We start from the raw sequence: 57,671 nt of genomic DNA on the forward strand, positions 1-57,671 counted from the left end.
CTCGGGCGCATCGCGGGCGAGCTGGCGGCGCTCGCGCGGCTCTGAACCCGACGATGACCGTGCGCAACACCCATGCCTGCCCCTGCAACGACCGCGACAACCGCAACGACCCGCATCGATCATGACGATTGACCTGACTCGCCCGCCGGGCGGCCCGACCGCGTCGCCCGCCGACGCGCCGGCGATGGTGTTGCTGGTCGACGACCAGACGATCGTCGCGGAGGCCGTGCGGCGCGCGCTCGTCGACGAGGAAGGCATCGACTTCCACTACTGCCCGCGCTCGGACGACGCGATGGCCACCGCGATCGAGACGCGCCCGACCGTGATCCTGCAGGACCTCGTGATGCCGGGCATCGACGGGCTGAGCCTCGTGCGGGCGTACCGCGCGAATCCGGCGACGCGCGACGTGCCGATCATCGTGCTGTCGACGCAGGAAGAGCCGGTGATCAAGAGCGCCGCGTTCGCGGCCGGCGCGAACGACTATCTGGTCAAGCTGCCCGATCGCATCGAACTCGTCGCGCGCATCCGCTACCACTCGCGCTCGTACATGAACCTGCTGCAGCGCGACGAAGCCTATCGCGCGTTGCGGCAGTCGCAACAGCAACTGCTCGAGGCCAACCTCGAACTGCGGCGCCTCACGCACTCCGACGGCCTGACCGGGCTGTCGAACCGGCGCTATCTCGACGAATACCTGGCCGCCGAGTGGCGGCGCGGCGCGCGCGAACGCAGCGAGCTGTCGCTGCTGATGATCGACGTCGACAATTTCAAGCTGTACAACGACACGTACGGGCACGTGTCGGGCGACAACGTGCTCAAGCAGATCGCATCCACGATCGAGCGCTGCCTCGGGCAATCGGGCGATCTCGCCGCGCGCTTCGGCGGCGAGGAATTCGCGGTCGTGATGCCGGCCACGTCGCCGGGCGCCGCACGGCTGCTCGGCGAGAAGATCCGGCTCGCGGTCGAAGCGCTGCGCCTGCGGCATGCGCACTCGTCGACGGGCAACCACACGGTGACGATCAGCATCGGCGGCGCGAGCATCGTGCCCACGCCCGGCCTGCCGACGACACTCCTGATCGAGGCGGCCGACCGCGCGCTCTATCGCGCGAAGCACGAAGGCAAGAACCGGGTCGAGATCGATCCGCCGCCGGGCGCCGGCGGGTTCGGCGCGCGTTAGCGCTAGCAGGACACCCGGCGCGCTCAGGCGGCGCCGAGCCGGCGCGCGTAGTCGTTCGCGTCCAGCGGGCGGCTGAACAGATAGCCTTGCTGCATGTCGCAGCCGATCTGCTGCAGGAACCACGACTGCGCCTGCGTCTCGACGCCTTCGGCCGTGACCTTCATCCCGAGCGAATGGGCCATCGCGACGACCGCCTGCGTGATCGCGACCGAGTCGTGATGATCGGGCACGCCCGACACGAACGAGCGGTCGACCTTCAGGTTGTGCAGCGGAAAACGCTTCAGGTACGCGAGCGACGAATAACCGGTGCCGAAATCGTCGACCGAGATCCGCACGTTCATGTCCGTGAGCGCTTCGAGCATCGGCAGCACGGTGTCCGTGTCGTTCATCAGCACGCCTTCGGTGATCTCGAGTTCGAGCGCGGACGGGTCGAGCCGCGTATGCGCGAGACAGCGGGCGACCGATTCGACGAGCCCTTCGTGAAACTGCCGCGGCGACAGGTTGACCGCCAGCATCAGGTCCGGCGCGATCGTGCGACGCCACTCGGCCGCCTGCCGGCACGCGGTTTCGAGCACCCACTGGCCGATCGCGACGATCAGCCCCGTGTCTTCCGCGACCGGAATGAATTCCGCCGGCGACATCGGCCCGAGCTCGGGGCTCGTCCAGCGCAGCAGCGCCTCGGCGCCGACCGTGCGGCCGCTGCGCGCATCGACGACGGGCTGATACGCGAGCCGCAGCATGTCCGACGCGAGCGCGCGCCGCAGCGACTGCTCGATCGCGAAGCGGCGCTGCAGCCGCAGGTTGAGCTGGGCGGTGAAGAACGTGAAGTGGTTGCGGCCGCGCTGCTTCGCGTCGTACATCGCCGAATCGGCGTTGCGCATCAGCGTCACGGCGTCGTCGCCGTCGCGCGGCGCGACGCTGATCCCGATCGATACGCCGAGCCAGTATTCGTTGTTCGCGATCGCGAACGGCTTCGCGATCGCGTCGATGACCTCGCGCGCGAGCACCGCGAGATGCTCGGGATCGTCGCAGTCGTCGACGAGGATCACGAACTCGTCGCCGCCGACGCGCGTGAGCGCGTAGCGGCCGTCCGCACAGGCCGCGAGCCGCGCCGCGACGCTGCGCAGCAGCGCGTCGCCCGCGTCGTGACCGGCCGTGTCGTTGACCTTCTTGAAGCCGACCAGATCGATGAACAGGATCGCGACGCGCGCGGGCCCGGCCGCCGCGTCGTGCACGCCGAACAGTTCGCGCATGCGGTCGCCGAGCCAGCGGCGGTTGTAGAGGCCCGTCAGCGCGTCGCGGGTCGCCATGTAGCGCAACTGCTGCTGCGCTTCGCGCACGGGGCCGATGTCGTTGAACGACACGAGCACCGAGTCGGCCTGCGTCTCGCCCGGCCTCACGATCGGCACCGCGTTGCCGCGCACCCAGATGATGTCGCCGTCCGCGAGGCCGAAGCCGACCGTGTAGCCGAGCTGAGGCGTGCCCGTCACGAGCGCGATCCGGCTCGGCCAGTCGTCCGGCGCGATCGGCGTGCCGTCTTCGCGCAGCTTGCGCAGGATCACCGTCGACAGCCGGCGCCCGACGAGTTCGCCCTTCACGCGCATCATCCGGTTCGCGCTCGGGTTGCTCGCGACCACGACGCCGTCGTGCGACACGACGAGTATTCCTTCGTTCAGGCTGTTGACGACGAGCCGGTGATGTTCCTCGCTGCGCGCAAGCTGCCGCGCGATCCGGTCCTGGTGCACCGCGAGGCCGACGCTGTTGCCGATATCGCGCAACAGCGCGGTTTCCTCGTCGCTCGGCAGGCACGGCCGGTGGTGATAGATGGCGAACGCGCCGAGCACGACGCCGGCCTCGTCGACGAACGGCACCGACCAGCACGCGCGCAAGCCCAGCGGCAATGCAATGGCGCGATAGTCGGCCCACCGCGGATCGGTTTCGATGTCCTCGACGGCGACCATCCGGCGCTCGTACATCGCGGTGCCGCACGAGCCGGCCGCCGGCCCGATCGCCGCGCCGTCGATCGCCGCACTGTACTGCGCGGGCAGCGACGGCGCCGCGCCGACGCGCACGTGCACGCCGTCCGTATCGAGCAGCAGGATCGTGCACGACGCGCCGTCGCCGAGCAAAACCTCGGCACGCCGGCAAACTTCGGACAGCAGTTCCGGCAGCGGCGTGTTGCGCGTGATCAGTCTCAGCACGCTCTGCTCGGACGCGAGCACTTCCGCGGCGAGCCCGAAGCTGTAGCGAGAACTTTGCGGTTCGGTATTCAAGATGAATCCTGCCGTCTGTCCGACCGGGTCTGATGCGCCCGATTCGTTATCGATATTTCGTGCCCTGTCCCGCCTCGGGTTTACGCCGATGCACGGTGCGCCCCGTTTGCACGCCGTGCCTGGGCGCGCCGAAATGTATTTAACACCAATCCGGCACAACCGGCGTGCCTGCTTGCATCAGGGGATACGCTCGGTTGCCGCGCGGCTCGCCGGCGGCGGCCGGTGCGACGACAGGGTTGCTGCGCTGCACGAAGGCGCAGGCGCGCCGCCCGTCGATCCTTCCGGATGTGCTCGGCCACGCAGCCGCGGCAGCGACCCGCACCGCGACGGAAATACCGAGCCACGCATCGCGGCCTCCCGGGCCGCGTTTTCGTATCCGTGATTCAATGTCGATCGAACCGACGTCGCGCCATCCGGCGGCACGGCGATGTGACCCCTCATCGAACGACCTTCACTGGATCACCATGACGAATCCTGCCGAAATCAAGGCGCTCGTTTTCGATGTCTTCGGAACGATCGTCGACTGGAGAAGCGGTGTCGCACGCGGTGCCGCCGCATTCCTGGCGCGCCACGCGCCGACGCTCGACCCGTTCGCGTTCGCCGATGCGTGGCGCGCCGAGTATTCGCCGTCGATGGAAGAAATCCGCAGCGGGCGCCGCCGCTACGTGCGGCTCGACGTGCTGCATCGCGAGAACCTCGTGCGCACGCTCGACCGCTTCGGCATCGACGACGTGCCCGATGCCGACATCGACGCACTGAATCTCGCATGGCATCGGCTCGATCCGTGGCCCGATGCCGTCGCCGGGCTGCAGCGTCTGAAGCGACGCTACATCATCGCGCCGCTGTCGAACGGCAACATCCGGCTGATGGTCGACGTCGCGAAACACGGCGGGTTGCCGTGGGACGCGATTCTCGGCGCCGAGGTGGCGCGCGCGTACAAGCCGTCGCCGGCCGTCTATACCGAAGCGGTCGAGATTCTCGGTCTCGCGCCGGCCGAGCTGTGCTTGGTGGCCGCGCACAACGGCGATCTCGCGGCCGCGCGCCGGCTCGGGCTGTCGACCGCGTTCGTGCTGCGGCCGACCGAGCACGGGCCCGGCCAGACGACCGACCTGCAAGCCGACGAGGCGTGGGATTTCGACGTCAAAGATCTGAACGAGCTCGCGGATCGGCTGGGCTGCCCGGGTTGAGCGCCGGCGACGCGACCTGCCCCCGCGCCGCGCTCGCGAGGCGCGGTACAGGCATGCCGCGCCTCCGCTACTTCACCACCGCCCGCCACGCGGTTCGCGCGTAGATGAGCAGCAACGGCAGCAGCGCCAGCGCGAACAGCAGGCACAGCGCGAGCACCCACACCGGCCATTGCTGCGGATTCCCGTGCGCCCAGTAACGGTACGGCACGCTCAGCAAGGCGAGTTCCATCAGCAGCGCACCGAGCGGCACGAGCCCGTTCAGCACCGCCGCCACGCCAAAGCGTGCCGCGCCGTCGATCTTCTTCCCGGCCCCGTACGCCGCGATCAGGTACACGAAATACCCGATGATCGCGACCATCACCGTGCCGCCGGCCAGCAGCCCGATACTCCGCACGCTGCGTTCGTGCCACTGATGAGCCCCTTGCGGCAACACGACATCGATCTTCTCGCCGATTTCGGGCACGGCCCCCGAACGGATGTTGCCCGGCAGCACGATGCGTTCGCCATCCGGCATCACGGCTTCCAGGATCGACGTGTAATTGATGCACCGGTACGACGAGGTTCGCCCCGAACTGTCGCGGCGCTCGCAGGTATCCCACTCGGACTGGTAGGACACGACGGTCGCTTCGTATTTCGGCGATACCGTCAGTGCGTAGAGCTCGTCGCCGATCCAGTACACGAACGGGAACAACAGCGACACCAGGCAAAAACATACGAGCCACCAGAACGCGACCGCGCCGCCGGAGCCGCGCTTGCCGCCCGTCTGTCGGCGCACCATGCGCGACGCGAGCCAGTAGGCGGTCACGCCGAATACCACCACGCACACCACGAAAACCTTGCCCGCATGCGTCAAAGCCATTTGCCTTCTCCCCGCTAGCCGGTCGAATCGCCGCCGGCCGTGTTGTCATCCAGATCGATCGCCGCGTCGCCGTCGCGCCCCGCCCTTCGACCGCTATTCCGGCTCGCCGACGAAGCGCAGCATCCCCGACTCCCCCGACAGCAACGCGCGATTCGCGTCCGCCGCCGCGCGCAGGTAATCCCACAGCGCGGTCACGCGCCGCAGCTTGCGCAGATCCTCGCGGCACGTCAGCCAGAAACACCGCGTGACGACTACATCATTCGGCAGCACGGGCGCGAGCGCCGGCTGCGCGGCCGCCATGAAACACGGCAGGATCGCGAGGCCGCCGCCCTGCAGCGCCGCGAAATACTGCGCGATCACGCTGGTCGTGCGCAAACCGGCCGTCGCGCCGGGCACCGCGCGGTCCAGGTACAGCAGCTCGTTGCTGAACGCGAGATCGTCGACGTAGCTGATGAACGCGTGCTGCGCGAGATCGTCCGTACACGTGATCGGCGCGTGGTTCGCCAGATAGTCGCGCGTCGCATAGAGCCGCAACTGGTAGTCGCACAGCTTCGTGACCACGTAAGGCCCGCGTTCGGGGCGCTCGAGCGTGATCGCGAGATCGGCCTCGCGCTTGGGCAGGTTGACGAAATGCGGCACCGGCAGCAGGTCGACCGTCACGTGCGGATGCGCGGCGCGGAACCGCGCGAGCTGCGGCGCGAGGAAAAAGCAGCCGAACCCTTCGGTCGACCCGATCCGCACGTGGCCCGACAGCGCCTCGCCGGTATTCGCGATCTGGTCGCACGCGGACTGCACGGTCGTCTCCATCGCATCCGCATACGCGACGAGCCGCTGCCCTTCGGCCGTCAGCGCGAAGCCGCCGGAGCGCGACTTGTCGAACAGCAGCGTGCCCATCGCGGCCTCGAGCGCGCGGATGCGCCGCGCGACGGTCGTGTAGTCGACGCCGAGCCGCTTCGCGGCGCCGCTCGCGCGCTGCGTGCGCGCAACCTCGAGGAAAAAGCGCAGGTCGTCCCAGTTCAAATTGCCGGAAACCGGCTCGGTGGCATGTCGCATCGGCGAAGGAAAAGGCGGGCGTCTCCGGGCCGGCCGTCGATATGCATAAATGCACATCCAACCGGTTTCTTTATCGGTACATCGTGAATCTGCGCATAACTATACTCGACCGTGACCTGCGGACCACGAGCCGCGGCAATAACTACCACGGAGACACCATGCAGACCCGATCCACCCTCGACGAGCATGCGGCAGTCGCAACGCCGGCCCCCGAACGCACCGCGAAGCACTACCTGCTGGCCGGCTGGGCCAGCATGGCCGGCACGACGATCGAGTGGTACGACTTCTTCCTCTACGGCACGGCCGCCGCGCTCGTGTTCAACCGCATCTTCTTCCCGTCGCTGGACCCGGTCGTCGGCACGCTCGCCGCATTCGGCACGTTCGCGGTCGGCTTCATCGGGCGGCCGATGGGCGGCATCGTGTTCGGCCACTTCGGCGACCGCATCGGCCGCAAGTCGATGCTGATGATCACGCTGCTGCTGATGGGCGTGCCGAGCATGATCATCGGGATGATCCCGTCGTACGACCGCATCGGCTACTGGGCCGCCGCGCTGCTGATCGCGATGCGCTTCCTGCAGGGGATGGCCGTCGGCGGCGAATGGGGCGGCGCGGTGTTGATGGCCGTCGAGCACGCGCCGAAGGGCCGCAAGGGGCTGTTCGGCAGCCTGCCGCAGACGGGCGTCGGGCTCGGCCTGATCCTGTCGTCGGTGGCGATGGCCGCGGTGGCCGCGCTGCCGGAAGCCGACATGCTGTCGTGGGGCTGGCGCGTGCCGTTTCTCGCGAGCATCGCGCTCGTCGGCCTCGGCTGGTTCATCCGCGCGAAGGTGCCGGAGTCGCCCGACTTCGAGAAGATGCAGCGCCAAGGCAAGGCCGAGAAATCGCCGGTGACGGCCGCGCTGCGCCGCCATCCGCGCGAAGTGCTGACGATCGTCGGCGCGCGCGCGGCCGAGAACACCTGGTTCTACATGGTCGTCACGTTCGCGCTCGCTTACGCGACCCAGCAACTGCATTTGCCCAAAGCCGAGATGCTGCATGCGATCACGGCCGGCGCGGTGCTGTCGCTCGTCACGATGCCGCTGTGCGGGCATCTGAGCGACCGCATCGGCCAGCGCCGGATGTTCGCGCTCGGCCTCGTGCTGATGTGCGCGTTCGCCGCGCCGTTCTTCACGATGCTCGGCACGCAGCAGACGTCGTACGCATGGTGGGCGATCGTGCTCGGCCTCGGCGTCGTGTTCCCGATCCTCTACGCGCCGGAATCGCTGCTGTTCGCGCAGCAGTTCCCGGCGGAAATCCGCTACAGCGGCATCTCGCTGTCGGTGCAGCTGGCCGGCGTGATCGGCGGCGGCTTCGCGCCGATGATCGCGACGTCGCTGCTCAAGGCCGGCGGCGGCCAGCCGCACTACGTGATCGCGTACCTCGTCGGCTTCGGCGTGTTCGCACTCGCGTGTACCGCGCTGATGCGTCCGGCGCGCACCTAGTCCGCCGCACGCATTCGTCCGATTTCAGTTCGACCTGCCGTCCGCCGTGGCCGCACGCGCGGCGGACGCAGCCCTCTTTTCCTTCGCACCACCGATTCCCGGAGAGTTCCATGAACGCCGCAGTTCCCCAGACCACCCTCGCCCTGCCCACCGCCAAGCTGCTGATCGACGGCGCGTTCGTCGATTCGCAAAGCGCCGAATGGGGCGACATCGTCAACCCCGCGACGCAGGAACTCATCGGCCGCGTGCCGTATGCGACGCTCGACGAGGTCGATGCCGCGATCGCGTCCGCGCAGCGCGCGTTCCAGACCTGGAAGACGACGCCGATCGGCGCGCGCCTGCGCATCATGCTGAAGTTCCAGGAGCTGGTGCGCCGCAATCTCGAACGGATCGCGCATACGCTGACGGCCGAACAAGGCAAGACGCTGCCCGATGCACAGGGCGACATCTTCCGCGGCCTCGAAGTGGTCGAGCACGCATGCTCGATCGGCACGCTGCAGCAAGGCGAATTCGCGGAGAACGTCGCGGGCGGCGTCGACACCTACACGCTGCGCCAGCCGATCGGCGTGTGCGCGGGCATCACGCCGTTCAATTTCCCCGGGATGATCCCGCTGTGGATGTTCCCGATGGCGATCGTATGCGGCAACACGTTCGTGCTGAAGCCGTCGGAGCAGGACCCGCTGTCGACCATGCAGCTCGTCGAACTCGCGATCGAGGCCGGCGTGCCGAAAGGCGTGCTGAACGTCGTGCATGGCGGCAAGACGGTAGTCGACCGCCTGTGCACGCACCCGGACATCAAGGCGATCTCGTTCGTCGGCTCGACGCGCGTCGGCACGCACGTGTACAACCTCGGCAGCCAGCACGGCAAGCGCGTGCAGTCGATGATGGGCGCGAAGAATCACGCGGTCGTGCTCCCCGACGCGCACCGCGAACAGACGATCAACGCGCTCGTCGGCGCGGGCTTCGGCGCGGCCGGCCAGCGCTGCATGGCGACGTCGGTCGTCGTGCTGGTCGGCAAGGCCCGCGACTGGCTGCCCGATCTCGTCGACAAGGCGAAGGCGCTGAAGGTCAACGCGGGCGCCGAAGCCGGCACCGACGTCGGCCCGGTCGTGTCGAAGGCGGCGAAGGAACGCATCCTGTCGCTGATCGACGCGGGCGTGAAAGCAGGCGCGACGTTGCTGCTCGACGGCCGCGACGTGAAGGTGCCCGGCTACGAGCAGGGCAACTTCGTCGGCCCGACGATCTTCTCGGGCGTGACGACCGACATGTCGATCTACACCGAAGAAATCTTCGGGCCGGTGGTGGTGGTGCTCGAGGCCGACACGCTCGACGACGCGATCGCGCTCGTCAACGCGAACCCGATGGGCAACGGCGTGGGCCTGTTCACGCAGAGCGGCGCGGCCGCGCGCAAGTTCCAGAGCGAGATCGACGTCGGCCAGGTCGGCATCAACATTCCGATTCCGGTGCCGGTGCCCTACTTCAGCTTCACCGGTTCGCGCGGCTCGAAGCTCGGCGATCTCGGCCCGTACGGCAAGCAGGTCGTGCAGTTCTACACGCAGACCAAGACGGTCACCGCGCGCTGGTTCGACGACGACGCGACGGCCGGCGGCGTGAACACGACGATCGCGCTGCGCTGATGCAACGCACAGGGAACCTCGACATGGACATTGCATTCATCGGACTCGGCAACATGGGCGGCCCCATGGCCGCCAACCTGCTCAAGGCCGGCCACGCGCTGACGGTGTTCGACCTCGACGCGCACGCGGTCGACGCCGCGGTGCGCGCCGGCGCGACGGCGGCCGGCTCGCCGCGCGACGCGGCCGCGCGCGGCGCCGTCGTGATCACGATGCTGCCGGCCGCGCAGCACGTGCGCGCCGTCTACCTCGGCGGCGACGGCGTGCTGGCCGGTGCGCGCGCCGGCGCGACGCTGATCGACTGCAGCACGATCGATCCCGGCACCGTGCGCGCGGTGGCCGACGCCGCCGCGCAGCGCGACTTCCCGCTCGCCGACGCGCCCGTGTCGGGCGGCACCGGCGGCGCGCAGGCCGGCACGCTGACCTTCATGGTCGGCGCGGACGGTGCGCTGTTCGAGCGCATCCGCCCGGTGCTGCTGGACATGGGCAAGAACGTCGTGCACTGCGGCGGCACCGGCACCGGGCAGATCGCGAAGATCTGCAACAACCTGCTGCTCGGGATCTCGATGATGGGCGTCGCGGAAGCGATGGCGCTGGGCGCCGCGCTCGGCATCGAGCCGGCCGTGCTGGCCGGCATCATCAACACGTCGACCGGCCGCTGCTGGAGTTCGGACGCGTACAACCCGTATCCGGGCGTGAGCGACACGGCGCCGGCCGCGCGCGGCTATGCGGGCGGCTTCGCGGCGAACCTGATGCTGAAGGATCTCGGGCTCGCGACCGAAGCCGCGCGCAGCGCGCATCAGCCGGTCTGGATGGGCGCGCTCGCGCAGCAGCTGTATCAGTCGATGAGCCAGCAGGGGCTCGGCGCGCTCGACTTCTCCGCGTGCGTGAAGCTGTACGAGGCGCAGCCGTCCTGACCCGCCCGGCCGCCGCCGGACGTGCGCCGACCCGCGATGCGCCCGAATGGCGTCGCGGGTCGGTTTGCATGCGGGGGAAGGAGAACGCGGGCGGCGTGTCCTGCGCGGGCGGCGCAACGGCGCCGCCGCTCGGTCAACCGCGCGGGTTCGACGCCGTCTCGAAGGTCGGATGGCACTCGAACGCGAGTTCGGAACGTGCGTCGATGCGGCGGCCGCCGCTCAGCGACTCCTGCTTCATGCTCGCGCGCATCCCGCGCTGCGTGCAGTAGTTGGTGGCTTCGCTGACGGCCTTCTCGTGGGCGTCGGCCCACGTCGTCGACACGCCGACCGTGTGCGTCGTCACGGTGAACACGTTCGGGTTCGACGTCGCCGTCACGTCGGAAGCAGTCGAACACGCGGCGAGCAAGCATGCAGCAGCCGCAATGGTCAACCATCGCAAGGTTCGAAAAGAGACTGGAATGGACATGGAGGGCAAGCGCACGCCGGGCGACGTGCATTGAGCAACATAGGCGACAGTATGCCTGCTCGATCGCCGGAGATCATGCCCCTTTCGGTGAACACATTGTTTCGAATGGTTAAACGATGGCCGAATCAGGCAAGATTTACAGCCGTCGTCGACCCTCGTTTTCGTCAGGCAGGTCATTTCGCCCGGCGCGTCCGCCGGCCGGAGCGCTCACGCCGGCGCGACGGTCAATGGGCGCCCGCCTGCCGGATTTTCGCGGACGCTTCCGCGAGGTTTCGCCACGCCGGCTGCCCCGGCGCGTAGCGGGCGCGAATGTAGGCGGCAAGCTCGGCCATCTGGCGATCGTCGAACGCATCGCCGAAGCCCGGCATGTAGCCGAGCCCGTCGGTGGCCGGCCGGTCGATCCCGTGGTGCAGCACGCGTAGCAGGTTGTCCGGCGTCGCCTGGCTGACGCTCGTGTTGAGCCCCATCAGCGGCCGCACGCCGAAATGCCCGACGCCGCCCGATTCCGCGTGACAGACCGCGCACGCCGCATCGAACGCGCGACGGCCGTTCTCGAGGCCGAGCGTCGCGATCGTTTCCGCGCCGCGCGCGTGGCGGCTGGCCGCGTCCGCGGCGACTGCCGCATCGACGGGCGGCGACAGCGACGCCAGATAATGCGCGATCGCCCGCACGTCGGACTCGGGCAGCGCCGCGAGCCCCGCGACGACGGGCGCCATCGGCCCGGCCGCGACGCCGTGCTGCGCCGAGAACCCCGTGCGCAGATAGTCGAACAGCGCGCCTTCGGTCCACGGTACGGGCGAAGCCGGCGACGCGACGAGCGGCGGCGCGACCCATCCTTCCGCTTCGCCGCCCGCCAGGTAGGCAAGGCCGCCCTTCTCCGCACCGAGCGCGTTGCGCGGCGTGTGGCAGGCGCCGCAGTGCCCGGCGCCGTCGACCAGATACTTGCCGCGATTCCACGTCGCCGAGCGCGCCGGGTCCGGCGCAAATGGCCGCGCATCGTGAAACAGCCAGTTCCAGCCGGCCACGAGACCCCGCCGGTCGAGCGGGAACGGCAGCTTCGTCTTCGGCGGCTCGTGCTTCACCGCCGGCTGCGACATCAGGTACGCATAGAGCGCGAGCAGATCGGGCTCGCTCAGCTTCGCGAATGCGGTGTACGGGAACGCCGGATACAGGTGCGAGCCGTCGCGCGAGATGCCTTCGCGCATCGCGCGGGCGAACGCCGGATACGACCACGCGCCGATGCCGGTTTCCGGATCGGGCGTGAGATTCGTCGTGTAGATCGTGCCGAACGGCGTATCGAGCGCGAGCCCGCCCGCATTGGTCGCGCCGCCCGGCGCCGTGTGGCACACCGCGCAATCGCCGGCGAGCGCGATCTGGCGGCCGCGTTCGAGCGTCGCCGCGCTCCACATCGCGCCGTCCGCGCCGCCCGGCGCAACGGGCGCGATCGGCGCCGGGCCCGGCAGGATCGCGCACGCGAGCCCGATCAGCCCGCCGACCACGCCGCCCGCGCCGCCGCCGGCCAGCCAGCGGCGCCAGCGCGATGCGCGGCGCGCGGCTGGCCGCGGCCCGTCGCCGTCGCCGTCGCCGTCGCCGTCGCCGTCGCCGGCACCGGCATCAGCATCCGCATCGGCCGGCGCCGGTTGCGCGAGCGCGGCGCGAATGTGCGCGGCGTCGAACGGCGGCGCACGAAAACGCACGCCGGTCGCGTCGTACAGCGCGTTGGCGATCGCAGCTGCGGCCGGCGCGGCCGCCTGTTCGATTCGCCGCGCGTCGTATGCGGACAGGTCGCCGTGTGCGCGATGCGCGGCTGCATCGACTGCAACCAGCTCGTGCGCGAACGCGTCGGGCCGCGCGCCGGCCTCGGTTTCGTCGTATGCGGGCCGCGCGGACAACCGTGCCCCCATCACGCGCGATATCGCGGCCTCGATCTGCCACGCCGGCAGGCCCGTCATCGACGCGTCGCCCGGCTCGCCGGCGCCCTGCCCGGCCACGACGCGCCGCACCGAGACATCGCCCGTCGCGCAATCGACCTCGAGATCGACGATCCACGCCGACCAGCGCGATTCGTGGCCGCCATCGTCGCCGGACGCGGCTGCGCGCGCATCGGCACGCTCGCCGTCGAATGCGAAACCGCGGCCGCTGACGCGCGACGGCGCGTTCGCCCGCGCCGCAACCGGCACGCCCCACGCGGCGCGTTCGCTGACCATCCGGATCGTTTCGCGCGGGCCCGCGTCCCGCGCGGCATCGAGATGCTGCAACCGCAACGCGACCGGATCGCACCGCAATGCGCCCGCGAGTTCGTCGACGAAGGATTCGCGGGCAAAGACGTGCGCGTGACCGGGAATCGCGCGATCTGCATCGGCCAGCTCGATCGACGTCTGCGCGTGCCGGTACACGAACGGCGATGGGGTGCCGGGATCGGCGCGTTCCTCCACTGCGCGAGCATCGCCCGCGCCTGCGTCGGGCGCCTGCGCACGATAGCGCCAGGTCGTCATCCGGCCATCGGGCGCGGTCCGGGTTTCGATCGCGAACGAGGCATGCGTGTGCGCATCGCTGAGCGGCCACGCGTAGCGCGCGCGGTGCGGGCGCGATGCGTCGGCGGCCGCTTCATCGTGCGGCGCCGGTTCCGTCACGCGCGCCGCCGCCGCGGGCAGATCCGCCTCAGGCTTCATCGCCGCCTCGCAAATAGCGTGCGGCGCGACGCACCGCGCGGATGATCTCCAGATGCGTGCCGCAGCGGCACAGGTTGAAGCGCAACGCCTCCCGGATCGCCGCATCGTCGGGTGTCGGGTTGCGCTCGAGCAGCGCCTTCGTGCTCATGATCATTCCGTTCAGGCAATAACCGCATTGCGCGGCCTGCTCGTCGATGAACGCGCGCTGGATCGGATGCGGCGCGTCGCGCGACCCGAGCCCTTCCAGCGTCGTGACGTCGCGTCCGTGCGCGGCGGCGGCCGGCACCACGCACGAACGCGTGGCCTGCCCGTCGACGAGCACCGTGCACGCACCGCACTGCCCGAGCCCGCAGCCGTATTTCGGACCGTTGAGCGCGCAATCGTTGCGCAGGACCAGCAGCAGCGGCGCGTCGGGCGCGGCGTCGGCGAAGGTATGCGGCGTGCCGTTCACGCGAAACGCCAGCGGCCGCGACGGAGAAGCGGGATGGGACATGAATGGATCCGGAATACGGCGTGCGGGCCGGAGTCGGCCGGCGGCGGACACGACCGCCGGCTGGCGCCTGCCGACGCGCCTGACATATAACACGCCGAAATGCGCGCGTTGCGACGCATCGATGCCCGCGCCGGCGAAACGGCTGCCCAGTGCCGACCGGCACCGGCGCCGCGCGTCAGGCCGCGGCCGCCACGTTGCCGCGCGACGGCGCCTCGAGCGGCACGTCGAACACGTCGTACCCGAACACCCACGACGGATCCTCGTTGGTGCGCAGCCACGTGTTGTTGTGCGACACGAGCTGCACCTTCGACGCACGCGCCGCGCGGTTCGCCTCGTACAGCGCGAACGCGCCCGCATGGTCGCCGATGCCGACTTCGTCGAGACAGCGCGCGAGCATCGCGGCGTCCTCGATCGCCATCGCCGCGCCCTGCGCCATGTGCGGCTTCATCGGATGGCACGCGTCGCCGAGCAGCACGAGACGGCCGCGGCTCCACAGCGGCAGCGGATCGCGCTCGAGCAGCGGCCATTTGGTGATCGACGGCGACACGTCGATCAGGTGCTGGATGTCGGGATGGAAACCGGCGAACGCCTCGCGCATCTCGTCGCGGCTGCTGTCGACCATCGACACGCCTTCCGGCCACTCGGCCTGCGGCACCCCCGTCACGTAGTAGTACTCGTCGCGCTTCTCGGTCACGTAATAGACCATCATGTGGCGATCCTCCGACCACCACTTCACGCACATGTCGTACGGCTTGTTGCCGAGCAGCGACGCGGGGAACACCGCGCGGTGCGCGACATAACCGGTGTAGCGCGGCGGTTCCGCACCGAGCAGATGCTCGCGGAGCCGCGAGTTCACGCCGTCCGCGCCGATCGCGATGTCGGCCGTCTCGACGCTGCCGTCGGCAAACGTGAGGCGCACCTCGCTGCCGGTGTCCTCCACCGCCGCGAGCCGCTTGCCGAAGCGAATCGTGCCGGGCGTCACCGCCTGCGTCATCAGCGCGTGGAAATCGCCGCGATGCACGGTCAGGTAGCTCGCGCCGTAGGTCTTGCGCGCGTAGTCGCCGAGCGGAATCCGCGACAGCACGTCGGCCGTCTGCCAATCGCGGCTGTACCAGCAATCCGGATGCGAACCCATCGTTTCCAGCGCGTCCTCGCAGCCGATGCGCCGCATGATCTTCATCACGTTCGGACCGAGATGGATGCCCGCGCCGAGACGCGAGAACGCGGGCGCCTGCTCGTACAGCGCGACGTCGTAACCGCCGCGCTGCAGCAGCGCCGCAGCGGCCGTGCCGCCGAGGCCGGCGCCGATGATTGCGATACGGGGTTTGCTCATGCGGATCTCCTGATCGTGGGCCCGTTGCCGAACGCGGCGCGAGGACGGGCGGATTGAATGGCGTTTATGTAGCGTACACACTCAATTTATTCAGGACAAGCGGATTGTCGATCGACGCCACCGCATTCGGGAAAACACCAATTATTCGCCTGAACCCCGCGCACGATAACAATACAACCATGTCTGACGTCATTTTGATCCATTGCCATTTTCAAATGTACACACTAGACTTTGCCCAACATCCGGCGATCCCGCCCGCGAGCCGCCCCACCCTCACCGACACGGAGCCTCCCGTCATGAGCAAGACCTACCGCATCGGCCAGATCGTGCCGAGTTCCAACACGACGATGGAAACCGAGATTCCCGCGATGCTGCGGCTGCGCGAAACAATCCGTCCCGAGCGCTTCACGTATCACTCGAGCCGGATGCGGATGAAGAAGGTCGTCAAGGAAGAGCTCGCGGCGATGGATGCCGAATCCGACCGCTGCGCGGTGGAACTGAGCGATGCGCGCGTCGACGTGCTCGGCTACGCGTGCCTCGTCGCGATCATGGCGATGGGGCACGGCTACCACCGCGTGTCGCAGGCGCGCCTCACGAAGCACACGGCCGACAACGGCGCGCAGGCGCCGGTACTGACGAGCGCGGGTGCACTCGTCGACGCGCTGAAGGTGATCGGCGCGAAGCGGATCGTCGTCGTCGCGCCGTACATGCTGCCGCTCACCGAGCTGGTGGTCGACTACATCCGCAACGAAGGCTTCGACGTGCTCGCCTACCGCGCGCTGGAAATCCCCGACAACCTCGACGTCGGCCGCCACGATCCGGCGCGCCTGCCCGACATCGTGAAAACGCTGCCGTACCGGGACGCCGATGCGATCGTGCTGTCCGCGTGCGTGCAGATGCCGTCGCTGCCGGCCGTCGCGAAGGTCGAGGCGATGACGGGCAAGCCGGTGATCACCGCCGCGATCGCGACCACCTACGCGATGCTGCGCGAACTCGACCTCGAGCCGGTCGTGCCCGGCGCCGGCGCGCTGCTGTCGGGCGCTTACTGAGTGCCGCCGCCACTTCGGAGACGCCCCATGCCCTCGACTTTCCTGTACGGCGCGAACGTCCGCGCCAACGGCATCCGCCAGCACTATCTGCGCTACGGCGGCGCGACCGGCGCGCGCGCATCGCGCCCGGCGATCGTGCTGATTCCAGGCATCACGAGCCCCGCGATCACCTGGGGCTTCGTCGGAGAAACCTTCGGCGCGGCGTTCGACACCTACGTGCTCGACGTACGCGGCCGCGGGCTGTCGGAAGCATCGCCGGCGCTCGACTACAGCCTCGATGCGCAGGCGGACGACGTCGCGGCGTTCGTCGCCGCGCTCGACTTGCCGCGCACGAGCCTCGTCGGCCATTCGATGGGCGCGCGGATCGCCGCGCGCGCGGCCCGGCGCGGCATCCGCGGGCTCGCGTCGGTCGTGCTCGTCGACCCACCCGTGTCGGGCCCGAACCGCCGCGACTATCCGGGCAAGCTGCCGTGGTACATCGACTCGATGGCGCTTGCGCGCGCCGGCACCGACGCCGAAGGCATGCGCGCGTTCTGCCCGACCTGGACCGATGCCGAACTGCGATTGCGCGCCGAATGGCTGCATACCTGCGACGAGCGCGCGGTGCGCATGTCGTACGAAGGCTTCCACACCGACGATTTCCACGCTGACGCCGCGCGACTGGCCGTGCCGTCGCTGCTGATCACGGCCGAGCGCGGCGACGTGGTGCGCGACGACGATGTCGCCGAACTGCAGCGCGCGACGCCGTCGATGCGGCACGTGCGCGTGCCGGATGCCGGCCACATGATCCCGTGGGACAACGCGGCGGGCTTCTACGCGGCGTTCGGCGATTTCCTCGGCGCGCCGCTCGCGGCCTGAGCGCGCGGCGCCCGCCCATTTCCTTCACGCCTTTACCGGAGCCGACGATGCCAGTCAGCGACACCCAACTGATCGACGCGTGGAAGCAGGTCCTCACGCTGTCGCGCCTCGAACCGGGCCAGACCGTCACGATCCTGACGAGCGCGGCCACCCACCCGCAGACGCTGTCGTGCGCGCTGATCGCGACGCAATCGCTGGGCGCGATCGTCAACCGGCTCGACCTGCCGCCCGTCAACGGCGACAAGGCGTTCAGCCGCGATCCGCTCGCCTACCTCGGCACGACGCCGCTGACCGGCAACAAGGCCGCGATCGCCGCGCTGCGCGAGAGCGATCTCGTGCTCGACCTGATGACGCTGCTGTTCTCGCCGGAGCAACACGACATCCTGAAATCGGGCACGAAGATCCTGCTCGCGGTCGAGCCGCCCGAAGTGCTCGTGCGGATGGTGCCGACCCTGGCCGACCGCACACGCGTACTCGCCGCATCGAAGAAGATCGCGGCCGCGCGCGAGATGCGCGTGAACTCGGCGGCCGGCACCGCGCTCGTATGCCCGCTCGGCGAGTTTCCGCCGACCGCCGAGTACGGCTTCGTCGACGCGCCGGGCCGCTGGGACCACTGGCCGAGCGGCTTCGCGCTGACTTACCCGAACGATCGCACCGCACGCGGCACGATCGTGATCGATCGCGGCGACATCCTGCTGCCGCAGAAGCACTACGTGCGCGAGCCGATCGCGCTGACCGTCGAGGGCGGCTACGCGACGCGCATCGAAGGCGGCGTCGACGCCGATCTGCTGCGCGACTACATGGAAACGTTCGCCGACCCCGAAGGCTATGCGATCTCGCACATCGGCTGGGGGCTGCAGCCGCGCGCACGCTGGTCGACGCTCGGGCTGTACGACCGCGAGGCGACGATCGGGATGGATGCGCGCGCGTTCGAAGGCAACTTCCTGTTCTCGCTCGGCCCGAACAACGAAGGCGGCGGCAACCGCACGACCACCTGCCACATCGACATCCCGCTGCGCCGCTGCACGGTCGAGCTCGACGGCGAGACCGTCGTGCGCGACGGCCGCGTGACCGATCAACCCGCCTGACCGACGAGTGCCCGACACCATGAACGATCTTTCCCGTCACGCCGAAGCGAGCGTGTATCGCCAGCAGGGCTTCGGCACGCCGCTGCCGCCGCACGGCAACCTCGGCCTGCTGATCGTCGATTTCGTGGTCGGCTTCGCCGATCCCGCGACGTTCGGCGGCGGCAACATCGCGCCGGCGATCGCGCGCACGACGCATGCGCTCGCGCTGGCGCGCGAACGCGGCTGGCCGGTCGCGCACAGCCGCATCGTCTACGCGGACGACGGCAGCGACGACAACGTGTTCTCGCTGAAAGTGCCCGGCATGGCGACGCTGACCGAGCATCATCCGAACAGCGCGATCGTGCCCGAACTCACGCCCGCGCCCGGCGAACTCGTCGTGCGCAAGACCGTGCCGTCCGCGTTCTTCGGCACGCAGCTCGCGCCGTGGCTCGCGCAGCGCGCGGTGCAGACGCTGCTCGTCGCAGGCGCCGTGACGAGCGGCTGCGTGCGCGCGAGCGTCGTCGATGCGATGTCGCACGGGTTCCGCCCGCTCGTGCTCGCCGATTGCGTCGGCGATCGCGCGATCGCGCCGCACGACGCGAACCTGTTCGACATGCAGCAGAAATATGCGGCCGTGATGCCGCTCGACGATGCGATCGCGGCGATCGACGCCGCCCAGGCCCGCGCGCGCTGAGTCGCGATGGACCACGGGCGGCGCGAGTGCGAGTGCATCGTGTGTCGCCCGCAATTGACGCTGCGCTTTTGGCGACCTAGATTGACGCCACGCGCGCCGCCGCCCGAATGCTTCCCGACGCCATCGCCCGCCGGCCGCGCCGCCCCTCGACAGGACCTCTCCCCGTGAACCGCTCCGAACTGCTCGCGCGCACCGGCTGCCTGACCGTGATCCGGCCGCCCGCGCCGCCCGTGAAGCCGGCACCCGGTCAGCCGGGCAGCCTGTCGTCCTACGTGCCGGCGCTGCCCGAAATCTTCGTCGCGATTCTCGACGACGGCCGCATCCTCGCGTTCAACGGGCACGTCGATCTCGGCACCGGCATCCGCACGTCGCTCGCGCAGATCGTCGCCGAGGAGCTCGACGTGCCGGCCGCGCGCGTGACGATGGTGCTCGGCGACACGGCCGCGACACCGAACCAGGGCCCGACCATCGCGAGCGCGACGATCCAGATTTCCGCGACGCCGCTGCGCTGCGCGGCCGCGCAGGCCCGTCACGCGCTGCTGGCGCTCGCGGCCGAGCGGCTCGGCGTCGACGCCGCGCAGTTGAACATCGACGATGGAACGATTTCAGTCGATGGGCAGGCGATGACGTTCGCCGCGCTCGTCGCCGGGCAGCGGATCGCGCTGACGCTCGACCCGAACACCCGCACGAAGGACCCGACCCAATACCGTATCGTCGGCCGCTCGTCGCCGCGCGTCGACCTGCCCGCGAAAGCGACCGGCCAGCTCACGTTCGTGCACGACATGCGCGTGCCGGGCATGCTGCACGGCCGCGTCGTGCGGCCGCCGTACGCGGGCCACGACAGCGGTCCGTTCGTCGGCACGTCGCTCGTGGGCGTCGATCGCGCGTCGGTGGCCGACGTGCCGGGGCTCGTGGCCGTCGTCGCGATCGGCGATTTCGTCGGCGTGGTGGCCGAGCGCGAGGAGCAGGCGATCCGCGCCGCGCGCCAGTTGCGCGTGACGTGGCGGCCGCTTCCCGAGCTGCCGTCGCTCGACGAGCCGGCCGCCGCGATCGCCGCCGCGCCGGCCAGACGCCGCGTACTGCTCGACGAAGGCGACGTCGACGCCGCGCAAACGGAACCGGACACGCTCACGCTGTCGCGCACCTACGCGTGGCCGTTCCAGATGCACGGCTCGATCGGCCCGTCGTGCGCGCTCGCCGACTACCGCGCACCGGGCGACGGGCGAATCACCGTGTGGTCCGGCACGCAGAACCCCGTGTCGCTGCGCTACGACCTCGCGACGCTCGTCGCGCGCGACGAAGCCGACGTCGACGTCGTGCGGATGGAAGCGGCCGGCTGCTACGGCCGCAACGGCGCGGACGACGTGTGCGGCGACGCGCTGCTGCTGTCGCGCGCGGTCGGCCGGCCGGTGCGCGTGCAGTTGTCGCGCGCGGACGAGCATCTGTGGGAACCGAAAGGCGCGGGCCAGTCGATGCAGGTGACGGGCACCGTCACGCGCGACGGCCGCCTGCTCGGCTACGACTTCACGACGCGCTACCCGTCGAACGACGCGCCGCTGCTCGCGGCGCTGCTGACCGGCGCGATCGCGCCCGAGCCGCGCGTGTTCGAGATGGGCGACCGTACGGCCGTGTCGCCGTATGCGAGCCCGCATCGCCGCTTCGTCTGCGAGGATCTCGCGCCGCTCGTGCGCGCAGCGTGGCTGCGCGGCGTGTCGGCGTTGCCGAACTCGTTCGCGCACGATGCGTTCGTCGACGAATGCGCGGCGCTGACCGGCGTCGATCCGCTCGCATTCCGGCTGCGCCACCTGCAGGACTCGCGTGCGACCGAGCTGCTGCAGGCGGTGGCCGATCGCGCGGGATGGACCACGCGCGCGCCGAACGAACGCGACGAATCGCGGCTCGTGCGCGGCCGCGGGATCGCGTATGCGCGCTACGTGCACAGCCGCTTCCCCGGCTTCGGCGCGGCGTGGTCGGCCTGGATCGTCGACCTGAGCGTCGATCGCGCGTCGGGCGAGATCCGCATCGAACGTGTGACGGTCGGTCAGGACACAGGCACGATGATCAACCCGGACGGCGTGCGCCACCAGATCCACGGCAACGTGATCCAGGTATTGAGCCGCACGCTGAAGGAGCGCGTGCGGTTCGCCGACGGCAAGGTCGCGTCGCGCGAATGGGCGAGCTACCCGATCCTGACGTTCGCGGAAGTGCCGGACGTCGATGTCGTGCTGATGCCGAGGCAAGGCGAACCGCCGCTCGGTGCCGGCGAATCGGCATCGGTGCCGGGCCCGGCCGCGGTCGCGAACGCGCTGTTCGATGCCACCGGCGTACGCTTCTACGCGCCGCCGTTCACGCCCGAAACGGTGCGCACCGCGCTGCGCGAGGCCGGCCGGCTGATGCACGCCGACGCGGCCCGCGCATCGGCCACGGCGGGCGCGACGTAGCGTGGCCTGCGCCGCGCGTCACGCGTCGCCGTCTTCTTCCATCATCTTGCGCAGCAGGAACTGCAGCGCGACCCGTTCGCCGGGATTGAGCGTGCCGTACGTGCGCTCCGTCACCTGCCGCGCGAACGGCACCGTGCGATCGATCAACGCGAGGCCGGCCGCGGTCGTGCGCACGATCAGCTTGCGGCCGTCGTTCGGGTCGGGCAACACCTCGACCAGCGCGCGTGTCTTCAGGCGCTCGACGACGCCGCGAATCGTCGCCTGATCGATCGCGGTCGCCTTGACGATGTCGTTCAGCGAACACGCCTGCCGTTCCTTGACCGCGCACAGCGTCACGAACTGCGCGGCCGTGAGATCCGAATCGGGGATCGCTTCCTGAAAAATCGACACGTGCCGCTGATACGCGCGGCGCAGCAGATGCCCGACCTGATCGTGAAAATCGTACGAATCCTTGGAAGACGCCATGAGAGTGCGGGCCCGCGCCCGCATGCAAATGAAAGACAAGCAGTGTACACCCTCAAATCCGCGCAACCGGCGGCAGAACGATCGCGTCATTGCGGTGCATCACGATTCGCGGCATCGCATGCAGATTGCGCGCGGCGGTCGCCCGAGCGCAGCGGTCGCCGGCTCGTCGCGTCGGCGCGCCGGGCCGGCCGCGCACCGTCGCGGCGGCTGCCGCAGGCCCCTGCGCGCACCGCTGCCGGCTTTCGTGCACACACTTCAATTTTGAGTGCATACGCACGAATTTCGTGCATACCGGCACGCGTGCCCCAGCCTTTTCAGCGCATGCTTCATATCGTCCATAAGCCCTTTTAAATCGTGGCTTTCCCCGGTCTTATACTGACAACACGACGATCGGATTCGTGCCCGTTCGATTCGGTATTTTCTAGTGTGTACGCTATGTATTTGACGTGATATACAGACTCCAGTGCGCAGCGGAACGTCCGCTCGCGTCGATCGAGCCACCCATTCATCCGTCACATTCGAACAGGGGCAGTCCCATGTCTACCGCACACCCGAGCGCCGCCGTTTCCGCCGACGACGCGCTGCACGGCGCTCTCTATCGCAAGGTCACGCTGCGCCTCATCACCCTCTTCTGCCTGTGTTACTTCGCGGCCTATCTCGACCGCATCAACATCGGGCTCGCGAAGCTCCAGATGCTCGATGCGCTGAAGTTCAGCGACACCGTGTACGGCCTCGGCGCCGGCCTGTTCTTCGCCGGCTACATCCTGTTCGAAGTCCCGAGCAATCTGGTGCTGCAGCGCGTCGGCGCGAAGCTGTGGATCGCGCGGATCATGATCACGTGGGGCCTGTTGTCCGGCGCGACGATGTTCGTGCAGACGCCGATGCAGTTCTACGTCGTGCGCTTCCTGCTCGGCGCCGCCGAAGCCGGTTTCCTGCCGGGCGTGCTGCTGTACCTGACGCAGTGGTATCCCGATGCGCGTCGTGCACGGATCGTCGCGCTGTTCATGGTCGGCTTGCCGCTGTCGAGCATGATCGGCAGCCCGATCTCCGGCTGGATCATGCGTGCGTTCGACGGCGTGCACGGGCTCGGCGGCTGGCAGTGGCTGTTCCTGCTCGAAGCGCTGCCGTCGGTGCTGCTCGGTTTCGCGGTGCTGCGCTGGCTGCCCAACGACATCGAATCCGCGCAATGGCTGAACGCCGACGAGAAGCGGGTGCTGCGCGCGAATCTCGACGCCGATCCGGCCGGCAACAAGAGCCACGCGCTCGGCAAGGCCTTCTCCGATCCGAAGGTGTGGGCGCTCGGCCTGATCGATCTGTGCGTGCTGCTCGGCCTGTATGCGGTGAGCTTCTGGCTGCCGACGATCCTGCGCGACACCGGCGTGAAGGACGCGTATCACATCGGCTGGCTGATGGTGATCCCGAACGCCGCGGCCGTGCTCGCCACGCTGTACTGCGGCGCCAGCTCCGATCGCGCGCGCGAACGCCGCTGGCATATCGTCGTCCCGTTCATGGTGTCGGCCGTCGCGCTGGCGATCGCGGCTTCGTCGTCGCACGGCACGCTCGGCACGGTGCTGCTGTTCTCGCTGATCAACGCCGGCGCAGCCGCCGCGATGCCGGTCGTGTGGGCGCTGCCGTCGACGTTCCTGAAGGGCTCGGCCGCCGCCGGCGGCATCGCGTTCGCGTGTTCGATCGCGAACCTCGGCGGATTCGGCAGCACCTACTTCATCGGCTGGCTGCGCGACACGTTCCATTCGCAAAGCGCAGGGCTGGTCGGCTTCGCCGCGTGCATGCTGGTCGGCTGCGCACTCGCGCTCGCCTATCCGGCCCGGCTCGTGAACCGCTGACGCCTCGCGCCGCACGCGCAACACTGCCTTTTTACAACCGCGCCGATCGCGCGGTCCGCCCCCAACGTCCCCCGCGTCATCCCGCGCACGCCGCCCTCCCGGTGCGTGCGCGCTTCCCGCCGCCACGCCGCCGCCGTTCGCCGATTTTCGCGCCACGCAGGCACGTCGATTGCGTCATCCCCGCGCCCGCCCTCCGGCGGACAGCCATCTTCCTTCCAACCGGCGCTGCGACCCGCGCGGTGCTTTGCGCGGCGGTCCCGCATCGCAATGCAGGTTTCCTGAACGAGAGGACGACATGAAATCAATACGAACGATAGTGGCCCTGTGCTCGGTCATTTCCGTGCTCGCAGCATGCGGCGGCGGCGACGACGCCGGGACCGTACTCGGCATCTCGAAGCCGCAGGCGCGCTTCATCAACGCGGTGCCGGCCGGCCCGAACCTCGACTACTACCTGAACGCGAAGATCGACCAGTCGGGCGTCGCATACAAGGGCGTGACGCGCTATCACGACATCGATTCGGGCACGCAGACCGCGAGCTACGACGTGTCGGGCACGACCTCGACCGTCGCGTCTCAATCGTTCAGCGCGGCGAACGGTCACCACTACACGACGATCGCGCTGCCGAGCACGACGTCGCTGATCTCCGTCATCGACGATCCATACGACAAGGGACTGCTGTCGGACAAGGCGCGCGTGCGCAGCTTCAACGCATCGCCGAATGCGCAGAACGTCGACGTCTACGTCGTGCCGCCGGGCACCGACATCACCACGCAAAGCCCGACGATGGCGGGCGCGGCCTACCAGAACGCCGTGCCGGCAACGACGCAGGATTCGGTCTACCTGAACGGCGGCACCTACCAGGTGATCGTCACGACGGCCGGCAGCAAGTCGCCGATCCTGAAGACCGCGCCGGTCAGCATCGGCAACAACGCCGACTGGCTGCTTCTGACGATTCCGTCGGGCGGGGTCGGCGACGTGACGCCGAACGATATCCACGTGCTCGTCGCGCAGGGCAACGACGCCGATACGTCCGCGCAGGAACTGGGGCCGCAGTAAGGGCCGGAAACGGTCGCGGCGGCCGGTGCAACATGCAACGGCCGCCGCGTGGTGTCGAATCCCGGGATCAGTCGTCGGACCGTTCGAGGCTGATCACGTGCTCGGCGCGCGTCCCGTCGCCGTGCTCGATATCGACGTCGCCGACATGGCGCACGCGCCAGCCCGGCCGCGTCGCGATCTGCGGCATGTTGCCGGACGGCCGGCTCTCGATCCCGCCGAGCCCTTCGTCGGGCGTATCGATCGCTTCGTCGAGCGACGCGTTCGAATAGATCACGTTGTCCTGCAGTTCCGACGCGCCGGTGCGGGCCTCCATGCCCTTGCCGTCGACGTCGACCGTGTTGTCGGTCATCGCCATGTTCGCGTTGTCGAGCGTGACGATCCGGCCGGCGGCACGGCGTACCGGATCGCCGCTGTCCACCGCATGCGCGTCGACGTCGATCGCCGGCAGGCCGGTCGGCATTTTCCCGGCGACCGCCTCCGGCGTCAGCGGACGCCGCGCGATCTGCGCGGCCTGGGTCGCCGCGTCGGGCATGTCGCCGGCCGCCGGCGTCTTCACCGGGCTTTTCTCGATCTGTTCCCGCTGCTTTTCCGGGGTAGGGTTCGATTCCGCGTTCTGCATCGCACCTCCTTGGCCGGCCTGCGGGCGCCAGCGTCACGCCAGCGCCGCCGGGCCGGAAATCGCTACAACGGTCCTTGCAAATCTTTCATGCGCACGGCTCCGCACGCGCGCCATCCGGCGCGCGTGCCGACGGCACGGCACCCGCAGGCGGACTGCACGCTCGCGCGCCGCCCGCCCGACCGCCGACCGTGCGTCAGCCGCCGCCGCTCGCGCCGGCCGGCCCGGAAGCCGCGCCCGGCATGCTTGCACCGGTATCGCCGCTGCTGCCGGCCGCCCCGCTGCTCGGCATGCCCGAGGGCGCGGTCGAAGGCGCGGCCGACATGCCGCTCGCTGCGCCCGAGTCGGAACTGGCTGCGCCGTTGTCGCCCTTCTTCTGGCAACCCGCGCCTGCCGCCAGGCCCGCGATCAGGATGCCGGCGAAGACGGCTCGCGATACGTGACGAAATGAATATCGCTGCATGACACCTCCGCTGATGTCGATGTGGATGGAACCCATCGACCCGCAATTTGCGTGCCTTCCCGCGCCTCCGCGGCCGCGCGCGTCGCATTCATTTTTCGAATGACGCCCAGCCGAATATTTAATTTCCCATCGCCGGGGCGGCCGCCCATACTCGCGAACAAATCCGAGACATAACGTCCACGGCGGCCCGGCCGCGCTGCGTACACCCGCGGCGCGGTTTCGCGCCCCGCACATGGAAGGAGACAACGGCGTGCAACTGGAAGCCATTCACCGCACGGGCCTCGGGCTCGGCGCGGACGACGCATCGCATCGAGACGACACGGCCGCGCGCGATCCCGCGCTGAGCCCGCGGCTGCACAATCCCGATCTCGCGCCGACCAAGGCCGAAGGCCGCACATGGGGCCGCTACAGCATCTTCGCGCTATGGACCAACGACGTGCACAACATCGCGAACTACTCGTTCGCGATCGGATTGTTCGCGCTCGGCCTGTCGGGCTGGCAGATGCTCGCGTCGCTCGCGATCGGCGCGGTGCTCGTGTACTGCTTCATGAACCTCACCGGCTACATGGGCCAGAAAACCGGCGTGCCGTTCCCGGTGATCAGCCGGATGAGCTTCGGCATCTACGGCGCGCTGCTGCCCGCGATGATCCGCGCGGTGATCGCGATCGCATGGTTCGGTATCCAGACCTATCTCGCGTCGGTCGTGCTGCGCGTGCTGCTCACCGCGATCTGGCCGGGCCTCGCCGCGTTCGACCGGAATGCGATCTGCGGGCTGTCGACGCTCGGCTGGATCACGTTCGTCGCGATCTGGCTGGTGCAGATCGGCATCCTCACGTACGGGATGGAAACGGTCCGCAAGTACGAAGGGCTCGCCGGTCCGGTGATCCTCGTCACGACGCTGTCGCTCGCCGCATGGATGATCAGCCGCACCGGCGGCCATCTCGCGATGTCGATCGGCAAGCCGATGACCGGCCTGAAGATGTGGACGGAAATCTTCGCGGGCGGCTCGCTGTGGCTCGCGATCTACGGCACGCTGGTGCTCAACTTCTGCGATTTCGCGCGTTCGTCGCCGAGCGCGAAGACCGTGCGCGTCGGCAATTTCTGGGGCCTGCCGGTCAACATCCTCGTGTTCGCGACGATCAGTTTCGTGCTCGCCGGCGCGCAGTTCGAGCTGAACGGCCACATCATCCACAGCCCGACCGAAATCATCGCGACGGTGCCGAACAAGCCGTTCCTCGTGCTCGGCTGCCTGGCGTTCCTGATCGTGACGGTGGCCGTGAACATCATGGCGAACTTCGTCGCGCCGGCCTTCGTGCTGACGAGCCTCGCGCCGCACCGCCTGTCGTTCCGCCGCGCGGGCCTGATCAGCGCGACGATCGCCGTGCTGATCCTGCCGTGGAACCTGTACAACAGCCCGATCGTGATCGTCTATTTCCTGTCCGGCCTCGGTGCGCTGCTCGGCCCGCTGTACGGGATCATCACGGTCGACTACTGGCTCGTGCGCAAGCAGCGCGTGAACGTGCCCGAGCTCTATACCGAAGCGCCGAGCGGCGCCTACTTCTACACGCGCGGCGTGAACCGCAAGGCGCTCGCGGCGCTCGTGCCGTCCGCGCTGATCTCGATCACGCTCGCCGTCGTGCCGGCCTTCAGCGCGATGACGCCGTTCTCGTGGCTGCTCGGCGCCGCGATCGCGGGCGGCGTGTACTGGCTGCTGGCCGATCGCAAACGGCACTACGAAACGCGCTCGGGCGAACACATCGCGGTCGCCTGCGCGCAACACTGACACACACGCATACGGAGTCACGATGAGGATCCTGGTAGTCAACGTCAACACGACCGAGTCGATCACCGACGCGATCGCCGCGCAGGCGCAGGCCGCCGCGTCGCCCGGCACGGAGATCGTCGGGCTGACGCCGCGCTTCGGCGCGGAGTCGATCGAAGGCAACTTCGAGAGCTACCTCGCGGCGATCGCCGTGATGGATCGCGTGTTGAACTACGACGAACCGTACGATGCGGTGATCCAGGCCGGCTACGGCGAACACGGCCGCGAAGGGCTGCAGGAACTGCTGACGGTGCCCGTCGTCGACATCACCGAAGCGGCCGCCAGCGTCGCGATGCTGCTCGGCCATCGCTACTCGGTCGTCACGACGCTCGACCGCACGGTGCCGCTGATCGAGGATCGCCTGAAGCTCGCCGGGCTCGATGCGCGCTGCGCGTCGGTGCGCGCGAGCGGCCTCGCGGTGCTGGAGCTCGAGGAGAACCCGGCCCGCGCGATCGAATCGATCGTCGGCGAGGCGCAGCGCGCGGTGCGGGACGATCGCGCGGAAGTGATCTGCCTCGGCTGCGGCGGAATGGCCGGCCTCGATCGGCAGATCGAGGAATGCACGGGCGTGCCGGTGGTCGACGGCGTGTCGGCGGCGGTCGCGCTCGCCGAGTCGCTGGTGCGACTGAAGCTGAAGACGTCGAAGGTCCGCACGTACGCGCCGCCGCGCCCGAAGCGGATCGTCGGCTGGCCGGGAACCTTCGCGAAATGACGGGCCGCCGGCCGGTTACCGTGCGGCGCGCACGCCCCGTCTCGCCGGGACGCGTATCGGCATGCGGAACCCGCTAGACCGGCCGCCCCTGCCCCGCGACGCGCCCGACGCCGCGGGTGCGCTCGACGTGCTCGATGCACGGCTGATGCGCATCCTGCTCGTGCTGCTGACCGAGCGCACCGTGTCGCGTGCGGCCGTGCGCCTGAACATGTCGCAGCCGGCGACGAGCGCCGCGCTCAAGCGCCTGCGCACGCTGCTCGGCGACCCGCTGCTGGTGCGCAGCCGCTACGGGATGGTGCCGACCGAATTCGGTGCGCGCCTGATCGAGCCGCTGCGCAACGCGCTGCGCGTGATCGACTTCATCCGCATCCAGCAGCCGACGTTCGACGCGCGCACGTCGGTGCGCACCTACCGGATCGGCTGCCCCGACTACCTGAACGTGCTGTTCGTGCCGAAGCTCGTCGCACTGTTTCGCGAGCGGGCGCCGAACGCGCAACTGGTGTTTCATCCGCTCGGCGACGGATTCGACGACGAGCGCGCGCTGGCCGACGGCGAACTCGACGTCGTGATCGACAACCGGCCCGCACGCCGGTCGCGCTTCCGGCAGGACGACCTGTTCGACGATCGCGTCGTGTGCCTGATGCGCGCGACGCATCCGCTCGCGCGGCGCGGCGCGATGACGGCCGCCGGATTCGCGGCGGCGCCGCAGCTGTGCCCGACGCCGTCGTGGCTCGAAGCGTCCGGCGCGATCGACCGGCAGCTCGAACGCGTGGGCCTGCAGCGGCGCATCGCCGTCACGCTGCCGCACTTCGAGCTCGCCGCGCATGCGCTCGTGCGCACCGACCTGATCCTCACCACCACGTACCGGCTCGCGCGGCACTACGCGAAGCTGCTGCCGCTCGCCGCGGTCGCGCTGCCGGCCGAGCCGCCGGACATCGTGTACCGGATGACGTGGAACGAAGCGGGATCGTGCGCGGAAGGCGGTCGGTGGCTGCGCGGACTGATCGCCGAAGCGACGCGCGCGTGGCTCGACGCCGAGGCGATGCTGCCGGCGGTCGCCGCGGTCGCCGCTGCCGCGGCCGATACGGACATCCCGACAACCGCGCCGGCCGCCGCCGATCCGCCCGAGCCCGCCCGACGCACGCGCCGCGGACCGGCCACGCATTGCCATGCGTCGCATCCGGCACGCGTCGCGCAGGCGGCACGCATCCATCGCATCGCGACGAAGTCGCACTGACCGGCGCCGCAGCTAGGCGGCAAGCGTGCGCTCGAACGCCGCATGTCAGACCGGTCCTATTTACCCGCACCGCGACGACTCGCCAGAATGACGCATTGAACGCATGCCGACGGACGTCGCGTCGCGAACGCCCGTAGCCGCTTTATCGAATCGAGGAAATCCGCATGAAGAACACACTCGTCGCGCTGGCCGTCCCGGTCGCGCTATTCGCGAGCGCCGGCGCATTCGCCGGTACTCAGGACTGCTCGACACGCATCCGCGCGCTGCACACGCAGATCGACAACGCGAAACGGTTCGGCAACACGCAACAGGCGATGCGCCAGCAGGCCGCGCTCGAACGGATCATGGCCAACTGCACGGATGCCGGTCAGCTCGCACGCGCCGAACGCAAGCTGACCGACAAGGCGCGCGACCTGCGTCACGCGGAAGACGAGGTACGCGACGCACAGGCGCGCGTCCACGAAGCCGAAGCGCTCGGCGATGCAAGGAAGCTGAACAACGCGCAACGCAAGCTCGCCGACAAGCAGGCGAAGCTGCGCAACGCCACGCGCGATCTGCACGACGCGCAGGTCGATCGCGATGCGCTGAAAGGCTGACGGATCGAAACGGCGTGCCGCGCGAATATGCATTTCACGATTCGATGTTTGTCGGCCGGAAACCGATTCCGTAATCTGCCCGGCAGCCGCGCCGCCCGCGCGCGGATCACCGAACCGAGGACACGCCGCCGATGACCCACTCTTTCGCCACGGCACGCCGCCGCACGCTGCAGCGCCTTGCCGCCCTCGCCGCCGCGCCGCTCGCGAGCGGCCTCGCGCTGCCCGCGCGCGCGGCCGGCGCCGACCTGTCGGGCGTCACGCTCGTGCTCGGCGATCAGGCCGGCGGCCTGCGGGCGCTGGCCGAAGCGGCGCGCGTGCTCGACGGCACGCCGTACCGGTCCCGCTGGGCCAACTTCCAGGGCGCCGCGCCGCTGTTCGAAGCGCAGCGCGCGGGCGCGATCGATCTCGCGCCAGCCGGCGACCTCCCCGTCCTGACGGCCGCGCTCGGCGATCCGTCGTTGCGGATCGTCGCGACGCGCGTCGGCTCGCCGACGTCGCTCGGCATCGTCGTGCAGCCCGACTCGCCGGTGCGCACGGTGGCCGACCTGAAAGGGCAAACGGTCGTCGTGTCGTCCGCGCGCGGCAGCATCTCGCAATACCAGTTGTACGGCGCGCTGCGCGAACACGGGCTCGCGCCGCGCGACGTCGACGTGCGCTTCGTGCTGCCGGTCGACGCGTTCGCCGCGTTCGAGGCGAAGCGGATCGGCATCTGGGCCACGTTCGATCCGTACTACGGGCATGCGGTGCGACGCGGCGCGCGCATCGTCCGCGACGGCAGCGGCATCAATTCGGGGCTCGCGTTCCTCACGTCGCCGGTCGAAACCCTCGACGATCGCGGCAAGCGCGCGGCGCTCGCGGACGTGCTCGCGCGGCTCGCCCGCGCGGGCCAATGGGCGCTCGCGCACCCGGCCGACTACGCGAGCGTCTATGCGTCGCTCACGCGCCTGCCGCCCGACGCGGCCGCCGATATCGCACGGCGGGCCGCGCTCGCGCAGCGCAGCCTCAGCGACGCCGACATCGACGTACTGCAACGCGTCGCCGATCGCGCGGCGGCGGACGCGATCCTGCCGCGCCGCGTCGACGTCGCGTCGATCGCCATCCGGAACGTAGCGTCCTGAGTAGTGGCACGCGGAGCGCGGGCGCGCGTTCAGCGCGGCCGCGCCGTGTCGAGATCCGGTACGTCGTCGGCGAACGTCGACCGTGCGACCGCGCATCTCGCGTCCGTCGACATCTCCCTCAATCGAGCCACACGCCGTCGAACCGGTGTCCGCCGAGCGGCGAGAACGTCAGCCCATGTACGCGCCTGGAAATCGGCAGCGACACGATCGACGTCGCGATCGGCGTGAACGGCACCTGGTCCTTGAACACCACCTGCGCCTGCTCGTACAGCGCCGTGCGCTTCGCGACATCCGCGTTCGAACGCGCCGCCGTCACGAGTTGCTCGAAGTCCTTGTTGCACCACTTCGCGAGATTGCTGCCGTGCACCGCCTCGCAGCCGAGCAGCGTGCCGAGCCAGTTGTCGGGGTCGCCGTTGTCGCCCGACCAGCCGTACAGGATCGCGTCGTGCTGCCCGTCGTGTTTCGCGCGGCGGTTGTATTCGCCCCATTCGTAGCTGACGATCTTCGCGCGCACGCCGATCTTCGCCCAGTCCTGCTGGATCAGTTGCGCCATCAGCTGGGCATTCGGGTTGTACGGGCGCTGCACGGGCATCGCCCACAGCGTCAGGTCGAAGCCGTTCGGAAAGCCGGCCTGCGCGAGCAGCGCCTTCGCGGCCGCCGGATCGCGCGGCGCGTCCTTCAGGCGCGGGTTGTACGACCATTGCGCGGGCGGCATCGGGTTCGTCGCGATCGTCGCGTCGCCGTTGAACACGGTCTTGATGATCGCCGCCTTGTCGATCGCGATGTCGAGCGCGCGCCGCACGTCGACGCGATCGAGCGGCGGATGCTGCGTGTTGTACGCGACGAAGCCGACGTTGAAGCCCGTCCCCGAGAACACCGTCAGCTTCGGGTCGCGCCGCACCGTCTCGAGATCGGCCGGCCGCGGAAACACCGACACCTGGCACTCGCCGGCCACGAGCTTCTGCAACCGCGCGGCCGGATCGGGCGTGATCGCGAACACGAGGCGCGCGAGCTTCACGTCGTCCGGTTTCCAGTAGTCGGGATTCGCGTCGTAGCGGATCAGCGCGTCCTTCTGGTACGTGCGCAGCAGGAACGGCCCCGTGCCGACCGGGAACTGGTTGATGTCCGACTCGCGATGGCGCGCGGCGAGCTGCGACGCATATTCGGCCGACAGCACCGACGCGAACGCCATCGCGAGATTGCGCACGAAGACGACGTCGGGCGACTTCAGCACGAAGCGCACCGTATAGTCGTCGACCTTCTCGATGCGCTCGATGTTGCGGTCGAAGCCGAGATCGCTGAAATACGGGAAGCTGACCGGATAGGCCTGGCGAAACGGATCGTTCGGGTCGAGCATCCGGCGGAACGTGAACACGACGTCGTCGGCCTGGAACGGCCGAGTCGGCTTGAACCACGCGGTCGTCTGGAATTTCACGCCGCGCCGCAGGTGGAACGTGATCGTGCGCTGATCGGGCGACACGTCCCAGCTCGTCGCCAGCGACGGGACGAGATCGAGCGTGCCGCGCTTGAATTGCACGAGCCCGTTGTAGATCGTGTACGTGCTCGCATCGAAATCGGTGCTCGTCGTATGCTGACCGGGATCGAAGCCGGCCGGGCTGCCTTCGGAGCAGTACACGAGTGTCTTGCCCGCGGGGGCCGCGAGTGCGTGCGGCACGGCGCCGGCCAGCAGCAGCGACGCGGCCATGCAGCGCAGCGCGGCGCCGGCATGCGATACGCCGCGCGTACGGCGCGCGGCTGACGAAACGAAAGGATTCTTCATGGTGAGAGAGGCAAGCAAGAAGTGCCATGCGAATGACGACCGTCGATCTTCGCGCGCATCCCGCCGATCGCTTACCAATTAATTCCGCGTTGCTTATCGTCGCGGATGCATCCCGCTGCCCCTGCATGGGAATGTCCATGCGAGCGCCGTGGACATGCTCGCGGAACACCGCCGCGACGCCCGGCGCTGCGTCATGACGCAGCGCCGTTCGCTCACGGTTGCGGACATCCTTCCGGCCCCCTGCAGGTTCCGCGGAATTGGCGCATCGTATCGGTTGGCCAACGCCGGCACCGATGCGCGGGAATCCGCCGGCGCACGCATGCCGGCACGGCGCGCCCGCGGGTGCGCCGCCCGTTCCTGGAGGACCCACGCATGTCGCTCAACCCCGATACGCCGTCTCGTCCCGTGAAATCGCCGGGCCCCGATCATCCGATCCTGATCGAACCGCACTCGTCGCGCGTGGTCGTGAAGGTCGCCGGCAAGGTCGTCGCCGATACGCGCCATGCACTGGTGCTGCGCGAGGCCAGCTATCCGGCGGTGCTGTACATTCCGCGCGAGGATGCCGACATGTCGCTGCTCGAACGCACCGATCACGCGACCTACTGCCCGTACAAGGGCGATTGCGCGTACTACTCGATTCCGGCCGGCGGCGAACGCGCGACCAATGCGGTGTGGACGTACGAGCATCCGAATCCGGCAGTCGAATCGATTCGCGGGCACCTCGCGTTCTATCCGGACCGCGTCGATTCGATCGAGGAAAGCCTGCTCGTCACCGCCTGAGCGCGCGGCGCCCTGCCGCGTCGCCGTTCACGTATCGTCCGGCGGCTGATTTGCATATGCGGATTCATTGGTTGGCCGCCGTCCCGCATGGTCGTATCGTCTCGAGTCCGGCGCGGGCCGGCCGCGTCCCGTGCCGATCGCGCCATGCCCGCGCGCCCCGTGAACCCGCCAGCAGGACGCCTCGATGAACGACACACCGCACGCAGACCTTGAAACGACCCCGGCGAACCTGCACCGCCGCCGATGGCTGCACGGCGCGGCCGTCGGGCTGGCCGGACTCGCGCTCGGGCCGCTCGCGGCCGCGCCCGCACGCGCCGACGCCGGCGGCACGCGATTGCGCATCGGCTTCCAGAAATACGGCAACTTCGTCGTGCTCAAGGCGCGCGGCACGCTCGAGAAGCGTCTCGCGAGCCAGGGCGTCACCGTGCAATGGCTCGAATTCCCGGCTGGCCCGCAACTGCTCGAAGGGCTGAACGCCGGCGCGATCGACGTCGGCACGGTGGGCGAAACCCCGCCGATCTTCGCGCAGGCCGGCGGCGTCGATTTCGTCTACATCGGCAACGAGCCGCCCGCGCCGCAGGGCGAGGCGATCGTCGTGCTGCCGGATTCGCCGATCCGCACCGTCGCGCAACTGCGCGGCAAGAAGGTCGCGTTCAACAAGGGCTCGAACGTCCACTATCTGCTCGTGAAGGCGCTCGAGCATGCGGGCCTCACGTATGCCGACATCCAGCCGATCTACCTGACGCCGGCCGACGCGCGCGCCGCGTTCGTGCAGCGCAGCGTCGATGCGTGGGTGATCTGGGATCCGTATCTGGCCGCCGCCGAACGGCAGCTCGGCGCCCGCGCGATCGCGAACGGCGACGGGCTCGTGCGCAACACGCAGTACTACCTCGCGGCGCGCAAGTACGCGGCCGCGCACCCGCAGGTGGTGCGCGCGCTGCTCGACGAAGTCGACGCGGTCGATCGCTGGGCGCGCGATCACGTGCCCGAAGTGGCCGCGCAACTGTCGCCGCTCGTCGGCCTCGACGCGCCGACGCTCGAAGTCGCGCTCAAGCGCGCCGGCTACGGCGTGCAGCCGATCACCGATGCGACGGTCGCGTACCAGCAGAGCATCGCCGACGCGTTCAGCACGCTGAAGCTGATCCCGGGCAAGCTGTCGGTGGCGAGCGCGCGTTGAAGCGTCACGGTGCAGGCGCGCGATTCGCGATGCGGCGCGTCACGGCGCAGGCGTCGCGCCGATGCGTCGCCATTCGTCGTAGTCGGTGACGAGGCCTGCGTCGTCGATCGCGATATCGGCCGCATACGTGCTGCTCTCGTAGCGATACACGTGCGGCGCGGTGCGCGTATAGCGCTGCTCGCCGCGCACGATGTCGACATCCGGAAACCTCAGCCACGCGGTGCGAATCGCGGCCGACTCGCCGACGGCAAGCGCCAGCCGCCGGATCGGCAGCGTATTGGTCGACGGACTGAAGCCGAGATCGATATCGGTTGCGCCCGCAAGCAACGGCGCAGCGACGCCGTCGATCGTCCACTGCCCGGCATCGCAGGCAATGTCCCATTGTCGTGGCGGCGCCGTACCGGCCCATCGCGTCACGCGCGCCGAGCGCGTGAGCCAGTCGGTCCCGCATGCGATCGCGTAATCGATGCGAAACGGCGCACCGTCGATCGCGCCCGCCACCGCCCCCGACAGCGCGATGCCCGTTTGCGACTCGTCGAGCCGGCACCATTCCGCCGCTTGCCACGTCTGCACGATCTGCCATGCGACGCAGTGCGTCCGTGGCGCTTCGCTACGTTGCGTCATGTCGGGTCTCCTGTCGGTCGCGCGCAAGGAAACCGATTTTCGCTCACGGCGCGGATGAACGCACGCGGCTTCGACGGCGCGGGTCGCCCTCCGGCCGATAGTCAGTATCGGCACGACGCACACGTCGCCCTTCCGCCGCTTTGGTACCATCCGTCGATCGGTAAAAATCGGACCGGAAGACAAAAGGCGCGACTTCATGGATTTGTTGGCGACGATGCGCATCTACGTCAGGGTCGTGGAGCGCGGCACGATGTCCGGCGCGGCGCGGGATCTCGACATGGGCCAACCGGCCGTCAGCGAGCGCATCGAGAAACTCGAAAAGCATCTCGGCACGCGGCTGCTGATGCGCAGTGCGCGCACCCTCGCGTGCACGGAGGAAGGCCGCATCTTCTACGAGCACAGCAAGGCGCTGCTCGAAGCGGCCGAACTGGCCGTTGCATCGGTCTCGAAGACGGAGAATGCGCTCGACGGCTCGATCCGGCTCGCGGCGCCGCAATGTTTCGGCGAGGTCGTGATGCCGGGCGTGCTGATGCAGATCCGCACCGCATTTCCGAAACTGCACATCGACCTGGTGCTGAACGACGATATCGTCGATCCGGTCACCGAGGGCGTCGACATTTCGATCCGGGTCGGCCAGCTCGGCGACGGCGGGTTCGTCGCCTACGCGCTCGGCGCGGTCGGCCGCGTGCTCGTCGCCGCGCCGTCGTATCTCGACCGGCACGGCCCGCTCGACACGAAGGCCGATCTCGCGAACCATCCGTTCATCCGCGTGAAAGGCGTATTCGCGAACGAACAGGTGCCGCTTCAGTGCGGCGGCAGCGCGGTCGAATACGCGCGCATCCGGACGGTCATGACCACCAGCCACTGGCGCCCGATGTTCGACACGATCGCGGCGGGCGGCGGCATCGGCGTGGTTCAGTACCCGGCGTGCGCCGATGCGCTCGCGCAGGGCCGGCTCGTCCGCCTGCTGCCGCACTACGACATCCCCGAATTCGCGCTCAACGTGCTGGTGCACGCGCAGCGGCCGCTGCCGCCGCGCGTGCGCGCCGTCGTCGATCTGCTGAAAAAGGCGCTTCCGCCGTTACTGATGAAGCACGACCGGTAGCCGTCACGCCTGCAGCGACTTCCCCGGCTCCTTCACGTGCGCATCGACTTCCATCTGGTAGAAGCGCGCGCTGACGAAGCCGAACAGCGTCCAGCCGAGGAACACGCACAGGCCGCCGAGCATCAGCGCCTGCTCGCCCGAGCTGAACAGCGCATAGAAACTGTACGCGGTCGCGATCATCGCGATCACGTTCGTCACCAGCGCCTTGCCCGGCGGCACCTTCGCGACCTTCTGGATCGTGATCAGCGCGGCCATCGACATCACGTACGGCACGAGGTTCGTGACGACCGCGAGATCGACGATCTTCTGGAACTGGCTGCTCAGCTCCGGGCTGATCGTCATCAGCGCCAGCGCGACCTGTGCGACCAGCAGGATCACCATGCCCACGATCGGCGTGCCGGTGCGCGTCGCGCGTGCGAACACCGGCAGGAAATAGCCGACGTCCGCCGAGCTCTTGAACACCTGCGCCACCGTGAACTGCCAGCCGAGCAGCGAGCCGATGCACGCAATCACCATCAGCGCGGTGACGATCGTGCCGACGGTCGGCGTGAACATCGTCGCGAACGCGATGCCGAACGGCGCATTCGACTTCGCGAGGATCGCGTTGGGCACGATGCCCGCGATCACGTTGGTCGACACGATGTAGAAGAGCGCCGACGCGATCGTGCCGCCGAGCACGGCGATCGGCACGTTGCGCTCCGGATTCTCCACGGCGTCCGAGTTCGCGCACGCGGATTCGAGCCCGAGGAACGCCCACAGCGTCACCGCGATCGAGCTGCCGACCGCCGGCCCGAACGGCATGCCGTGCGGATTCCACGCCGCGCCCCAGGTCGCGCCGCTGAACCAGAACCAGCCGATCAGCGACACGACGACGACCGGAATGATCACGCCCCACACCGTCACCGCGCCGATCCGGCCGGTGATGCGCGAGCCGCCGAAGTTCGCGACCGTCGTCAGCACGAGCAGGAAGATCGTCCACAGGCCGGTCTGCAGCGGCGACAACGTCGCGTCGAACAGCACGGTACCGTAGCCGACCGCCGTGACGCCGATCGCGACGTTGGCGATCACGAGCGACAGCCCGTACGTGTAGTTCGCCATGTAGTTGCCGGCCTTGCCGAACGCGTACTCCGCGTAGCCGCCCATTCCGCCCGGCTTGCGGCTCAGCATCCCGCAGCGCGCGAACGCATAGGCCAGCGCGAGCGAGCCGCCGGCCGTGACGATCCACGACAGCAGCGAGATCGTGCCGACCTGCGCGAGCTTCGACGGCAGCAGGATGATGCCGGAGCCCATCATGTTGACCGCCGTGAGGATGGTGAGCTGCCAGACGTTCATCCGGTTTTTCGGCGCGGCCGCCGGGGCCGCGTCGGACATGCGCGCTGCGTTTTCCATGGTGTCGATCCTTCGATGTGAGGCCGCGGCGCGGCCGGTCGCTCGTACGCCCGGTCGGGCTTCAGGCCGTCAGGCAATACACGCGGCACGTGCCGTCCTCGACCTCCACGCCGTGCGTGTCGTGCGCGAACCCCGGGAACCGCCGGTCGTACGCTTCGAGCGCCTTCAGGTAGCCGAGCACCGGGCCGCCGGCCGGCCCCGCGTTCTCGCCCGGCATCAGCAGCGGGATACCCGGCGGATACGGCACGACGCCGGTGGCCACCGTGCGCCCGGCCAGCTCGTCGAGCGTCACCTGCTCGATGCGGCCCTGCACGAGATGCTCGTACGCGCGCACCGGGCTCAGCTCCGGCTTCGGCAGGATCGAGAACGCCTCCGACATCAGGCGCGTCGTGCCGAGCTGCTCCATCGCCGCGAACATCGTGTCGGCCAGGTCCTTCAGCCCCATGCCCGCATAGCGCGAGCCATGCGCCTTCGCGAGCGACGGAATCGCCATGTCGAGCGGCAGGTTCGCGTCGTAGTCGCGCTTGAAATCGCACAGCGCGCTGACGAGCGAACCCCACTTGCCCTTCGTGATGCCGATCGAGAACAGGAACAGGATCGTGAAATCGGTCGTCTTCTCGACGACGATGCCGCGCGCATCGAGATACGCGGTGACGACGCTCGCCGGAATGCCGACCGGCATCAGCCCGCCGGCCGGCGCGACGCCCGGCGTGACGATCGACACCTTGATCGGATCGAGCATGCAGTAGCCGTCCTCGACGTTGCCGAAGCCGTGCCATTGCGCGCCCGGGCGCAGCACCCAGCACGCCGGGTCGCTCGCGAGCAACTCGGGCGGCGCATCGTGGAACGGCAGCGTGCGGCCCGTGCGCGCCTCCAGCACGGTGTCGGGCTGCCAGCACTCGAAGAACCAGTCGCCCTTCGCGCCGAATTCGCCGTTCATCCGCGCGATCATCTGCCGGAACGCGACCGCCTCCTCGATCGACTCGCGCGTCAGCGCGGCGCCGCCGGGGCCGTCCATCATCGCGGCCGCGACGTCGTTCGACGCGATGATCGCGTAGTTCGGCGACGTCGACGCATGCATCATGAACGTTTCGTTGAACTGACCGTGCGGGATCGGGCTGCGGCCGTCGCGCACGTGGATGTACGACGCCTGCGACAGCGCGGTCAGCAGCTTGTGCGTCGACTGCGTCGCGAACACCGTGGGCCGGTCCGCATGATGGTCGCGCGGGTCGCCGTGCATTGCATGACGGTCGCGGTAAATCGGATTGAAACGCGCGTAGCCGTACCACGCCTCGTCGAAGTGCAGCCGGTCGACGCTCGCGCCGAGCAGCTCCTCGACACGCGTCACGTTGTAGCAGAGGCCGTCGTACGTCGAGTTCGTGACGATCGCGTGCTTCGGCTGGCGATCCGCCAGCCCGGCCGCGAGCGGGTTCGACGCGATCGCCTCGCGGATGGCCGTCTGCGTGAGGCGCTCCGCGGCGATCGGCCCGATGATCCCGTAGCGGTTACGCGTCGGCACGAGGTACGTCGGAATCGCGCCCGACATCGTCATCGCATGCTCGGCCGACTTGTGGCAATTGCGATCGCACAGCGCGATCTGGTCGCGGCTCACGCTCGCCATCAGGATGATGCGGTTCGACGTCGACGAGCCGTTCGTCACGTGATACGTGCGATGCGCGCCGAACACGCGCGCCGCGTAGCGCTCGCTTTCGCCGATCGGGCCCGAGTGGTCGAGCAGCGAGCCGAGTTCGCCCACCGAGATCGACAGGTCCGAGCGGAACAGCGATTCGCCGAAGTATTCGAAGAACGCGCGGCCGACCGGCGATTTCAGGAAGCCGGTGCCGCCGGTGTGACCGGGCGTATGCCACGAGTATTCGTAGACGCGCGAGAACTTCGCGAGCGCGCCGAACATCGGCGGCAGGACGGTCGAGCGATAGCGTTCGATCGACGCGTGAATGCGCCCGCCGATGAAGTCGGCCGTGTCCTCGAGCAGCCACACGAAATCGTCGACCTTGCCCATCACCGCGGCCGGTACCGACGACGCGACGCTGCGGTCGGCCAGCAGGAAGATCGGCACGCTGCCGTTGCGATGCCGGATCGCGTCGACCACGGCCTCGGACGGCCCGTGGCCGTCCACGCCGAGATCCCAGTCGAGCAGCACGCACTGGATCGACGGATCGGAGCGGATCAGCACGATGGCATCGTCGGCGGACGTGGCCGTCAACACGTCGATACCGCGTTGCGCGAGCTCCGCGCTCAGCGTGCGGACCGCGCGCCCGGTTGCGGTTTCCTGCGCGATTTCGTCGTCGACCAGTAGCGCACGCATGCCCAGACGACGAATGCCGCCGACAGAAGTATTCATGATGTTGACCCTCGCTGTTGCGTTGCTTCGATTGGTATCGTTCGTCTCACGAGCACGCGGACAGCAGGCCACGGGCAGCGGCATGAGACGCTCGCAATTCCGGCTTGATTCGCCATCCAATTCGGAGCCGACTATGCCATAGATGCTTTTCTCTGAAAAGCTGACGATTCGGTAAAACCATCGGCGCCTTTCAAATCGGATTTCATCATTGGATCATTTTTATGTGCACCGCAGCATGCCAATTCCGGATTGTTTGATCATGCTCATGCCGCAATGACATTGCCGATTCGGTTCGATTGAATTCGCGGGATTTTGTTGCTACGATCGGCTGCGCCGGACCCGGCCCGATCGCGGCGGCGCCGCGCCGCGCAAGGCTTCTGGTGCAGTGCGCATTCGGCATTCAGCATTCGCGGGACCGTTTCGATCGGCTGCAGCGCGTGTCGGGCCTGGATTGCGCGCCGATATGAATGCGGCTCCCGTTTTCAGGTCATTTACCGGAGAGTTCGCGTGAGCCTGTTGAAAATCGCAGTCGAGCCGGCGCTGATCGGCGCCTTCCTCACCACGCACGAACAGGTCGACGTATTTCAGACCGATTTCACGAATATCGCGGCAATCGTCGTCGGAATCGATTCCGCGGAAAAGGTGCTGAAAACCGTCGAAAGAACCGGTTTCGCGATTCCGTTCTTCGTCGCGGTCGAGCCCGACCAGGAAGTGCCGCCGTCGGTCCTGCCGCGCGCGAGCGGCGTGATCCAGCTTCGGCACGGCGGCCGCCATTACTACGGCCGGCAGATTTCCGCCGCCGCCGACATCTACAGCGAGAACCTGCTGCCGCCTTTCTTCAAGGTCATGCGCGAATACGTGCAGCGTGGCTACGTCGAATTCGACTGCCCGGGCCACCAGGGCGGCCAGTTCTTTTCGAATCATCCGCTCGGCCGGATGTTCTTCGATTTCTTCGGCGAAACCCTCTTTCGCGCCGATCTCTGCAACGCGGACGTCCGGCTCGGCGACCTGCTGATCCACGAAGGGCCCGCGCTGGAGGCGCAGCGCAACGCCGCACGCATCTACAACGCGGACAAGACCTACTTCGTGCTGAACGGCACGTCGACGTCGAACAAGGTCGTCACGAGCGCGCTGCTCGCGCCCGACGATCTCGTGCTGTTCGACCGCAACAACCACAAGTCGGTGCACCTCGGCGCGCTCGTGCTGTCCGGCGCGCGGCCGGTCTATCTCGAGACCGCGCGCAACGCGTGGGGCCTCATCGGCGGCGTCGACAGCGCGGCGCTCGGCGAGGCGCGCATTCGCGACGCGATCCGCGACGTCGCGCCCGAGCGCGCCGACCTGCCGCGCCCGTTCCGGCTCGCGGTGATCCAGCTCGGCACCTACGACGGCACGATCTACAACGCGCGCGAAATCGTCGACCGGATCGGCCATCTGTGCGACTACATCCTGTTCGATTCGGCGTGGGTCGGCTACGAGCAGTTCATCCCGATGATGCAGGACTGCTCGCCGCTGATGCTGACGCTCGGCCCCGACGATCCCGGCATCTTCGTCACGCAGTCGGTGCACAAGCAGCAGGCCGGCTTCTCGCAGACGTCGCAGATCCACAAGAAGGACAGTCACATCGAAGGCCAGAAGCGCTTCTGCGATCATCGGCGCTTCAACAACGCGTACATGATCCACGCGTCGACGAGCCCGTTCTACCCGATGTTCGCGGCGCTCGACGTCAACGCGCAGATGCACGCGGGCCCGGCCGGCAAGCGCCTGTGGCGCGACTGCGTCGCACATGGCGTCGATGCACGCAAGCTGCTGCTGAAAACCTGCCGCCAGATCCGCCCGTTCGTCCCGCAGCAGATCGACGGCCGCCCGTGGGCCGATTACCCGACCGAGCAGATCGTCGACGACCTGCGCTTCTTCCGCTTCCATCCGGCCGACGCGTGGCACGGCTTCGAAGGCTATGCGGACGACCAGTATTTCGTCGATCCGTGCAAGCTGCTGCTGACCACGCCCGGCATCGATCGCGATACGCACGAATACGCGCCGTTCGGCGCACCGGCGCCGATTCTCGCGCGCTATCTGCGCGAGCACGGCGTCGTGCCCGAGAAAGCCGACCTGTACACGATCCTGTTCCTGCTCACGCCGTCGGAGAGTTTCGGCAAGCTGCAGCATCTGGTCGCGCACCTCGCGCAATTCGAGCGTCATCTCGACCAGGACACGCCGCTGCGCGAAGCGATTCCATCGCTGTGCGAAGCATATCCGGAGCTGTACGGCACCATGCGCCTGCGGCAGCTGTGCCAGCGCATGCACGATTTCTACCGCAGCCACGACATGAAGCATCTGCAGAAGCAGATGTTCCGGCGCGCGCAGTTCCCGAAGCAGGCGATGCTGCCGCAGGCCGCGAATGCCGAGCTGATCCGCAACAACGTCGAACTCGTCACGCTCGACCGCATCGCAGGCCGGATCGCGACCGAAGGCGCACTGCCCTATCCGCCCGGTATCTTCTGCGTGGTGCCGGGTGAAGTGTGGGGCGGCCCGGCGCTCGACTACTTCCGCGCGCTCGAAGCCGGGATCAACGCGCTGCCGGGCTTCGAGCCGGAAATCCAGGGCGTGTACCTGCAGACGAAGCCGGACGGCACCAGGCAGGCCTCGGCGTACGTGGTCGCGGCCGGCGCGGACGCGTCGCGCCTGTAAGGACGGAGGGCTGCGGACGCGCGGCCGGTGCGCCGGCATGCGCATGCCGCAGCACGGCCCGCACGGCAGGCCGCGTGTGCCCCGTGACGGCCGACGCCGTGCCTGCGCCGCCCGTCACCACGCCTGCCGGTAGATCTCCAGCGCGTCGGCCTCAGTCACCTCGCGCGGATTGTTCACGAGCAGGCGCGTCTGCAGCATCGCGTCCGACGCCATCCTCGGCAGATCGGCCTCGCCGATGCCGACCTCGCGCAGCGTGCGTGGAATGCCCGTCGCGACGATCAGCCGGTCGATCTCGGCGATCAGCGCATGCGTTTTCGCTTCGTCGCTGCCCGTGGCCGACGGCGCGACGATGGCCGCCAGTTCCGCATACAGCGGCGCGGCGGCCGGTGCGTTGAAGCGCAGCACGTGCGGCAGCACGAGCGCATTCGACAGCCCATGCGGCACGTGGAAGATGCCGCCGACCGGATAGGCCAGCGCGTGCACGGCCGCGACCGGCGCATTCGCGAACGCCTGCCCCGCGAACATCGCGCCGACCAGCATCGCTTCGCGCGCGCGCCGGTTCTGCCCGTCGTCGCATGCGGCAAGCAGGTTGCGCGACAGCAGCGTCAGCGCGTGCATGGCCAGCATGTCGGATACCGGATTCTTCAGCCGCGCGGACGTGTACGCCTCGATCGCATGCACCATCGCGTCGATGCCGGTGGCGGCCGTCGCCGCGCGCGGCAGGCCGAGCGTGAGTTCCGCGTCGAGGATCGCGACGTCCGCGAACAGATGCGGCGACACGACGCCCATCTTGCGCGCCTCGCCGACCGTCACGATCGACACGGCCGTGACCTCGGAGCCGGTGCCGGCCGTGGTCGGCATCTGCACGAGCGGCAGCCGCGCGCACGAGACCTTGTCGACGCCGTACATGTCGGCCAGCGCCTGCTGCCCCGGCGCGAGCACCGCGATCAGCTTCGCGACGTCCATCGACGAGCCGCCGCCCAGGCCGAGCACGATTTCGGCATCGGCCGCGACGGCCCGCTCGGTCGCCTCGAGCACCACGTGCTCGGGCGGATCGGCGATCACGTCGTCGATCACGGCGACCTGCCAGCCGTGCGCGGCGAGGCTTTCCAGCGCGGGCGCGAGCACGCCGCTGCGATGCAGGAACGCGTCGGTGACCACGCACAACCGCGCGAGCGCCGGAAAGCGTTCGCGCAACAGCGCGCCGAGCCGGCGCGCGGCGCCGAATTCGACGATCTGCGTCGGAACGGTACGGAATTGGAACGGGTTCATCGGGTGCCTCCCGGTGGCGTCGCCGTGCCGGCGTCCGGCTGCACCATGTAGCGGATCACGTCGCGACGGTCGAGCAACGGAATGATCGCGCCGACGCCGATCCGCTGGAAATGCGGCGTTTCCCGATGCGCATCGAGGCCGTCCGCATCGCGGTAGCGCTCGAGGATCACGATGTGGTCGGGGTTCTCCGGCGACCGGAAGTACGCGTAGTCGAGGTTCTTCGGCTCGGCCCGCGTGGCCGGCGCGAGTTCCGCGAGCAGTTCGACCACACGGTCGCCGTTGCCGGATTTCGCGAAGTAATGCGCGATCACCTGCAGATAGGGTTCGTTCATGCTGCGCTCCAGGTTCGACACCAGGCCGTCACGACGGGAGCGCACATCATCCGCCATGAACCGGACGGATTCAAACGCGATGAGGCGGCACCGTATCGCTGACGCGTCGTCGCATTGTATTGAATCGGCCCGGCCTTCGCAGCGCCGCGGCCGCGCCGCGAACATCGGGCCCGATCCCGCACGGCACGCTCACGGCAAGCCGGAACCCGGCCGGCCGCCGCGAGCTTGCGCGACCTTGCTTACCAGGGCACCGTCCGCCCCAGATAGTCGAGGTACTCGAGCCCGGGCCGCGCCCGCTTCGCCAGCAGCACGTCAACGAGGCTCGGCACGCTCTCGTCGATGGTCAGGCGCGCGTCGGGGCCGCCGAGTTCGGTACGGACCCAGCCGGGCGCCATCAGCGCGAGCGCGCGGCGCGTATCGGCCTGACGCACCGCGAAGCTGCGCATGAACTGGTTCAGCGCCGCCTTGCTGCCGCGGTACACCTCGCGCATGCCGGTCACGTTGTTCGCGACGCTGCCCTGTCCCGACGACATCGCGCCGATCAGCCCGTCGTCGGTCACCAGATCCTGCAGCGTCTCGATCACGCGCATCGGCGCCAGCGCATTCGTGATCATCACGCGCACGAATTCGTCGGTCGTCACTTCGCCGATCGTTTCATTCGGATCGTTGGTCGTGCCGGCATTCACGAACAGCATGTCGAAGCGCCGGCCCGACAGGCGCTCGCGCAGCGCGGCGAGTTGCGCGGGCTCGCAGATGTCGAGCGTGCCGATCTCGACCCGGCCGTCGAACCGGTCGGCCAGGTCGTGCAGCTTCGTGCGCCCCGATCCTTCGCGCACCGTGCCCGTCACGTGCCAGCCCTTGTTCAGGAATGCCTCCGCCATCGCCAGCCCGAGGCCGCGCGATGCCGCGACGAGCAGGATCGCGGGGGCGTTTCGTCGATTCGATTCGGTCGATTGCATGGTGTTTCGCCTTTGCCGTGTTTCGTGACGCACCCACTATAGGCGCACACCACGACAGGCGCCAGACGCATCGAACGCAATCCATCGTTGCATCGAACGCCATGCCAAACCCCGCAGTGGCGTATCCTGTCCGCATGGAAGACATCGACCTGAACCTCGTCACCGCGCTCGACGCGCTGCTGTCGGAGAGCAGCGTGACCGGCGCCGCGCGGCGGCTGGGCCTGAGCACGTCCGCGATGAGCCGCACGCTCATGCGGCTGCGCGTCGCCACCGGCGATCAACTGCTGGTGCGCGCGGGGCGCAAGCTCGTGCCGACGCCGCACGCCGCCGCGTTGCGCGAGCGCGTGCATGCCGTCGCAAGCGACGCGCGCGCGGTGCTCCGGCCGGCGACCGCCGACGTCGACTTCGCCACGCTCACGGCCACGTTCACGATCCGGGCAGCCGCGTCGTTCATGGAAATGCTGTCCGGCCCGGTGGTGGCCGCACTCGGCGAGGTCGCACCGCACGTGCGTATTCGCTTCGTCCCGAAACTCGACCGCGATCCGCAAGCGTTGCGCGACGGCACCGTCGACCTCGAAATCGGCAAGCGCGGCGACGACGCACCCGAACTGCACACGCGCATGCTCTTTCACGACTGGCACGTCGCGGTGGCGCGCGCCGGCCATCCGCTGTTCGCGTCGGCCCGGATCACGCCCGCGCGCTATGCAGCCTGCCGTCACGTGATGGCGGCCCAGCTCGGCGATTTCGGCGGGCCGGCCGATGATTCGACCGTCGACGCAGGCGACGGTCCCGCCGTGCACGTCGTCGTGCCAGGCTACCCCGACGCAATGCGTGTCGCGGCCAGCACCGACCTGATCGCGCTGGTGCCGCGCTCGAGCCTCGGCAACGCGTGCTCGCCGGGGCTCATCGAAGCCCTCGGGCTGCGCAGTTTCGAGATCCCGGTCCGGCTGCCGGCAATCCTCGTGTCCGCGCTGTGGCATCCGCGCATGCACGGCGACCCCGTGCATCGCCGCCTGCGCGATACGGTCATTGCCGTCTGCCAGCGCGCGTATCCGGATTCCCGTCCGCCACGTACAACGGCGCGCGGCAACGAAGCACGCGCCGCTGGCTGACGTTCCGCGGCTCGGGCCAGCCGGCCGCCGCCGTCGAGGGCAGGATTCGCCATTCGCGAAGCGGTTGCTCGACAGGACTGCGATCGCCCGGCAGCGATGCGCCGATCGCCGGGTGCCGAACCGGCCCTTTTCCACGTTCCGCCGAATCCCGACTATTGCGGCACGGCCGGGCGGCGCCGGCGGGCCCTTCGGCTAAAATGCCGCACTTTCCACCTTGTCCGGCCCGCTCGCCATGCAACCCGCCTCCTCCGCCCCATCCGCCTCCCACGGCGCCGACGCCGCAGAAGCGGCCCGCGACCTCGTCTACGGCCCGAACGACCGGCCGGCGCCGATGGTCGCCTTCGTCGCCGCGCTGCAGCACCTGCTGGCGATCATCGTGCCGATCGTCACGCCGGGCCTGCTGATCTGCCAGGCGCTCGGCGTGTCCAGCCGCGATACGACCCTGATCGTGTCGATGTCGCTGGTGATTTCCGGCATTGCCACCTTCGTCCAGTGCAAGCGCTTCGGCCCGCTCGGCGCCGGCCTGCTGATCGTCCAGGGCACCAGCTTCAACTTCGTCGGCCCGCTGATCGCCGGCGGCAGCCTGATGGTCAAGCAGGGCACGCCGGTCGAGACCGTGATGGCCGCGATCTTCGGCGTCGTGATCGCCGGGTCGTTCGTCGAGATGGGCGTGTCGCGCATCCTGCCGTTCGTGAAGCGCCTGATCACCCCGCTCGTCACCGGCATCGTCGTGCTGCTGATCGGCCTCACGCTGATCAAGGTCGGCCTCATCAGCATGGGCGGCGGCTACGGCGCGATGGCCAAGGGCACGTTCGCGAGCGCGGAGAACCTCACGCTGTCGGGCCTCGTGCTCGGCACGATCATCCTGCTGAACCGCGTGCCGATCGTGTGGGTGCGCAGCACCGCGCTCGTCATCGCGCTCGCGATCGGCTATTTCGCGGCCGCGTTCCTCGGCCGCCTCGACTTCACCGGCATGCACCAGGCCGCGCTGTTCCAGGTGCCGACGCCGCTGCACTTCGGCATCGGCTTCTCGTGGGCGCTGTTCGTCCCGATGCTGATCATCTACCTCGTCACGTCGCTCGAAGCGATCGGCGACGTGACGGCCACCAGCAAGATCTCGAACGAGCCGGTCGAAGGGCCGGTGTGGATGCTGCGCATCAAGGGCGGCGTGCTCGTCAACGGTGCGAACTCGCTGCTGGCCGGCGTATTCAATACGTTCCCGAGCTCGGTATTCGCGCAGAACAACGGCGTGATTCAGATCACCGGCGTCGCGAGCCGTCACGTCGGTATCTGGATCGCGGGCATGCTGGTGGTGCTCGGCCTGTTCCCGGTCGTCGCCGGCGTGCTGCAGGCCGTGCCCGAGCCCGTGCTCGGCGGTGCGGCGATGGTGATGTTCGGTGCGGTGGCCGCGTCCGGCATCAACATCCTCGCGGGCGTCCACCTCGATCGCCGCGCGCTGCTGATCATCGCGGTGTCGCTCGCGCTGGGCCTCGGCGTGTCGCAGGTGCCGGACATCCTGAACAGCCTGCCGCATGCACTGAAGAACGTGCTGGAATCGGGCGTGGCGACGGGCGGCATCTGCGCGCTCGTGATGAACTGGTTCCTGCCTGAAAAGAAGTAAAGGCAATCGCGGTGCGAACCGCATGACGACGTGCCGGGCGTGATGGGGCGTGATGGGCCGCGCCGGTCGTCGCGCCAGAGCCGAACGGCATCGGGGGCCGACGTACGGCCCTGCCGCCGGCCTTGCGCTTTCGGCGTGTCACGCGATGGCCGACCACGCGTCGGCGACCGGCAATCGTCAAACCCGGTCAGGCTGCCTTGGCCGATCGAGTCGCGCTGGTTAGAATCACGACATGCCCCAGATCCTCGCGCCCGACACCGCCCCCGAAACGACTGCCGCCCCGATCAAGGAACGCGCGACCGTCGTCTGCTATCGCGACGAGCGCGTGTTGCTCGTCACGCGTGCGGCGTCGCGCTGGGCGCTGCCGGGCGGCACGATCAAGCGCGGGGAGACGCCGCTCGAAGCCGCGCATCGTGAGTTATGCGAAGAAACCGGCATGACCGGCCAGGATCTGATGTACTCGATGCAGTTCACCGGGCTCGCGAAGATCCATCACGTGTTCTTCGCGGAAGTCGGGCCGAACCAGACGCCGCAAGCGAACAACGAGATCGAGAAATGCAAGTGGTTTCCGATCGACGGTATCGAGCGTCTGCGCGCGAGTATTCCGACGAAGCGCATCGTCGAACTCGTCTACAACCACGAAATCCGCAAGACGTAGCGCGCTCCGAGCCGTCGGCCGGCTCGAGTCGATTGTCGTGATCGGAGGTGAGCGAACGTTCAGTACGAGCGCTTTCTTCGCAGTTCGTGCGTGGAATAGACGACGAGGAAAATGCCCAGCATCGTGACGCCGGATGCCAGGAAGTCGTTTGCGCTTCCCGCACCGTGCAGCGCCGCCGGGAAAATACCGAGACTCAATCCCGTGCCAGCAAGAAGCAATCCTGCTGCCACGCCCCAGATCGGTCCGGCGGTCTTGTCGGTCTTGTCGGTCTTATTTTTCATACGGCAACCCATCTATACAGTCATGGCCTGATCGGTATCGGCAAAAACTCGCCGCGTCTACCTTCAGTCATTCCACTATAGCCGGGAAATAAATCTCGTACTTCTAGTGCTTTTCCCCATCAAGTTTGCGCGGTCGCGACCGTTGCGCGGCGTCGTGCCCGATGCAAGCGTGTGCAGACTGTCGTGGGACAACGGAATGGCAGACGGCGGCAGACTACAACTTGCGCCCGGAAGGCCGTGCCAGGTTTTCCGGGAAGAGTCGCACCAGCCGCCCCGCGACAAGATCGTCGTGTGCCATGACGCCACACACGAGCGCGACGCCATGCTGTCGGACGATCGATTTCACTCGAAAAGCCCGAGAAGCAACCTGTCATACGCTTCCACCTGTTTCGGATTGGTGGACAAAAACCGCCCGATCCGCTCTCGTTGCCGAATTCGATAACCCTGCCAATCCTCATCGTGAAATTCGACGGCTCGCTCGAGTTGACGGCACCCTTCATCCACGTCGTTTTTATCGTAAAAGTAGCCCAGTTCTCGGCATAGGTCGGCGTTGTGAACCATCGCGTAACCGTTCCAGCAAACATCGAAATAGAAATAATTCAACGCGAGGCCGGATTGATGAGAAATGACGATGTCGGTGTATTCCGAAAGAAATTGAGGCGTATTGTAATAACCGACAAAGCTTATCTTCGAATCCCGCACAAGATCCAGATGACTTGCGATACCGATGAATTCGGGGCTGCCTTTCGCGAGGTGCTCCGTGTTCGTCGCGTGCACGTAGGATATTTTCTCGCCTAGCTTCCGATAACCCAATTCCGCAATCAAGATCGGATAGAGGCAGAACTTGGTGACGTCGATGTTCGGCTCCATCACGGACAACCGCTTCGGTTGTCCGGTCGGGCGATATTCCCCGCGATGCGGGAGTGCGGCCGATCGTTCTTCCACGCAGATCGGGTCCCAGACAAACGGCACCTCGCGAACAGGCTGGCGTCGCAATACGCTAAAGAAGCCGGCGCTGGTATCGACGACTTGCGGGATGATCCACACTTGGTCGTAACGCTGGTTGATGAATACCGTTTCGGCGTGCCGTCTGCCAAAAATCATCGCCTGCATCATGTGCACGTATTCCGGACCACAACAATAGCTTACGACTTTTGCGCCACGTGCCTGCAGATACGAGGTTTGCTGTTGATCGATTTGCCCCCCGAGCTCGATCAGGACATCCAGCGAATCTTTCGCGTCGTCGAAGGAACACACCGGAAACCGCTTGATATCCCAGGGAAGAGCGGACGTGATCTCGACGCTCGTTGTGTTGACGAGCTTGACTTGATGACCGAGCGGCGAGTGTTGAAAGAGCTTCATCAGATACAAGGCGTTCTGCTTGATGCCGTTGACCCAAAGACTCTCGGTCGCGTGGTGAAGGCCAATTGTGATGCCGATGCTAAGCGATCGTGCGGAACTCATTGGGCATCCGGTGTGCTCGTCAAATAGATGCAAATCATAGCGCCCCCCGCATTTTCAGAGCGGTTAAAAACTGTCAAAATTTGGAACGTTTTCCCGCGGGACACACCGGAATTCGGCAATTGCCAGCGTCGACGGCGGCCGGCGCAAACACCGCACATCGCGTCATTGCCGACGATGGGCTACGTCACGCGATCGATGGAATTCGCGTCATGCATCTCGATGTGCCGAAATCAATCGCGCTACGTTTGCTAGCGCGAGATCCGCTTTAAGCCATGTGGCGGAAGGCAGCAGGAGTCGAACCTACCCAGGAGCGGCTGACGCCCCTAACCGGGTTTGAAGCCCGGCCGTACCACCGGATACGAATGCCTTCCGCAGGGAAAAAACCGAAAAGAACGACGAGCGCCTACGCCTGAACATCCACCCAACCGCTGTCAGGCCGCAGGTAGTGAAGATCGCGGCGGAAGCGAGTATACCCAACCCGATCGAAGAACTCGAGAATCTGGATCGCGCGCTTGCGACCGAGCCCCGTCGCATCGCGGAACGTCGCGGCATCGAGCCCGCCGCCGCGCAACGGTGCGAGATGCGCGACCAGTTCCGCCAGTTCGCGCATGACGTCCGCATGATAGAACAGGTCGCGCACGACCTGATGCACGTCGCCGCGCCGTGCGAGCTTGCGCAGCAGCACGCGCACCGCGTCCTCGGCCGCGCCGGTGTCGCGAGCCAGGTCGCGCACCCACGGCGGATCGAAGCGCCCCGCGTGGATCAGCGGCAGCAGTTGCTGCGCCAGCGCTTCCTCGCGCGGCTCGAGGTTCACGGAATGCGACGGCAAATGCAGCCACGGCCCGCTGCGCGCGACTTCGCCGCCCGCCACCAGCGCCTCGACGAGCGCGCGCCACAGCGCATCGCCGACGAGCGGCGCAGCCATCCGCCGCAAGCGTGCGGCGTCGAGCCCCTGCTCGTCGGGCATGCGCTCGTGGTGCGCGCGCAGCGTATCGACCGCCCGCGTCTGCAACGCACGCCAGTGCGCATGCGAAATCACCGCGCCTTCGTTCGACGCGGCATCGCGTTGTCCGATCGCCAGCGCATCGCCGGGCAACGCCAGCGCATCGGGCGCGAATCCCGTCAGATGCGTGAGTGTCGCGCGCGCAATGCCGAGCGGCGCTTGCGCGAGCAGCGCATCGAGGCGCCCTTCGTCGAGCCACGCCGCGAGCGCATCGAGCCACGCGCGGCGCGCAGGCGTGCGGCGCTTGCGCGCCGGCCCGAACGGATCGAGCACCCGGCCGCCGCCGACGGTGCGCGTCGCCTGCGGATTGCGGACGATGAAACGATCGCCCGGCAGCGCGAACACCGGCTCGTCGAACACCAGTTGCACGCGCATCCGCTGGCCGGCCGCGAGCGTGTCGCCGTCGAGCAACGCGACATGCGCCACGCGATGCAGCGTACCGAGATGCACGTGCAGCGGCGCCCAGTGGGTCAGCGTCAGCCCCGCGTCCGCGAGCAGCGTCAGGTCGACGTCCAGACGCGGCGACGTCGCGACGAGCCGCGCATCGGCGACGGTGTCGCCGCGCTCGACGTCGGCCTTGTCGACGCCGGCCAGGTTCAGCGCGCAACGCTCGCCCGCGCGGCCGGCCTCGACCGGCCGGTTCTGCGCATGGATGCTGCGCACGCGGGCGGCGTCGCCCGTGCGCACGATCGCGAGCGTGTCGCCCGTCGCGACGCGGCCCGCGAATGCGGTACCCGTCACGACGGTACCGTGCCCGGCGAGCGTAAACACGCGATCGACCGCGAGCCGGAACAGCCCGTCGTCGCGACGCGCACGCCACGCGATCGCCGCGTCGGCCAGGTGCTGCTTCAACGCGGCGACGCCCGGATCGTCGGCCACCGTGGCACGCGTTTCGAAGATCGGCACGCCGGCCAGCGTCGAATCGTGCAACCACGCAGCGATCTCGTCGCGCGCCTCGGCAACGCGCGCAGCATCGACGCGATCGCATTTCGTCAGCGCGACGGCGCCGTGCGTGACGCCGAGCAGTTGCAGGATCGCGAGATGCTCGCGCGTCTGCGGCATCACGCCGTCGTCCGCGGCAATCACGATGAGCGCGAAGTCGATGCCGCACGCGCCGGCCGCCATCGTATGAATCAGTTTCTCGTGGCCCGGCACGTCGATCAGGCCGAGCACGTCGCCGTTGTCGAGCGGCGTATACGCGTAGCCGAGCTCGATCGAGATGCCGCGTGCCTTCTCTTCCTTCAGCCGATCGGTGTCGACGCCCGTGAGCGCGCGTACGAGCGTGGTCTTGCCGTGGTCGATGTGTCCAGCGGTCCCGACGATCATGCGGCCGGCCCCGCGAGCGGCACGCATTGCGCGACGAATGCCGCTTCGTCGGCCGCTTCGAGGCAGCGCAGATCGAGCCGCAGCGCGTTGTCGGCCACGCGGCCGATCACCGGGCGCGGCCATTCGCGCAGGCGTTTTTCGAGCTGCACGAGCGCGCGGCCGCTGCGCTTGCCGTCCGCGGCGCGCACGACGAGCCCGGCGCTCGGCAACTGGTCGACCGGCAGCGCACCGCTGCCGATCTGGCTGAACATCGGCTCGACCGTCACGTCGAAACCGCTGCCGAGCGCCGCCTGCAGCACCGGGCGCATGCGTTCGGCGGCCTCGGCGATGTCGCGCTGCGGGCGCGTCAGCAATCGCAGCGTCGTGAGCCGGTCGCGCAGGAATTCGGGCGACCGGTACAGGCGCAGCACGGGTTCGAGCGCCGCGAGCGTCAGCTTGCCGACGCGCAGCGCACGTTTGAGCGGATGCTTCTTGATCTTCGCGATGAGCGCCCGATCGCCGACGATCAGGCCGGCTTGCGGGCCGCCGAGCAGCTTGTCGCCGCTGAACGTGACGACGTTCGCGCCGGCGGCGACGGTTTCCTGCACGGTCGTCTCGTGCGGCAAGCCCCATTGCGACAGGTCGGCCAGCGTGCCGCTGCCGAGATCGACGGCGACCGGCACCCCGTGCTCGCGCGCGAGCGGCGCGAGTTCGGCGAGCGTCGTCTCCTTCGTGAAGCCGCTGATCGCGTAGTTGCTGCAATGCACCTTCATCAGCAGCGCCGTGCGCGGACCGATCGCGTCCGCGTAGTCGCGCGGATGCGTGCGGTTGGTCGTGCCGACCTCGCGCAGCTTCGCGCCGGCACGGCTCATGATGTCGGGAATGCGAAACGCGCCGCCGATCTCGACCAGCTCGCCGCGCGACACGACCACTTCCCGCTTCGTCGCAAGCGCCGACAGCGTCAGCAGCACGGCCGCCGCATTGTTGTTGACGACGGTCGCGGCTTCCGCGCCCGTCAGTTCGCACAGCAGAGCGTCGATCAGGTCGTCGCGGTCGCCGCGGCGGCCGGTGGCGAGATCGAACTCGAGGTTGACGGGCCGCGTCAGCGCGTCGACCACGGCACGCACCGCGTCGTCGGGCAGCAACGCTCGCCCGAGGTTCGTGTGCAGCACGGTGCCGGTCAGGTTGAACACGGGGCGCACCGCCCCCGCGCTCTGTGCGGCCAACGCGTGCGCGACGGCCGCGGCGATGCGCGGCTCGTCGAGCGGTTCGGCCGCCGCGGGATCGTGCTGCGCCGCCGTGCGCCAGCGTTCCAGTTCGGCGCGCACGGCATTGAGCACGCGCGTGCGGCCATAGTCCGCGACGAGCGGCTGCAGCGGCGCCGACGACAGCACGCGCTCGACCGACGGCACGCGCGCCAGCACGGCATTCAATTCATTCACACCCGGTTCGGTCACGTCGTTGTAGCTCCAGTCTCATGCTCCGCAGTCGGCCGGGGCCGGCGCTCGCGCGCCGCCGCGGCCCCGTGCCGTCAGTCCGCTTCGCGCGGCACGTCGGGCCACAGCAGCGGGTTCGGCGAACTGCGCTGGTAGCCGGCTTCGTTCATCAGCAGGTCGAGCGTGAGGCTCGCGAGGTCGTCCGCCAGCGGCTCGAACTCGTAGTCCTTCTCCTGATAGCCGATCTTGCGATAGGTCTTGCACTCGTCGCACGATTCGGCCTTGACGGCTTCGCTGCCGCCTTCGATCCCGTGATACGCGATGCCCTTCGTCGAATCGCAGTGCGAGCACTTGGTGCGCACCATGTGCCACTCGGTCGTGCACAGCCCGCACTGCAGGAAACGGTAGCCTTGGTACTGGCCGCCGACCCGCACGACGCTCGCGACCGGATGCGTGCCGCACACCGGGCACAGCCCCGGCTGGTCGAGATACGGGACATCGGCCGGCGTCACACGGCTCGCGAGGTCCGTCCGCGCGACCTGCAGCGCGGCCATCAGGAACGGCGCGGTGGCCGGGTCGACCTCCGCGAAGCGCAGCGCGAGAATCGCATCGGCCTGCGCGTCGAGTTCGGCGGGCGCCGTCAGGCGCAGCCGGTCGAGCAGCTTCGCGAGCTGCGGATTGACGAGCCCGGCGCTTTCGACGCGATCGAGCAGTTCATACAGCACGGCGCGCCACCGCGAATCGCGCTGGCCGTCGAGCGCCGGCACGAGCGGCATCGAATGTTCCTGCGCGCGTGCGATCGCTTCCTTCGACGGCAGCGGCAGCTCCAGCGTCTGCAGCGTCGCGTGCTGCGCGTCGGCGACGGTGGCCATCAGCCGCAGATAGCCGCTGATCGGGTTCAGGTCGGCAAGCTTGCGCAGCCGCGCGGCGCGCGCCGCGAACGCGGTCGCACGCTCCGGCAGGCGAAAGCGCGGAATGGCCGAATGATCGAGTGCCGAGATCTCGGTCGGCTCCAGAATGCGTTGTGTCACGAAAATATCTTCCAAAAAACGAAGCGCCGACGAATCGGCGCTTTCGGGCGATTCCGGCGGTGGGCGGAACGATACGCCGCAATCGGCGTACCGCCCCGCTCCGCTGCGTCACTTCACGCTTTCACGGAACCACTTCGGGTGATGCTTGCGGGCCCAGCCCAGCGTGACGGTGCCCCGCACCATCGCGCCGATCGAACCCTTCACCCACAACGCCGCGTAAATGTGCACGATGATGCTCGCGATCAGCACGAAGGCCGCCACGGCATGCACGACAGCGGCCGCGCGGATGACCCCGATCGGGAAGTAGAACGAGAAATAGCGCCGCCAGATCACGACTCCCGACAGCAGGAGCAGCAGCAGGCACGCCACCAGCGTGAAGAATAGCAGCTTCTGCCCGGCGTTATAGCGCCCGACCGGCGGCAGCTTGTCTTCCCGGTTGGTCAGCACGTCGCCGATCTGCTTCAGCCACTGCCGGTCGTCCGCGTCGAGCGCATTGTGGTGCCAGAAGCGCACGACGAGGATCGCGAACGACACGAACATCACGAGGCCGACGAACGGATGCAGGATCCGCGTCCACTGGCCGCCGCCGAACAGCGCGGTGAGCCAGAACATCGACGGATGGAACAGCGCGAGCCCGGACAACGCGAGCAGCACGAACGTGATCGCGGTGATCCAGTGGTTCGTGCGCTCGTTCGGCGTGTAGCGGACGATCAGGTTGGGGTCGTCGTGACTCATTTCGCGTCCTCCTTGATGCGTCGCGCTTCGTCGCGCGCGGCGGCTTCCTCGTCGTCGGTGACCTCGTTCGGACCGACCCGCGTGTAGTGGAAGAACCCGGCCAGCGCGGTCAGCGCGAGGCCCGCGACCGCGAGCGGTTTCGCGATGCCCTTCCACAGCTTCACCATCGGGCTGATCGACGGATTGTCGGGCAGCCCGTGGTACAGCGACGGTTTGTCCGCGTGGTGCAGCACGTACATCACGTGCGTGCCGCCGACGCCCTGCGGGTCGTACAGCCCCGCATGCTCGAAGCCGCGCTCCTTCAGGTCCTCGATCCGCTCGGCCGCGTGCTGCTTCATGTCCTCCTTGGTGCCGAACACGATCGCGCCCGTCGGGCAGGTCTTCACGCAGGCCGGTTCCTGGCCGACCGCAACGCGGTCGGAACAGAGCGTGCACTTGTACGCGCGATGATCCTTCTTCGAGATCCGCGGCACGTTGAACGGGCAACCGGTCACGCAGTAGCCGCAACCGATGCAGTTCTCCTCGTGGAAATCGACGATCCCGTTGTTGTACTGCACGATCGCGCCCGGCGACGGACACGCCTTCAGACAGCCCGGATCCTCGCAGTGCATGCAGCCGTCCTTGCGGATCAGCCACTCGAGGTCGCCCGCCGGGTTCTCGTATTCGGAGAACCGCATGACCGTCCACGAATGCTCGGTCAGGTCGGCCGGGTTGTCGTACACGCCGACGTTGGTGCCGACTTCGTCGCGCAGGTCGTTCCATTCCATGCACGCCGTCTGGCATGCCTTGCAGCCGATGCACTTCGATACGTCGATCAGCTTCGCGACGCTCCCGGTCACCGGTTCGCGCACCGTGGGCGGTGGCGTCGTGGTGGCCGAGACCCGCTTGATATCCAGCGATTGCAATGCCATCTCTCCCCCTTACGCCTTTTCGACCTTCACCAGGAACGACTTGAATTCCGGTGTATAGGAGTTGCCGT

50 protein-coding genes and 1 tRNA gene (2 of these 51 cut by a window edge) are annotated in these 57,671 nt (G+C 68.3%); 26 read left to right on the top strand and 25 right to left on the bottom strand.

What is annotated here, in order from left to right:
* Window positions 1-45: the final stretch of a chemotaxis response regulator protein-glutamate methylesterase gene (locus WS95_RS05540; RefSeq protein ID WP_059783886.1), read on the top strand. Its footprint begins 957 nt before the window's first position; 45 of the gene's 1,002 nt are visible here — the last part of the coding sequence; its start codon lies beyond the left edge, outside the window; its stop codon occupies window positions 43-45.
* 76 nt (window positions 46-121) lie between these two features.
* Complete coding sequence (locus tag WS95_RS05545; RefSeq protein ID WP_059822686.1) at window positions 122-1,174, top strand: response regulator; 1,053 nt, start codon at window positions 122-124, stop codon at window positions 1,172-1,174.
* Window positions 1,175-1,197: 23 nt separating this feature from the next.
* Here WS95_RS05545 and WS95_RS05550 read toward each other — a convergent pair whose 3' ends face one another.
* A complete protein-coding gene (locus WS95_RS05550; RefSeq protein WP_034205101.1) occupies window positions 1,198-3,447 on the bottom strand; it encodes a putative bifunctional diguanylate cyclase/phosphodiesterase in 2,250 nt (749 codons plus the stop codon).
* A gap of 464 nt (window positions 3,448-3,911) precedes the next feature.
* Between WS95_RS05550 and WS95_RS05555 the strand changes: the two genes are divergently transcribed.
* Window positions 3,912-4,634 (top strand): haloacid dehalogenase type II, encoded by a 723-nt coding sequence (locus WS95_RS05555; RefSeq protein ID WP_059822688.1) that lies wholly within the window; start codon window positions 3,912-3,914, stop codon window positions 4,632-4,634.
* 67 nt (window positions 4,635-4,701) lie between these two features.
* Here the strand turns inward: WS95_RS05555 and WS95_RS05560 are convergent, their stop codons facing one another.
* Both WS95_RS05560 and WS95_RS05565 read right to left on the bottom strand, forming a co-directional pair.
* Window positions 4,702-5,493 (bottom strand): hypothetical protein, encoded by a 792-nt coding sequence (locus WS95_RS05560; protein ID WP_059822689.1) that lies wholly within the window; start codon window positions 5,491-5,493, stop codon window positions 4,702-4,704.
* Between the two features lie 93 nt (window positions 5,494-5,586).
* Complete coding sequence (locus WS95_RS05565; RefSeq protein WP_059783892.1) at window positions 5,587-6,546, bottom strand: LysR family transcriptional regulator; 960 nt, start codon at window positions 6,544-6,546, stop codon at window positions 5,587-5,589.
* 158 nt (window positions 6,547-6,704) lie between these two features.
* Between WS95_RS05565 and WS95_RS05570 the strand changes: the two genes are divergently transcribed.
* The 3 genes from WS95_RS05570 to mmsB all read left to right on the top strand — a co-directional run bounded on the left by WS95_RS05570 (window position 6,705) and on the right by mmsB (window position 10,575).
* Window positions 6,705-8,024 carry an MFS transporter gene (locus WS95_RS05570; protein WP_059783894.1) on the top strand — a complete coding sequence of 440 codons (1,320 nt, stop codon included), beginning with the start codon at window positions 6,705-6,707 and terminating at the stop codon, window positions 8,022-8,024.
* A 110-nt stretch (window positions 8,025-8,134) separates the two neighbouring features.
* On the top strand, window positions 8,135-9,661 hold the full coding sequence (locus WS95_RS05575; RefSeq protein WP_059822691.1) for a CoA-acylating methylmalonate-semialdehyde dehydrogenase: 1,527 nt from the start codon (window positions 8,135-8,137) through the stop codon (window positions 9,659-9,661).
* A gap of 23 nt (window positions 9,662-9,684) precedes the next feature.
* Window positions 9,685-10,575: a 3-hydroxyisobutyrate dehydrogenase gene (gene mmsB, locus WS95_RS05580; RefSeq protein ID WP_059822693.1), complete on the top strand. Its 891-nt coding sequence runs from the start codon at window positions 9,685-9,687 to the stop codon at window positions 10,573-10,575.
* A gap of 133 nt (window positions 10,576-10,708) precedes the next feature.
* Here the strand turns inward: mmsB and WS95_RS05585 are convergent, their stop codons facing one another.
* The 4 genes from WS95_RS05585 to WS95_RS05600 form a co-directional block, all read right to left on the bottom strand.
* Complete coding sequence (locus tag WS95_RS05585; RefSeq protein WP_034205107.1) at window positions 10,709-11,041, bottom strand: hypothetical protein; 333 nt, start codon at window positions 11,039-11,041, stop codon at window positions 10,709-10,711.
* 224 nt (window positions 11,042-11,265) lie between these two features.
* Window positions 11,266-13,713 carry a c-type cytochrome gene (locus WS95_RS05590; protein ID WP_059822695.1) on the bottom strand — a complete coding sequence of 816 codons (2,448 nt, stop codon included), beginning with the start codon at window positions 13,711-13,713 and terminating at the stop codon, window positions 11,266-11,268.
* Window positions 13,703-14,206, bottom strand: a complete 504-nt coding sequence (locus tag WS95_RS05595) for a (2Fe-2S)-binding protein (protein WP_059822698.1) — start codon at window positions 14,204-14,206, stop codon at window positions 13,703-13,705. The genes WS95_RS05590 and WS95_RS05595 overlap by 11 nt, the downstream gene beginning before the upstream one ends.
* A gap of 175 nt (window positions 14,207-14,381) precedes the next feature.
* Entirely contained in the window at window positions 14,382-15,539 is a 1,158-nt protein-coding gene (locus tag WS95_RS05600; protein ID WP_059783903.1) for an FAD-dependent monooxygenase, read from the bottom strand.
* A gap of 296 nt (window positions 15,540-15,835) precedes the next feature.
* Between WS95_RS05600 and WS95_RS05605 the strand changes: the two genes are divergently transcribed.
* The 5 genes from WS95_RS05605 (at window position 15,836) to WS95_RS05625 (ending at window position 21,648) form a co-directional block, all read left to right on the top strand.
* Window positions 15,836-16,588 (top strand): maleate cis-trans isomerase family protein, encoded by a 753-nt coding sequence (locus WS95_RS05605; protein ID WP_034205111.1) that lies wholly within the window; start codon window positions 15,836-15,838, stop codon window positions 16,586-16,588.
* A gap of 27 nt (window positions 16,589-16,615) precedes the next feature.
* Entirely contained in the window at window positions 16,616-17,446 is an 831-nt protein-coding gene (locus WS95_RS05610; RefSeq protein ID WP_059822700.1) for an alpha/beta fold hydrolase, read from the top strand.
* A gap of 47 nt (window positions 17,447-17,493) precedes the next feature.
* Window positions 17,494-18,534 (top strand): 2,5-dihydroxypyridine 5,6-dioxygenase, encoded by a 1,041-nt coding sequence (locus WS95_RS05615; RefSeq protein WP_034205113.1) that lies wholly within the window; start codon window positions 17,494-17,496, stop codon window positions 18,532-18,534.
* Between the two features lie 19 nt (window positions 18,535-18,553).
* The gene (locus WS95_RS05620) at window positions 18,554-19,207 is read left to right on the top strand and encodes an isochorismatase family protein (protein ID WP_034206221.1); all 654 of its coding nucleotides are present in this window, start codon (window positions 18,554-18,556) and stop codon (window positions 19,205-19,207) included.
* A gap of 164 nt (window positions 19,208-19,371) precedes the next feature.
* The gene (locus tag WS95_RS05625) at window positions 19,372-21,648 is read left to right on the top strand and encodes a xanthine dehydrogenase family protein molybdopterin-binding subunit (protein ID WP_059822702.1); all 2,277 of its coding nucleotides are present in this window, start codon (window positions 19,372-19,374) and stop codon (window positions 21,646-21,648) included.
* Window positions 21,649-21,666: 18 nt separating this feature from the next.
* Here the strand turns inward: WS95_RS05625 and WS95_RS05630 are convergent, their stop codons facing one another.
* The gene (locus WS95_RS05630) at window positions 21,667-22,113 is read right to left on the bottom strand and encodes a MarR family winged helix-turn-helix transcriptional regulator (protein WP_059500814.1); all 447 of its coding nucleotides are present in this window, start codon (window positions 22,111-22,113) and stop codon (window positions 21,667-21,669) included.
* Between the two features lie 536 nt (window positions 22,114-22,649).
* Here WS95_RS05630 and WS95_RS05640 point away from each other — a divergent pair.
* Both WS95_RS05640 and WS95_RS05645 read left to right on the top strand, forming a co-directional pair.
* Window positions 22,650-23,957, top strand: a complete 1,308-nt coding sequence (locus WS95_RS05640; RefSeq protein WP_059783912.1) for an MFS transporter — start codon at window positions 22,650-22,652, stop codon at window positions 23,955-23,957.
* A 295-nt stretch (window positions 23,958-24,252) separates the two neighbouring features.
* Window positions 24,253-25,014, top strand: a complete 762-nt coding sequence (locus WS95_RS05645) for a DUF4397 domain-containing protein (RefSeq protein ID WP_034205117.1) — start codon at window positions 24,253-24,255, stop codon at window positions 25,012-25,014.
* 67 nt (window positions 25,015-25,081) lie between these two features.
* Here WS95_RS05645 and WS95_RS05650 read toward each other — a convergent pair whose 3' ends face one another.
* Window positions 25,082-25,633 (bottom strand): DUF3005 domain-containing protein, encoded by a 552-nt coding sequence (locus WS95_RS05650; protein ID WP_059822706.1) that lies wholly within the window; start codon window positions 25,631-25,633, stop codon window positions 25,082-25,084.
* A gap of 188 nt (window positions 25,634-25,821) precedes the next feature.
* Here WS95_RS05650 and WS95_RS05655 point away from each other — a divergent pair, with 188 nt between their 5' ends.
* From WS95_RS05655 to WS95_RS05680, 6 genes are all read left to right on the top strand, one after another.
* Complete coding sequence (locus WS95_RS05655) at window positions 25,822-26,073, top strand: hypothetical protein (RefSeq protein ID WP_230624801.1); 252 nt, start codon at window positions 25,822-25,824, stop codon at window positions 26,071-26,073.
* Between the two features lie 252 nt (window positions 26,074-26,325).
* Window positions 26,326-27,876 carry an NCS1 family nucleobase:cation symporter-1 gene (locus WS95_RS05660; RefSeq protein ID WP_059822709.1) on the top strand — a complete coding sequence of 517 codons (1,551 nt, stop codon included), beginning with the start codon at window positions 26,326-26,328 and terminating at the stop codon, window positions 27,874-27,876.
* Window positions 27,877-27,898: 22 nt separating this feature from the next.
* Window positions 27,899-28,627, top strand: a complete 729-nt coding sequence (locus WS95_RS05665; protein ID WP_059822711.1) for an aspartate/glutamate racemase family protein — start codon at window positions 27,899-27,901, stop codon at window positions 28,625-28,627.
* Between the two features lie 61 nt (window positions 28,628-28,688).
* Window positions 28,689-29,864: a LysR family transcriptional regulator gene (locus tag WS95_RS05670; RefSeq protein ID WP_059822713.1), complete on the top strand. Its 1,176-nt coding sequence runs from the start codon at window positions 28,689-28,691 to the stop codon at window positions 29,862-29,864.
* Between the two features lie 164 nt (window positions 29,865-30,028).
* Window positions 30,029-30,460 carry a DUF1090 family protein gene (locus tag WS95_RS05675; RefSeq protein ID WP_059822715.1) on the top strand — a complete coding sequence of 144 codons (432 nt, stop codon included), beginning with the start codon at window positions 30,029-30,031 and terminating at the stop codon, window positions 30,458-30,460.
* A 131-nt stretch (window positions 30,461-30,591) separates the two neighbouring features.
* On the top strand, window positions 30,592-31,578 hold the full coding sequence (locus tag WS95_RS05680; RefSeq protein WP_059822717.1) for an ABC transporter substrate-binding protein: 987 nt from the start codon (window positions 30,592-30,594) through the stop codon (window positions 31,576-31,578).
* Window positions 31,579-31,696: 118 nt separating this feature from the next.
* On the opposite strand, the gene WS95_RS05685 is transcribed toward WS95_RS05680, so the two are convergent.
* On the bottom strand, window positions 31,697-33,358 hold the full coding sequence (locus WS95_RS05685; protein WP_059822719.1) for an ABC transporter substrate-binding protein: 1,662 nt from the start codon (window positions 33,356-33,358) through the stop codon (window positions 31,697-31,699).
* 372 nt (window positions 33,359-33,730) lie between these two features.
* Between WS95_RS05685 and WS95_RS05690 the strand changes: the two genes are divergently transcribed.
* Together WS95_RS05690 and WS95_RS05695 are read left to right on the top strand one after the other, a co-directional pair.
* Window positions 33,731-34,138, top strand: coding sequence for a DUF427 domain-containing protein (locus WS95_RS05690; RefSeq protein WP_034205125.1), 408 nt, complete (start codon window positions 33,731-33,733; stop codon window positions 34,136-34,138).
* Window positions 34,139-34,322: 184 nt separating this feature from the next.
* Complete coding sequence (locus WS95_RS05695; protein WP_059822721.1) at window positions 34,323-35,315, top strand: sulfonate ABC transporter substrate-binding protein; 993 nt, start codon at window positions 34,323-34,325, stop codon at window positions 35,313-35,315.
* 39 nt (window positions 35,316-35,354) lie between these two features.
* Here the strand turns inward: WS95_RS05695 and WS95_RS05700 are convergent, their stop codons facing one another.
* Window positions 35,355-35,939, bottom strand: coding sequence for a putative glycolipid-binding domain-containing protein (locus WS95_RS05700; protein WP_059822724.1), 585 nt, complete (start codon window positions 35,937-35,939; stop codon window positions 35,355-35,357).
* Window positions 35,940-36,135: 196 nt separating this feature from the next.
* Between WS95_RS05700 and WS95_RS05705 the strand changes: the two genes are divergently transcribed.
* Entirely contained in the window at window positions 36,136-37,044 is a 909-nt protein-coding gene (locus WS95_RS05705) for a LysR family transcriptional regulator (RefSeq protein WP_059822725.1), read from the top strand.
* A 3-nt stretch (window positions 37,045-37,047) separates the two neighbouring features.
* Here WS95_RS05705 and potE read toward each other — a convergent pair whose 3' ends face one another.
* On the bottom strand, window positions 37,048-38,433 hold the full coding sequence (gene potE, locus WS95_RS05710; RefSeq protein ID WP_034205129.1) for a putrescine-ornithine antiporter: 1,386 nt from the start codon (window positions 38,431-38,433) through the stop codon (window positions 37,048-37,050).
* A gap of 61 nt (window positions 38,434-38,494) precedes the next feature.
* The gene (locus tag WS95_RS05715) at window positions 38,495-40,795 is read right to left on the bottom strand and encodes an Orn/Lys/Arg decarboxylase N-terminal domain-containing protein (RefSeq protein ID WP_059822727.1); all 2,301 of its coding nucleotides are present in this window, start codon (window positions 40,793-40,795) and stop codon (window positions 38,495-38,497) included.
* A gap of 507 nt (window positions 40,796-41,302) precedes the next feature.
* Between WS95_RS05715 and WS95_RS05720 the strand changes: the two genes are divergently transcribed.
* Complete coding sequence (locus WS95_RS05720) at window positions 41,303-43,483, top strand: ornithine decarboxylase (RefSeq protein WP_059783935.1); 2,181 nt, start codon at window positions 41,303-41,305, stop codon at window positions 43,481-43,483.
* Between the two features lie 114 nt (window positions 43,484-43,597).
* On the opposite strand, the gene WS95_RS05725 is transcribed toward WS95_RS05720, so the two are convergent.
* The 3 genes from WS95_RS05725 to WS95_RS05735 all read right to left on the bottom strand — a co-directional run bounded on the left by WS95_RS05725 (window position 43,598) and on the right by WS95_RS05735 (window position 46,046).
* The gene (locus tag WS95_RS05725; protein WP_059822728.1) at window positions 43,598-44,755 is read right to left on the bottom strand and encodes an iron-containing alcohol dehydrogenase; all 1,158 of its coding nucleotides are present in this window, start codon (window positions 44,753-44,755) and stop codon (window positions 43,598-43,600) included.
* Window positions 44,752-45,087 (bottom strand): putative quinol monooxygenase, encoded by a 336-nt coding sequence (locus WS95_RS05730; protein WP_059822824.1) that lies wholly within the window; start codon window positions 45,085-45,087, stop codon window positions 44,752-44,754. Before WS95_RS05730 ends, WS95_RS05725 begins: the two co-directional genes overlap by 4 nt.
* A 239-nt stretch (window positions 45,088-45,326) precedes the next feature.
* Window positions 45,327-46,046 (bottom strand): SDR family oxidoreductase, encoded by a 720-nt coding sequence (locus WS95_RS05735; RefSeq protein WP_034205134.1) that lies wholly within the window; start codon window positions 46,044-46,046, stop codon window positions 45,327-45,329.
* Between the two features lie 134 nt (window positions 46,047-46,180).
* On the opposite strand from WS95_RS05735, the gene WS95_RS05740 reads away from it, so the two are divergent.
* The 3 genes from WS95_RS05740 (at window position 46,181) to WS95_RS05750 (ending at window position 49,437) form a co-directional block, all read left to right on the top strand.
* On the top strand, window positions 46,181-47,158 hold the full coding sequence (locus tag WS95_RS05740) for a LysR family transcriptional regulator (protein ID WP_059822730.1): 978 nt from the start codon (window positions 46,181-46,183) through the stop codon (window positions 47,156-47,158).
* A 232-nt stretch (window positions 47,159-47,390) separates the two neighbouring features.
* Window positions 47,391-48,779, top strand: coding sequence for a nucleobase:cation symporter-2 family protein (locus tag WS95_RS05745; RefSeq protein WP_059822732.1), 1,389 nt, complete (start codon window positions 47,391-47,393; stop codon window positions 48,777-48,779).
* Window positions 48,780-49,011: 232 nt separating this feature from the next.
* Window positions 49,012-49,437: an NUDIX hydrolase gene (locus tag WS95_RS05750; RefSeq protein ID WP_059822734.1), complete on the top strand. Its 426-nt coding sequence runs from the start codon at window positions 49,012-49,014 to the stop codon at window positions 49,435-49,437.
* A 59-nt stretch (window positions 49,438-49,496) separates the two neighbouring features.
* Here WS95_RS05750 and WS95_RS05755 read toward each other — a convergent pair whose 3' ends face one another.
* The 9 genes from WS95_RS05755 to fdnG all read right to left on the bottom strand — a co-directional run.
* Window positions 49,497-49,718, bottom strand: a complete 222-nt coding sequence (locus tag WS95_RS05755; protein ID WP_059822825.1) for a hypothetical protein — start codon at window positions 49,716-49,718, stop codon at window positions 49,497-49,499.
* A 342-nt stretch (window positions 49,719-50,060) separates the two neighbouring features.
* Window positions 50,061-51,182, bottom strand: coding sequence for a DUF2827 domain-containing protein (locus WS95_RS05760; protein WP_059822736.1), 1,122 nt, complete (start codon window positions 51,180-51,182; stop codon window positions 50,061-50,063).
* A gap of 275 nt (window positions 51,183-51,457) precedes the next feature.
* Window positions 51,458-51,553 (bottom strand) — tRNA-Sec (locus WS95_RS05765).
* A 32-nt stretch (window positions 51,554-51,585) separates the two neighbouring features.
* Window positions 51,586-53,511: a selenocysteine-specific translation elongation factor gene (gene selB / locus WS95_RS05770; RefSeq protein ID WP_059822827.1), complete on the bottom strand. Its 1,926-nt coding sequence runs from the start codon at window positions 53,509-53,511 to the stop codon at window positions 51,586-51,588.
* Window positions 53,508-54,947 (bottom strand): L-seryl-tRNA(Sec) selenium transferase, encoded by a 1,440-nt coding sequence (selA, locus tag WS95_RS05775; RefSeq protein WP_034205140.1) that lies wholly within the window; start codon window positions 54,945-54,947, stop codon window positions 53,508-53,510. Before selA ends, selB begins: the two co-directional genes overlap by 4 nt.
* Before the next feature lie 74 nt (window positions 54,948-55,021).
* A complete protein-coding gene (gene fdhE / locus WS95_RS05780) occupies window positions 55,022-55,957 on the bottom strand; it encodes a formate dehydrogenase accessory protein FdhE (protein WP_179950168.1) in 936 nt (311 codons plus the stop codon).
* A 108-nt stretch (window positions 55,958-56,065) separates the two neighbouring features.
* Complete coding sequence (locus WS95_RS05785; RefSeq protein WP_059783954.1) at window positions 56,066-56,692, bottom strand: formate dehydrogenase subunit gamma; 627 nt, start codon at window positions 56,690-56,692, stop codon at window positions 56,066-56,068.
* Entirely contained in the window at window positions 56,689-57,603 is a 915-nt protein-coding gene (fdxH, locus tag WS95_RS05790; protein ID WP_059783956.1) for a formate dehydrogenase subunit beta, read from the bottom strand. Before fdxH ends, WS95_RS05785 begins: the two co-directional genes overlap by 4 nt.
* 9 nt (window positions 57,604-57,612) lie before the next feature.
* Window positions 57,613-57,671 carry the final stretch of a formate dehydrogenase-N subunit alpha gene (gene fdnG, locus WS95_RS05795; RefSeq protein ID WP_082746849.1) on the bottom strand. Its footprint extends 3,013 nt past the window's final position, so 59 of the gene's 3,072 nt are visible here — the last part of the coding sequence; its start codon lies off the right edge, out of view; its stop codon occupies window positions 57,613-57,615.

This window comes from Burkholderia sp. MSMB1826 (genome assembly GCF_001526325.1).
In the GTDB taxonomy this organism is placed as follows: domain Bacteria; phylum Pseudomonadota; class Gammaproteobacteria; order Burkholderiales; family Burkholderiaceae; genus Burkholderia.

Bases quoted from the DNA above. Each gene is read 5' to 3' on its own strand.
- WS95_RS05545 (WP_059822686.1), top strand. From the start codon at position 122: ATGACGATTGACCTGACTCGCCCGCCGGGCGGCCCGACCGCGTCGCCC.
- WS95_RS05555 (WP_059822688.1), top strand. From the start codon at position 3,912: ATGACGAATCCTGCCGAAATCAAGGCGCTCGTTTTCGATGTCTTCGGA.
- WS95_RS05560 (WP_059822689.1), bottom strand. From the start codon at position 5,493: ATGGCTTTGACGCATGCGGGCAAGGTTTTCGTGGTGTGCGTGGTGGTA.
- WS95_RS05565 (WP_059783892.1), bottom strand. From the start codon at position 6,546: ATGCGACATGCCACCGAGCCGGTTTCCGGCAATTTGAACTGGGACGAC.
- WS95_RS05570 (WP_059783894.1), top strand. From the start codon at position 6,705: ATGCAGACCCGATCCACCCTCGACGAGCATGCGGCAGTCGCAACGCCG.
- WS95_RS05575 (WP_059822691.1), top strand. From the start codon at position 8,135: ATGAACGCCGCAGTTCCCCAGACCACCCTCGCCCTGCCCACCGCCAAG.
- mmsB (WP_059822693.1), top strand. From the start codon at position 9,685: ATGGACATTGCATTCATCGGACTCGGCAACATGGGCGGCCCCATGGCC.
- WS95_RS05585 (WP_034205107.1), bottom strand. From the start codon at position 11,041: ATGTCCATTCCAGTCTCTTTTCGAACCTTGCGATGGTTGACCATTGCG.
- WS95_RS05590 (WP_059822695.1), bottom strand. From the start codon at position 13,713: ATGAAGCCTGAGGCGGATCTGCCCGCGGCGGCGGCGCGCGTGACGGAA.
- WS95_RS05595 (WP_059822698.1), bottom strand. From the start codon at position 14,206: ATGTCCCATCCCGCTTCTCCGTCGCGGCCGCTGGCGTTTCGCGTGAAC.
- WS95_RS05600 (WP_059783903.1), bottom strand. From the start codon at position 15,539: ATGAGCAAACCCCGTATCGCAATCATCGGCGCCGGCCTCGGCGGCACG.
- WS95_RS05605 (WP_034205111.1), top strand. From the start codon at position 15,836: ATGAGCAAGACCTACCGCATCGGCCAGATCGTGCCGAGTTCCAACACG.
- WS95_RS05610 (WP_059822700.1), top strand. From the start codon at position 16,616: ATGCCCTCGACTTTCCTGTACGGCGCGAACGTCCGCGCCAACGGCATC.
- WS95_RS05615 (WP_034205113.1), top strand. From the start codon at position 17,494: ATGCCAGTCAGCGACACCCAACTGATCGACGCGTGGAAGCAGGTCCTC.
- WS95_RS05620 (WP_034206221.1), top strand. From the start codon at position 18,554: ATGAACGATCTTTCCCGTCACGCCGAAGCGAGCGTGTATCGCCAGCAG.
- WS95_RS05630 (WP_059500814.1), bottom strand. From the start codon at position 22,113: ATGGCGTCTTCCAAGGATTCGTACGATTTTCACGATCAGGTCGGGCAT.
- WS95_RS05640 (WP_059783912.1), top strand. From the start codon at position 22,650: ATGTCTACCGCACACCCGAGCGCCGCCGTTTCCGCCGACGACGCGCTG.
- WS95_RS05645 (WP_034205117.1), top strand. From the start codon at position 24,253: ATGAAATCAATACGAACGATAGTGGCCCTGTGCTCGGTCATTTCCGTG.
- WS95_RS05650 (WP_059822706.1), bottom strand. From the start codon at position 25,633: ATGCAGAACGCGGAATCGAACCCTACCCCGGAAAAGCAGCGGGAACAG.
- WS95_RS05660 (WP_059822709.1), top strand. From the start codon at position 26,326: ATGGAAGGAGACAACGGCGTGCAACTGGAAGCCATTCACCGCACGGGC.
- WS95_RS05665 (WP_059822711.1), top strand. From the start codon at position 27,899: ATGAGGATCCTGGTAGTCAACGTCAACACGACCGAGTCGATCACCGAC.
- WS95_RS05670 (WP_059822713.1), top strand. From the start codon at position 28,689: ATGCGGAACCCGCTAGACCGGCCGCCCCTGCCCCGCGACGCGCCCGAC.
- WS95_RS05675 (WP_059822715.1), top strand. From the start codon at position 30,029: ATGAAGAACACACTCGTCGCGCTGGCCGTCCCGGTCGCGCTATTCGCG.
- WS95_RS05680 (WP_059822717.1), top strand. From the start codon at position 30,592: ATGACCCACTCTTTCGCCACGGCACGCCGCCGCACGCTGCAGCGCCTT.
- WS95_RS05685 (WP_059822719.1), bottom strand. From the start codon at position 33,358: ATGAAGAATCCTTTCGTTTCGTCAGCCGCGCGCCGTACGCGCGGCGTA.
- WS95_RS05690 (WP_034205125.1), top strand. From the start codon at position 33,731: ATGTCGCTCAACCCCGATACGCCGTCTCGTCCCGTGAAATCGCCGGGC.
- WS95_RS05695 (WP_059822721.1), top strand. From the start codon at position 34,323: ATGAACGACACACCGCACGCAGACCTTGAAACGACCCCGGCGAACCTG.
- WS95_RS05700 (WP_059822724.1), bottom strand. From the start codon at position 35,939: ATGACGCAACGTAGCGAAGCGCCACGGACGCACTGCGTCGCATGGCAG.
- WS95_RS05705 (WP_059822725.1), top strand. From the start codon at position 36,136: ATGGATTTGTTGGCGACGATGCGCATCTACGTCAGGGTCGTGGAGCGC.
- potE (WP_034205129.1), bottom strand. From the start codon at position 38,433: ATGGAAAACGCAGCGCGCATGTCCGACGCGGCCCCGGCGGCCGCGCCG.
- WS95_RS05715 (WP_059822727.1), bottom strand. From the start codon at position 40,795: ATGAATACTTCTGTCGGCGGCATTCGTCGTCTGGGCATGCGTGCGCTA.
- WS95_RS05725 (WP_059822728.1), bottom strand. From the start codon at position 44,755: ATGAACCCGTTCCAATTCCGTACCGTTCCGACGCAGATCGTCGAATTC.
- WS95_RS05730 (WP_059822824.1), bottom strand. From the start codon at position 45,087: ATGAACGAACCCTATCTGCAGGTGATCGCGCATTACTTCGCGAAATCC.
- WS95_RS05735 (WP_034205134.1), bottom strand. From the start codon at position 46,046: ATGCAATCGACCGAATCGAATCGACGAAACGCCCCCGCGATCCTGCTC.
- WS95_RS05740 (WP_059822730.1), top strand. From the start codon at position 46,181: ATGGAAGACATCGACCTGAACCTCGTCACCGCGCTCGACGCGCTGCTG.
- WS95_RS05745 (WP_059822732.1), top strand. From the start codon at position 47,391: ATGCAACCCGCCTCCTCCGCCCCATCCGCCTCCCACGGCGCCGACGCC.
- WS95_RS05750 (WP_059822734.1), top strand. From the start codon at position 49,012: ATGCCCCAGATCCTCGCGCCCGACACCGCCCCCGAAACGACTGCCGCC.
- WS95_RS05755 (WP_059822825.1), bottom strand. From the start codon at position 49,718: ATGAAAAATAAGACCGACAAGACCGACAAGACCGCCGGACCGATCTGG.
- WS95_RS05760 (WP_059822736.1), bottom strand. From the start codon at position 51,182: ATGAGTTCCGCACGATCGCTTAGCATCGGCATCACAATTGGCCTTCAC.
- selB (WP_059822827.1), bottom strand. From the start codon at position 53,511: ATGATCGTCGGGACCGCTGGACACATCGACCACGGCAAGACCACGCTC.
- WS95_RS05785 (WP_059783954.1), bottom strand. From the start codon at position 56,692: ATGAGTCACGACGACCCCAACCTGATCGTCCGCTACACGCCGAACGAG.
- fdxH (WP_059783956.1), bottom strand. From the start codon at position 57,603: ATGGCATTGCAATCGCTGGATATCAAGCGGGTCTCGGCCACCACGACG.